Genomic DNA, 57671 nt, shown 5'->3' with positions numbered 1-57671 from the left:
TGGTTGCCCGTGTGCTTTAGTTATCTCCACGCCCGCGGCGATTACCTCCGGGCTGGCGGCAGCAGCGCGTCGTGGGGCGTTGATTAAAGGCGGCGCGGCGCTGGAGCAGCTGGGTCGTGTTACCCAGGTGGCGTTTGATAAAACCGGTACGCTGACCGTCGGTAAACCGCGCGTTACCGCGATTCATCCGGCAACGGGTATTAGTGAATCTGAACTGCTGACACTGGCGGCGGCGGTCGAGCAAGGCGCGACGCATCCACTGGCGCAAGCCATTGTGCGCGAAGCACAGGTTGCTGAACTCGCCATTCCCGCCGCCCAATCACAGCGGGCGCTGGTTGGGTCTGGCATTGAAGCGCAGGTTAACGGTGAGCGCGTGTTGATATGCGCTGCAGGGAAACATCCGGCTGTTGCATTTGCTGGTTTGATTAATGAACTGGAAAGCGCCGGGCAAACGGTAGTGCTGGTAGTACGTAATGATGACGTGCTTGGTGTCATTGCGTTGCAGGATACCCTGCGCGCCGATGCTGCAACTGCTATCAGTGAACTGAACGCGCTGGGGGTTAAAGGAGTGATCCTCACCGGCGATAATCCACGCGCAGCGGCGGCAATCGCCGGGGAACTGGGGCTGGAATTTAAAGCGGGCCTGTTGCCGGAAGATAAAGTCAAAGCGGTGACCGAGCTGAATCAACATGCGCCGCTGGCGATGGTCGGTGATGGTATTAACGACGCGCCAGCGATGAAAGCTGCCGCCATCGGGATTGCAATGGGTAGCGGCACAGACGTGGCGCTGGAAACCGCCGATGCAGCATTAACCCATAACCACCTGCGCGGCCTGGTGCAAATGATTGAACTGGCACGCGCCACTCACGCCAATATCCGCCAGAACATCACTATTGCGCTGGGGCTGAAGGGTGTTTTCCTCGTCACGACGCTGTTAGGGATGACCGGACTGTGGCTGGCAGTGCTGGCAGATACCGGTGCGACGGTGCTGGTGACGGCGAATGCGTTAAGGCTGTTGCGCAGGAAATAAGGCAAACCGATCGCAACATTGAGCGCGATCGGTCCCCTCGCTCCTCTGGGGAGAGGGTTAGGGTGAGGGGAAAAGGCGGCATCGAAGCCAATCTGCCCCCATCAACCGCCTTTACGAATCAAATAACGATAAGGCAGTCCATCCGTCTCTTTCGCAACCAATTCGTGTTCCATAAAGGTACAAAACCCAGGAATATCGCGGGTCGTCGCCGGATCGTCAGCAATAATCAGCAACGTTTCACCTGGCTGCATATTGCGCACTGTTTTGCGCACCATCATTACTGGTTCCGGGCAGCGCAGGCCAAGTGCGTCGAGTGTGTGGTCAGGGCTGGAAAAGAGATCGGTCATTTTCTTCTCATCACATAAAAAAACGGCGCTAGTTTACGCCCTGTGAGTCCGTAAGCAAACCAGGTTAACGATTGCGTGAAAATTAACCATTGCATTGTCAACGTAAAGCAGTATCATGCGGCGGCTCGAAAAAAGGGTCAGCACGTTATTATGTTAAGGTAACAGACGTGTCGTACGTATTGGGTTCCCTCACCCCAATGGTTAATCAAAAAGGTACAATATGAACGTTTTCTCGCAAACTCAACGCTATAAGGCGTTGTTCTGGTTATCGTTATTTCATCTTCTGGTGATCACCTCCAGTAACTATCTGGTTCAGCTTCCCGTCTCCATTTTTGGTTTCCATACCACCTGGGGCGCGTTTAGCTTTCCGTTTATTTTCCTTGCTACCGACCTGACCGTGCGTATTTTTGGCGCACCGCTGGCCCGTCGTATCATCTTTGCGGTGATGATCCCGGCGTTGCTGATCTCCTACGTCATCTCGTCGCTGTTCTATATGGGCTCCTGGCAGGGATTCGGCGCACTCGCTCACTTCAACCTGTTTGTCGCCCGTATCGCCACCGCCAGTTTCATGGCCTACGCGCTGGGCCAGATCCTCGACGTGCACGTTTTTAACCGCCTGCGTCAGAGTCGCCGCTGGTGGCTGGCACCGACAGCGTCCACACTGTTCGGTAACGTCAGCGACACACTGGCCTTCTTCTTCATTGCCTTCTGGCGTAGCCCCGATGCCTTTATGGCTGAACACTGGATGGAAATCGCGCTGGTCGATTACTGTTTCAAAGTGTTAATCAGTATCGTTTTCTTCCTGCCAATGTATGGCGTATTACTCAATATGCTGTTGAAAAGACTGGCAGATAAATCTGAAATCAACGCTTTGCAGGCGAGTTAAAGGTTCGTTATCAGAGTTGTGATAAGATGGATGAATGAGCCGTTATGGCCGTTTATCGAAAGGAAGAAGTCAATGCGCAATCTGGTTAAATATGTCGGAATTGGCCTGCTGGTTATGGGGCTTGCGGCCTGTGATGATAAAGACACTAACGCTACGGCGCAGGGTTCGGTCGCGGAAAGTAACGCTACCGGGAATCCCGTCAACCTGCTTGATGGCAAGTTAAGTTTCTCGCTGCCAGCGGATATGACCGACCAGAGCGGTAAGCTGGGAACGCAGGCCAATAACATGCATGTCTGGTCCGATGCCACCGGGCAGAAAGCAGTCATCGTCATCATGGGCGATGATCCGAAAGAAGATCTGGCGGTGTTGGCGAAGCGTCTGGAAGATCAGCAACGTAGCCGCGATCCGCAGCTGCAAGTGGTAACCAATAAAGCCATTGAGCTGAAAGGTCACAAAATGCAGCAGTTAGACAGCATTATCTCCGCGAAAGGCCAGACGGCGTACTCTTCCGTTATTCTGGGTAACGTGGGTAATCAACTGCTGACCATGCAAATTACGCTGCCCGCTGACGATCAGCAAAAAGCGCAGACCACCGCAGAAAACATCATTAATACGCTGGTTATTCAGTAAGTTTTAAGATGATGAGATGGCCTCAGGGACGTGTTCCGGAGGCCGTTTTTTTAATCGCCACGTCAGTAATAACGCGATTGCGACCAGTCCCGCCGCCGCCAGATAAATCATCGGTACGCCCGCCCAGCTCATCACCAGCCCAGCCAGTGGTCCGGTCACGCCAAGCGATAAATCCATAAATACGGTGTAGGTTGCCAGCGCCGCCCCCTGATTTTGCTGTGGAACCGCTTTTACCGCCACTACGCCCAATGCCGGGAACACCAGCGAAAACCCTGCCCCCGCCAGTAAGACGCCGATTTTCGCCATCCACGGCATAGTCGCCACGCCAACCAATAGCAGGCCGATTATCTCAACGCTAAAGCAAATCATCGCTACGTTTAAGCCGCCGATACGGTTAATGCCGTTAGGGAATAACAAACGCGTACCGACAAACGCACAGCTAAACAGCGTCAGCGCGAAAGCCGCACCATCCCAACCTTTAGCGTCATAAAACAGCGTGATAAAGGTGGCGATGACGCCAAATCCGGCGGAAGCCAGTGCCAGCGCCATACCGTACAGCCAGACGCGCCCAAGCACCGCGCGAAACGGCAGCGGTTTGCCTTTACTGGCTTTTACCGTCGGACGCGGGATCGCCAACAAAATGGCCACCAGCGCCACGCCCATAATGATTAACGCTAACGCCTGCAAGCCGCCCCAGTGATAAAACACGACACCTAACGGCGCACCCATCGCCATCGCCCCGTAAGTGACAATGCCGTTCCACGAAATCACCCGCCCGATATGCAGCGAACCAACCACGCCAACGCCCCATAGGGTCGATCCCGTTCCGGCAAAACTTTGCCCAATCCCAAGGATGACGCGCCCCAGGCAAAGTAATAACAGGCTGATGACGGGCAGACTGGCGGTTAATCCTGCCGTCAGATATCCCAGACCGCTCAAAAAGCAGCCGCATAAACCGAAGACGACAATCTTTTTGGGTCCCAGCAAATCGGCGTAACGTCCGGCATGAGGACGGCTCAGCAAGGTGGCGAAATATTGCAGGCTGATAACCAATCCTGCCCAGAAAGCGCTAAAGCCCATCACATCATGGACATAGCCCGGTAATACAGCGAGCGGCAACCCGATGGTGAGGTAGCTGGCGAAGTTAAACATGACAATGGAGACAATGCGCAAATTCAGGCGCAATCCGTTTAGCGCGGGTTCGGCTACGGGTTCGGGCATGAGGATCACCACATTTTTACAACAGTGTTTCATTTTTACCACGTGCTGACGTGAAAATCAGCAGTAAGAATCAGAATATTGCTGGCGTGACTCCCGCTACACTTAATACAAAAAGTCACAAGGAAGCCCCAATGGAAACCCCTCAACCCGATAAAACGGGCATGCACATTCTGCTCAAGCTGGCCTCGCTGGTAGTGATCCTCGCGGGCATTCACGCAGCGGCAGATATCATTGTGCAGCTGTTACTGGCGCTGTTTTTTGCCATCGTCCTCAACCCGCTCGTCACCTGGTTTATTCGTCGGGGAGTACAACGCCCCGTTGCCATTACGATTGTGGTGGTGGTGATGCTGATCGCACTAACTGCGCTGGTCGGCGTACTGGCGGCATCGTTTAACGAATTTATCTCTATGCTGCCGAAGTTTAATAAGGAGCTGACGCGCAAACTTTTTAAATTGCAGGAGATGTTGCCTTTTCTTAATTTGCATATGTCGCCGGAGCGAATACTGCAGCGGATGGACTCGGAAAAAGTGGTTACCTTCACCACGGCGCTAATGACCGGGCTTTCCGGGGCAATGGCGAGCGTGCTTTTGCTGGTGATGACCGTAGTTTTCATGCTGTTTGAAGTGCGCCACGTCCCTTACAAAATGCGTTTTGCGCTAAATAACCCACAGATTCACATCGCGGGATTACACCGCGCACTTAAAGGCGTTTCGCATTATCTGGCGTTAAAGACGCTACTCAGTTTATGGACGGGTGTCATCGTCTGGCTGGGGCTGGCGCTAATGGGCGTACAGTTTGCGCTGATGTGGGCAGTACTGGCGTTTTTGCTCAACTACGTGCCCAATATCGGCGCGGTAATTTCCGCCGTACCGCCAATGATTCAGGTGCTGCTGTTTAATGGTATTTACGAATGTATTCTGGTCGGCGCATTGTTTTTAGTTGTCCATATGGTCATCGGCAATATTTTAGAGCCACGGATGATGGGCCATCGCCTGGGGATGTCCACCATGGTGGTATTTCTTTCATTGTTAATTTGGGGATGGCTGCTCGGCCCGGTAGGGATGCTACTTTCAGTACCATTAACCAGCGTGTGTAAAATCTGGATGGAAACCACCAAAGGCGGTAGCAAACTGGCGATTTTACTGGGGCCAGGCAGACCGAAAAGTCGGTTACCGGGTTAATAGCACCTCCTGAGCAGGCAATGGCCACCGTTTATCTAACAGTGGCCATTTGATTTGAGGAAATGAAGAAACATTATTCAGACAATTAATTTATAAAAACCATTCCTTAAGTCAAATATATATAAACGCCGAATAGCGATTAAATCCCTCTCAAAGAATGCACTGATAACAATCTGTTATTTTTATTGCCTCATTTTTCTCACTCACTTATAGTTGGTCCCCGCTGGCAGTAATTTAGTCATTTCAGAAATTTTTACTCTGATGTGCACTTACTGACTTATCTCACAAGTAATTTTTTCGCTAAATAAAGAATAGTGATGCCAGCAATTACAGTTAAATCTTGCTTTACTCGTAAAAACAATACTTTAATGGGGTTCTAATGAGACATTACATGAAATGGTTTGCGGCTATTGCTGTTGTGGGTGCTTTAGCGGGTTGCGCGCGTACTGCGCCAATTGATCAGGTTCACTCAACCGTCAGCGCTGGTCATACCCAGGAACAAGTGAAAAAAGCGATTCTGAAAGCTGGCGTTGAACGCAAATGGATTATGTCCGAAGCCGGACAAGGCGTAATTAAAGCACGTCAACAGTCACGCGATCATTCAGCCGAAATTCGCATTAACTACACGGCATCCAGCTACGATATCAATTATGAAAATAGCCAGAACCTACAAGCGTCAGGCGGACAAATTCATAAAAACTACAATCGCTGGGTCCGCAATCTCGACAAAGATATTCAACTGAATTTGTCAGCGGGCGCAGATTTATAATTCTTCCTAAAGTCGGGCCGTTGCGGTCCGATAATAATTTAATTCCCTCTTAACAGGTTGTGCCCAACATGTACGAACAGGATTCTCTTAGCGCACTGGATGCGATTACCGAAGCTCAACGCATTGCCTTTGCCCCTATGCTTTTTCAAACAGCACTCTGCCTACGTAATGCGGGTGTACTTTCATATCTGGATCGGCAAGGCAAACATGGCGCAACGCTGGCTGATATCACCGAACATAGCCATATCAACGAATATGCGGCCAGCGTTCTGTTAGATATGGGCTTAAGCGGGCGAATTATTACCTGTAAAGAGGGAATGTATTACCTGGCGAAAATCGGTCATTACCTCCTGCATGACACTATGACTCGCGTGAATATGGATTTCACCCAGGATGTCTGTTACCAGGGGCTCTTCTTCCTCGCCGATTCACTCAATGAAGGAAAACCGTCCGGGTTAAAAGTATTTGGCGACTGGTCGACGATATATCCGGCACTTTCACAATTACCAGACGCCGCTCGTGAAAGCTGGTTTGCGTTTGATCATTACTATTCAGATGGCGCATTTAACGCCGCACTGCCTTATGTATTCGCCAACAACCCCACAACATTGTACGATGTAGGCGGCAATACGGGTAAGTGGGCTTTGCGTTGCTGCAAATACAATGAAAACATCGCCGTGACGTTATTAGATCTGCCACAACAAATCGTACTAGCGAAAGAAAATATCGCGAATGCAGGTTTTTCTGATCGCATAGATTTCCATGCGGTGGATATGCTAAGCGATGCCCCATTACCGGGCGAGGCTGATATCTGGTGGATGAGCCAATTTTTAGACTGTTTTTCACCCGAACAAATAATTAGCATACTCAGCAAAATCGCCAGCGTAATGAAGCCTGGCGCAAAAGTTTGCATCATGGAGTTGTTCTGGGATGCGCAGCGGTTTGAAGCAGCATCATTTAGCCTGAACGCGTCCTCACTTTATTTTACCTGCATGGCAAACGGTAACAGCCGTTTCTATAGTGCAGAGAAATTTTACGACTATCTGAATAAAGCAGGATTCCAGGTAGCAGAGCGCCACGATAATTTAGGCGTTGGGCATACACTTTTGATATGCCAAAAGAAATAATCGTCACTTAATAATTTTGGTTTACCGCGGGCGCGCGTTGATGAAATTTACATTAAATATTACCGACTGGCAGGCACTGGCGCCTGGACTTAGCGAAGCGCAGCAATGGCAAGCATGGTCGCGCCAGCCGTGGGCGATTGACCCTGCCGCGCCGTTGGCAAAATTAAGTGAACTGCCAATGATGACCGCCCGCCGCCTCAGTTCAGGCAGCAAACTGGCTGTTGAATGCGGTCTGGCAATGCTACGCCGCCATCAGCCAGACGCCGTTTTGTATACCAGTCGTCATGGCGAACTGGAGCGCAATTACCGCATTGTTCATGCACTGGCAACCGAACAGGCGCTTTCTCCGACGGACTTCGCGCTCTCCGTACACAACTCTTCCGTGGGTAACCTGACCATTGCGGCCAAACAGCCGATCGTTTCGTCATCGCTTTCTGCTGGTCGCGACACTTTCCAGCAAGGTTTGTGTGAAGTGCTTAGCCTGTTACAAGCGGGATACCAGCGCGTGCTGATGGTCGATTTTGATGGCTTTCTGCCTGAGTTCTATCACCCACAACTGCCATCAGAAATGCCGACCTGGCCGTACGCCGTCGCGCTGGTGATTGAAGCTGGCGATGACTGGCAATGTGAAACGCAGTCAGCCATTGCGGGCAATGAAACATCACTGCCGCAAAGCATGTTGTTTTTACAGCACTATTTACAAAATGCAGACGCATTTTCACTGCCTGGCGAGCGCGTGCAATGGCGCTGGAGCCGCAGATGAGTAAGCTGATGTCACGTCTGGAGTGGACCTGGCGACTGGTCATGACCGGGTTATGTTTTGCCCTGTTTGGTCTCGGCGGCCTGCTGCTTTCTGTCGTGTGGTTTAACATATTGTTAGTTTTGGTGTGGGATACTTCCCGCCGCCGTCGTTTGGCGCGTCGCAGCATTGCCGCCAGTTTTCGCCTGTTTTTAACTGTCGCGAAAGGGCTTGGCGTGCTGGATTATCGTATTGATGGCGCTGAAATTTTACGTCAGGAACGCGGTTGCCTCGTCGTAGCCAATCATCCCACGCTGATCGATTACGTGCTGCTGGCGTCAGTCATGCCAGAAACTGACTGCCTGGTGAAAAGCGCGCTGTTAAAAAATCCTTTTCTTGGCGGCGTCGTGCGGGCGGCAGATTATTTAATCAACAGCGAAGCTGAAACCCTGTTACCCCGCTGCCAACAGCGACTGGCACAGGGTGACACTATCCTGATTTTCCCCGAAGGCACGCGAACGAAGCCCGGTGAAAAAATGACGCTGCAGCGCGGGGCGGCGAATATTGCCGTGCGCTGTGCCAGCGATTTACGCATCGTGACGATCGGCTGTAGCGAGCATCTGCTGGATAAACAAAGTAAATGGTATGACGTTCCACCTGACCGGCCGTTTTTTACGGTTGAAGTCCATGGTCGGGTTGAAATCAATAAATTTTACGATGCAACTTCACAAGAACCGGCGCTGGCAGCAAGGCAGTTAAACCGGCATCTTTTGCTTCAATTACAACAAGGTTGTTTACCTCTCTCAGGAATAAATAATGCAAGCGCTTTATCTGGAAATTAAAAACCTCATCATCAGCACCCTCAATCTGGACGAGTTGACTCCTGATGATATCGAGACCGATGCGCCGCTGTTCGGCGACGGTTTAGGACTGGATTCCATCGATGCCCTGGAACTGGGGCTGGCAGTGAAAAATCAATATGGCGTTGTACTTTCTGCGGAAAGTGAAGAGATGCGTCAGCACTTTTTCTCCGTCGCCACTCTGGCCTCTTTCATTGCTGCGCAACGTGCCTGAGGAAAGCCATCATGACAGAACAACAAACCGTCTATCAGGAAGTCTCAGCCCTGCTGGTTAAGCTGTTTGAAATCGATCCGCAGGACATCAAACCTGAAGCGCGCCTGTACGAAGATCTGGAACTGGACAGCATCGACGCCGTTGACATGATTGTGCACCTGCAAAAGAAAACCGGTAAGAAAATCAAGCCGGAAGAGTTTAAAGCAGTGCGCACAGTTCAGGATGTCGTAGAGGCTGTAGAACGCCTGCTACAAGAAGCCTGATCTGATGTCGGGCATTCGCTCGCTACCGATGATTAAGCTGCTGACTGGATTATTGCTGCTCGCCTGGCCGTTTGTGATTTGGTTTGGCCTGGCGCATAACGGCCTGCACTGGTTGTTGCCGCTAATAGCGTTGCTGCTTTTGTTGCGCCTGCGCCAGACCCGTCGCCGGGCGGGGCCGCTACAAGCCGTCACACAAATCGTCGCTGTCGTGGGCATCGCATTGTGTGTCGCCAGCTTTCTGTTGAAAACGCACCAGCTACTGCTGTTTTACCCGGTAGTGGTTAACGCGATCATGCTGGCGGTTTTTGGCGGTTCGCTGTGGTCGACAATGCCGATAGTTGAGCGGCTGGCACGTTTGCAGGAGCCAGACCTCCCGGAAAAGGGCGTGCGCTATACCCGCCGTGTCACGCAAATCTGGTGCGGCTTTTTCATCATTAACGGCGGAATTGCCCTCTTTACCGCGCTTTATGGCGATATGTCGTTATGGACCGCCTGGAACGGCATGATTGCTTATTTGTTGATGGGAACGTTAATGGCAGGTGAATGGCTGGTGCGCCGTCAGGTGATAAAAAGAGATCGCTCATGAAGCAGACCTTACCGCTTGCACGCTGGCTGACTGCGCCACGCCCTGATGACACGCCCATTGCGTGGCTGGACGAAAGCTCGTGGACACTGGGCGATTTGCGTCACGATGTCGCGCAACTTATCTGCCGCTTGCAGCAACAGCCGGGTGAACGCTGGGCGCTGTGCTTTGAGAACAGCTATCTATTTATCGTTGCCCTGCTCGCCACGCTACACGCCGGAAAAACGCCGGTGCTTCCGGGGCATAACCGTGTCATCCAGCTTAATGAGCAACGTGAACTGTTCGATGGTGTACTTAGCGACAGCGAACTTAACTGGCAAGGTTCATTGCTGTTGGTAGCAAGTTCCCCACAAGTCGCGACACAATCATTCACCTTTGCCGCTATAGCGCCAGACGCTTATATCGAGCTGTTTACCTCCGGTTCTACGGGGCAGCCAAAGCGGGTAATTAAGCCTGTTCATTTGCTGGACCGTGAAGCAGAACTGCTGGCTGAACGATTAGGCGCACGTCTTGCCGGATGTCGTGTCGTCGGTTCCGTTTTGCCGCAGCATTTGTACGGCCTGACTTTTCGCGTTTTCCTGCCAATGGCGCTGGGATTACCGCTGCACGCCGCCATGCTCTGGTATGTCGAACAGTTTGCCGCATTGAGTCACCAGCATCGCTATATCTTCATCAGCAGCCCGGCATTTTTGAAGCGTCTGGATGCTCAGCTATCCCCGCCGCCTGTTCAGGTGCTTCTCTCTGCTGGCGGTGAGCTGCCGTGGCAGGACGTACAATATACCGAGAGCTGGCTGCGCGTCTGGCCTGATGAAATCTTCGGCAGCACGGAAACCGGCGTCATTGCCTGGCGTTACCGCGAACAAGAGCAACGCCGCTGGCGGCCCTTTCCAGGTATGCACTTCCAGGTCGAAGGTGAAGCATTTCGCCTCTTTTCACCGCTGATAGCGGAAGATAACGGCCTGTTGCTCGACGATCTCTTGCAGTTTAGCCAGGACGGTCAGTTCCATCTGATGGGGCGTCGTGGGCGCATCGTTAAGATTGAAGAAAAACGTATTTCACTCCAGGAAGTAGAACAACGTCTGCTGGCGCTGGACGGCATTCGCGAGGCGGCGGCAGTTCCCGTTACGCGCGGCGGGCGTCAGAGCATCGGCGTTTTGCTGGTGCTGGATGACGAAGCTCATCTGCAATGGCAGAACGGCGGCGGGCATAGCCAGGAAATGACCTGGCGGCGATTACTGCGTCCGACCCTGGAGCCAGTTGCTATTCCGCGTTACTGGCGCGTTATTGATGAAATGCCAGTAAACAGTATGAACAAGCGTGTCTATGCGCAATTACAGGAGTTATTTCATGAAGCCCCATGAAATCGAGCGCCATCAGGCACAAGCGAATCACCTTGAAATTGTTCTGCATCTCAGGGCGGATCTGTTCTGGTTTCGCGGTCATTTTGCCGTGCAGCCGTTACTTCCAGGAGTTGCACAAATCGACTGGGCGATGAGCTACGCGCTTGCCCTGCTCGCGCCTGGCTGGCGTTTTCACTCTATTCAGAACATCAAATTCCAGTCCCCGTTGCTGCCGGAAAACCGCGTCACGCTCACGCTTAACTGGCAGGAAGAACGCCAGATTCTGAGCTTTAGCTATCAGCGTCACGACGGTGACGCCCGCCACACCGCCAGTAGCGGGAAGATCCGCCTATGTCGGTAAACTTTTCTCCCTGTGTGTTGATCCCCTGCTACAACCACGGTGCGATGATGCCGGGCGTGCTGGCGCGTCTTAAGCCATTTAATCTGCCCTGTATTGTGGTGGATGACGGCAGCGATGCCGCCACGCAACAGCAACTGGATAATCTGGTTGCCGAACAGCCTGGCGTGACCTTAATTCGCCTGGCAGAAAACGCAGGCAAAGGCGCGGCGGTAATGCGCGGCTTACAGGCGGCGGCAGACGCGGGCTTCAGCCATGCGGTACAGGTGGATGCTGACGGTCAGCACGCGATTGAAGACATCCCTAAACTGCTGGCACTCGCTGAACAGCAGCCTGCGGCGCTGATCTCCGGCCAGCCGATTTACGATGACTCCATCCCCCGCTCACGGCTGTACGGGCGCTGGGTCACCCACGTCTGGGTATGGATCGAAACGCTCTCCCTGCAACTGAAAGACAGCATGTGCGGCTTTCGCGTTTATCCGGTTGCGCCAACGCTGCAACTGGCAAAATACGCCACCATCGGCAAGCGGATGGATTTCGACACTGAAGTGATGGTGCGCCTCTACTGGCAGGGAAACACCAGCTATTTCGTGCCGACCCGCGTCACCTATCCACTGGACGGGCTTTCGCATTTTGATGCCCTGAAAGATAACGTCCGTATCTCGCTCATGCACACACGTCTGTTTTTCGGCATGTTGCCGCGTATTCCTTCACTGCTGATGCGCAGCTCTTCCAGCCACTGGGCGCGGCAGAGCGAAGTGAAAGGATTATGGGGAATGCGCCTGATGCTGCTGGTCTGGCGTCTGCTGGGAAGAACGGCGTTTACCGCGCTGCTTTACCCGGTGGTGGGCGTCTACTGGCTCACCGCTGCTCGTGCGCGTAAAGCGTCGCAAGCCTGGCTCGCCCGTGTGCGCCAACAACAACCACAGGCAGCAAAAATCAACAGCTATCAGCACTTTCTACGTTTCGGCAACGCCATGCTCGACAAAATCGCCAGCTGGCGCGGCGAGCTGCAACTCGGGCGTGATGTGCTGTTTGCACCAGGCGCAGAAGCGGCACTTAACGTCAGCGATCCGCGCGGCAAATTGCTGCTGGCCTCGCATCTTGGCGATGTGGAAGTGTGCCGGGCGCTGGCAAAAATTCAGGGCTACAAAACCATTAACGCGCTGGTGTTTAGCGAAAACGCCCAACGCTTTAAACAGATAATGCAGGAGATGGCCCCGCAGGCAGGCATCAACCTGCTCCCGGTGACGGATATCGGCCCAGAAACCGCCATCCTGCTCAAAGAGAAGCTGGATAACGGCGAATGGGTGGCGATTGTCGGTGACCGCATCGCCGTCAACCCGCAACGCGGCGGCGACTGGCGAGTCTGCTGGAGTCCGTTTATGGGCCAGCCTGCGCCCTTCCCGCAGGGGCCGTTTATTCTTGCGTCTATTTTGCGCTGCCCGGTGAATCTGATTTTCGCGCTGCGCCAGCACGGCAAGCTGCATATTCACTGCGAAACCTTTGCCGACCCGCTGCTGTTGCCGCGTGGCGAACGCCAGCAGGCGCTGCAAAACGCTATCGATCATTACGCCGCGCGTCTGGAATATTACGCGCTCCAGTCCCCCCTCGACTGGTTTAATTTTTTCGATTTCTGGCAACTGCCGGAAGTCCAGGACAAGGAGTAAAGGGTGCTTAACGATCCCCGATTTACCGCTGAAGTCGAGCTGACCATTCCCTTTCACGACGTCGATATGATGGGCGTGGCCTGGCACGGTAACTATTTTCGCTACTTTGAAGTGGCCCGCGAGGCGCTGCTCAACCAGTTCAATTACGGCTATCGGCAGATGAAAGAGTCCGGTTATTTGTGGCCAGTGGTCGATGCGAGGGTGAAATATCGCCACGCCCTCACCTTTGAGCAACGCATCCGCGTGCGTGCGCATATCGAAGAGTTCGAAAACCGTCTGCGGATTGGCTATCAGATTTTCGATGCCGAAACGGGAAAACGCGCCACCACCGGATACACCATTCAGGTCGCGGTCGACGAGCAAAGCCGCGAACTGTGCTTTGTCAGCCCCGATATTCTGTTTGAACGCATGGGAGTCAAACCATGAAATTTTTACCGCTGCTGGCGCTGCTGATTAGCCCGTTTGTGAGCGCCCTGAACCTGGACGATCTTCAGCAACGCTTTACCGAACAGCCAGTGATCCGCGCCCATTTCGATCAAACCCGGACGATTAAAGATCTGCCGCAGCCGCTACGATCTCAGGGCCAGATGTTGATCGCCCGCGACCAGGGGCTGTTGTGGGATCAAACCTCACCATTTCCCATGCAACTATTGCTGGACGATAAACGCATGGTGCAGGTGATCAACGGTCAGCCGCCGCAAATCATCACGGCAGAAAATAACCCGCAGATGTTCCAGTTTAACCACCTGCTGCGCGCGCTGTTCCAGGCCGATCGCAAAGTGCTGGAACAAAACTTCCGCGTTGAATTTGCTGACAAAGGCGAAGGCCGCTGGACACTGCGCCTGACGCCGACCACCACGCCGCTGGATAAAATTTTCAACACCATCGATCTCGCCGGGCAAACCTATCTGGAGAGCATTCAGCTTAATGATAAACAGGGCGATCGCACCGATATCGCTCTTACCCAACATCAACTGACGCCAGCGCAACTGACCGATGACGAACGCCAACGTTTTGCCGCCCAGTAAACGCCCGGCGCTGTTATGGGGGATCGTCTGCCTGGTCATGGCGGCGGCGTTGCTGATCCTGTTGCCGCAATCACGACTGAACAGTAGCGTACTGGCTATGTTACCCAAACAGGCGATGGGCGATATTCCCCCAGCGCTGAATGACGGCTTTATGCAGCGTCTGGACCGCCAACTGGTGTGGCTGGTCAGCCCCGGTAAAGAGGCTAATCCCAGGGTCGCTCAGGAGTGGCTGACGCTGCTGCAAAAATCCGCTGCGCTCGGCGACGTTAAAGGGCCAATGGATGTCGCCAGCCAGCAGGCGTGGGGAGCGTTTTTCTGGCAGCATCGCAACGGTCTGATTGACCCCGACACCCGCGCGCGCCTGCAAAACGGCGGCGAAGCGCAGGCGCAGTGGATCCTCTCCCAGCTTTATTCTGCGTTCTCCGGGGTAAGCGGTAAGGAGCTGCAAAACGATCCGCTGATGTTAATGCGTGGCTCGCAGCTGGCGATGGCGAAAAACGGCCAGCGTTTGCGGCTGATGGACGGCTGGCTGGTGACGCAGGATCCCCAGGGCAACTACTGGTATCTGCTGCACGGCGAACTGGCGGGATCGTCGTTTGATATGCAGCAAACCCACCAGCTCATCACGACCCTGAATACGCTGGAAAAGGATCTGAAAACGCGTTACCCGCAGGCTCAGTTGCTCTCACGCGGCACGGTGTTTTACAGCGATTACGCCAGCCAACAGGCGAAGCAGGATATCTCCACCCTGGGCGTGGCAACGCTGCTGGGGGTGATATTGCTGATTGTGGCGGTGTTCCGCTCTTTGCGCCCGTTGCTGCTGTGTGTGATTTCCATCGGCATCGGCGCGCTGGCGGGAACGGTCGCCACCTTGTTGATTTTCGGCGAATTACACCTGATGACGCTGGTGATGAGCATGAGCGTTATCGGCATTTCCGCTGACTACACGCTCTATTACCTCACCGAGCGGATGGTGCACGGCAATGACGTTTCGCCGTGGCAAAGCCTGGCGAAAGTGCGCAATGCCCTGCTGCTGGCGCTGCTCACCACCGTGGCGGCGTATCTGATTATGATGCTCGCCCCCTTCCCCGGCATTCGCCAGATGGCGATTTTTGCCGCCGTCGGGTTGAGCGCCTCCTGTCTGACCGTCCTGTTCTGGCATCCGTGGCTGTGCCGTGGCCTGCCGGTGCGTCCGGTTCCAGCGATGGCGCTGATGCTGCGCTGGCTGGCAGCGTGGCGGCGTAATAAAAAACTGTCGCGGGGTCTGCCCGTCGCGCTGGCGCTGTTTTCGCTGGCGGGGATGTCAATGCTGTGCGTCGATGACGATATCTCGCAGTTACAGGCGCTACCGCAGCATATTCTGGCGCAGGAGAAAGCCATCACCGCCCTGACCGGACAAAGCGTCGATCAAAAATGGTTTGTGGTTTACGGCGATTCGTCACAGCAAACCTTGGGACGGCTGGAGACATTTACCACCTCGCTGGAGAAAGCGAAAAAAGACGGCCTTATCAGCAACTACCGCACCATTCCGCTGAACTCCCTGGCGCGGCAGGAGGAAGATTTAGACCTGCTGAAAACGGCTGCCCCGACGGTAACAAAAGCACTGCAAAATGCCGGGCTGACGGCGGTGAACCCGGATCTTAACGCCATGCCAGTGAAGGTTGATGAATGGCTGGCAAGCCCCGCCAGTGAAGGCTGGCGTCTGCTGTGGCTGACGCTGGAAAATGGCGCAAGCGGCGTGCTGGTGCCGGTTGAAGGGGTTAAAAATAGCGCGGCGCTACAGGAAATCTCCAGCTATTACCCTTGTGGCATTGCCTGGGTTGATCGCAAAAACACCTTTGATGAATTGTTCGCACTTTACCGTTATGTGTTAACCGGCTTGTTGCTGGTGGCGCTGGCAGTAATTGCCTGCGGCGCAGTGGCCCGCCTCGGCTGGCGCAAAGGGTTTATCAGCCTGGTGCCTTCGGTGCTTTCACTGGGCTGCGGTCTGGCGGTGCTGGCGATGAGCGGGCAGGCGGTGAATCTCTTTTCGCTGCTGGCGCTGGTACTGGTGCTTGGCATCGGCATCAACTACACGCTGTTTTTCAGTAATCCGCGCGGCACACCATTAACTTCGCTACTGGCGATCACGCTGGCAATGCTCACCACCTTGCTGACGCTGGGAATGCTGGTATTCAGCGCCACCCAGGCCATCAGCAGTTTTGGCATTGTGCTGGTGAGCGGTATTTTCACCGCCTTCCTGCTTTCGCCGCTGGCCATGCCCGATAAAAAGAGAACAAAAAAATGATCAAACCCACATTCTGGCGAGCGTTCGCCCTGACCGCTACGCTTATCCTCACCGGCTGTAGCCACTCGCAACCAGAACAGGAAGGCCGCCCGCAAGCGTGGTTGCAACCTGGCACGCGCATCACGCTGCCTGCGCCGGGGATTTCACCCGCCGTCAATTCCCAGCAACTGTTGACCGGCAGCTTCAACGGCAAAACCCAGTCGCTGCTAGTGATGCTTAACGCCGACGACCAGAAAATCACCCTTGCCGGACTGTCGTCGGTCGGCATTCGCCTGTTTCTGGTGACCTACGATGCGCAAGGGCTACGCGCCGAGCAATCGATCGTCGTCCCACAGTTACCGCCCGCAAGTCAGGTACTGGCTGACGTGATGCTCAGCCACTGGCCGATTAGCGCCTGGCAGCCGCAACTTCCCACTGGCTGGACACTTCGCGACAACGGTGACAAACGCGAGCTGCGTAACGCCAGCGGCAAGCTGGTCACGGAAATCACCTATTTGAATCGCAAGGGCAAACGCGTGCCAATCAGCATTGAGCAGCATGTCTTTAAATACCACATCACCATTCAATACTTAGGTGACTGATATGATTTATATTTCCGCCGTCGGCATGATCAACGCCCTGGGAAATAACCTTGATGAGATCGCAGCCAACCTGACTCGCGGTGTCGCTCCCGGCATGCGTCCGCGCGCAGGCTGGTTGCAGGGGCATCCGCAGGCGGTCCTGGCTGGCGTGGATGGCGAGCTTCCGCTTATCCCGGAAAAATTCGCTGCGCACCGCTCGCGCAACAATCAGATCCTGCTGGCGGCGCTGGCGCAGATCCAGCCGCAAGTTGATGACGCTATCGCGAAATATGGTCGCGAGCGCATCGCGATTGTACTTGGCACCAGCACCTCCGGCCTGCATGAAGGCGACACGCACGTTAACCTGCGCACCCACGGACAGCCGAGCACCACGTGGCACTATGCACAACAAGAGCTCGGCGATCCGTCGCGTTTTCTCAGCCACTGGCTGGCGCTCGACGGCCCGGCTTATACCCTTTCAACCGCCTGCTCCTCCAGTGCCAGAGCGATGATCAGCGGGCGCAGGCTTATCGAAGCGGGGCTGGTCGATGCCGCCATTGTGGGTGGCGCAGATACTCTGAGCCGGATGCCGATTAACGGTTTTCACAGCCTCGAATCGCTCTCGCCCACCTTATGTCAGCCGTTTGGTCGTGACCGCGCAGGTATCACCATTGGCGAAGGGGCGGGACTGATGTTATTAACCCGTGAACCGCAGCCCATCGCGTTACTGGGCGTTGGTGAATCGAGCGACGCTTACCATATTTCGGCCCCGCATCCGCAGGGCGAAGGGGCGATCCGCGCCATTAACCAGGCGCTGACCGATGCGCAGCTTACGCCAGATGACGTCGGCTATATCAACCTGCACGGTACCGCCACACAACTCAACGACCAGATTGAATCGATGGTGGTTAACGCCCTGTTTGGCGAACGCGTACCTTGCAGTTCCACCAAACATTTGACCGGACACACGCTGGGCGCGGCGGGCATTACCGAGGCGGCAATCAGCATGTTGATTTTACAGCGTGATTTACCGCTGCTCGCTCAGGACTTCAGCCTGTCGCCGCGCGATCCCACGCTGCCACCGTGCGGCATTATCGAACAACCACAGCCGCTGGCACGTCCGGTGATCCTGTCCAATTCCTTCGCCTTTGGCGGCAATAACGCCAGCATTCTGCTCGGGAGGGTTTCGTGAGCCACTATTTATCCCCCGGCGCTTATCTGCCCCACGACGCGCCCATGTTACTGCTGGAAGACGTGGTGAGCGTCAGCGATGACAGCGCGGTGTGCCGCGTGGCGGTTTCGCCCAGTGGCGTACTGGCACCGTTTCTCGACCCGGACGGCAATCTCCCTGGCTGGTTTGCCCTTGAACTAATGGCGCAAACCGTCGGCGTCTGGTCTGGCTGGCATCGTCACCAGCAGGGCAAAAACAGTATTGAGTTAGGGATGGTTCTGGGCGCGCGTGAATTGCTTTGCACCGCTGGCATTCTGCCCGCAGGCCAGACGCTGACTATTACCGTCAAACTGCTGATGCAAGACGATCGCTTCGGCAGTTTTGAGTGCAGCATCAACGACGGCGAGGCGACGGGCCGCATTAACACCTTCCAGCCGACCGCGGAAGAACTTACCACCCTGTTTCAACAAGGAGCGTCCTGATGAGTCGTTCAGTTCTGGTTACTGGTGCCAGCAAAGGCATTGGTCGCGCCATCGCCTGCCAACTGGCGGCAGACGGCTTTAACATTGGCGTTCACTATCACCGTGACGCCGCAGGCGCTCAGGAAACGCTGAATGCCATTGTCGCTAACGGTGGTAACGGGCGTTTGCTCAGTTTCGACGTCGCAAACCGCGAACAGTGTCGGGAAGTGCTGGAGCACGAGATCGCGCAACACGGTGCCTGGTACGGCGTGGTTAGTAACGCCGGGATCGCCCGCGATGCCGCTTTTCCGGCTTTAAGCGATGACGACTGGGATGCGGTGATCCACACCAACCTTGACAGTTTCTACAACGTCATTCAGCCGTGCATTATGCCGATGATCGGCGCACGCCAGGGTGGACGCATCATCACGCTGTCCTCGGTTTCCGGCGTGATGGGCAATCGCGGACAGGTGAACTACAGCGCTGCCAAAGCCGGAATTATCGGCGCAACAAAAGCACTGGCTATCGAACTCGCGAAGCGCAAAATCACCGTCAACTGCATCGCGCCGGGGCTTATTGATACCGGGATGATCGAAATGGAAGAGAGCGCTCTGAAAGAGGCAATGTCGATGATCCCCATGAAACGTATGGGCCAGGCGGAAGAAGTTGCCGGGCTTGCCAGTTATTTAATGTCTGATATTGCGGGATACGTCACCCGCCAGGTTATTTCCATCAACGGAGGGATGTTATGACACGTCGCGTAGTGATTACAGGAATGGGCGGCGTGACTGCCTTTGGTGAAAACTGGCAGGACGTTTCTGCACGCTTACTGGCGTATGAAAATGCGGTGCGCAAAATGCCGGAGTGGCAGGTCTACGATGGTCTGCACACCCTGCTTGGCGCGCCTGTTGATGATTTCACGCTACCGGAGCACTACACCCGCAAGCGTATCCGTGCGATGGGCCGCGTGTCGCAAATGTCGACCCGTGCCAGCGAGCTGGCGTTAGAGCAGGCAGGGTTGATTGGCGATCCGATATTAACCAGCGGCGAAACGGGCATTGCGTACGGTTCATCGACCGGCAGTACCGGTCCGGTGAGCGAATTTGCCACCATGCTGACGGAAAAGCACACCAATAACATCACTGGCACCACCTATGTGCAGATGATGCCGCACACTACCGCCGTTAATACTGGCCTCTTTTTCGGCCTGCGCGGGCGGGTGATCCCGACCTCCAGCGCCTGTACCTCCGGCAGCCAGGCGATCGGTTATGCGTGGGAAGCCATTCGCCACGGTTATCAAACGGTGATGGTTGCTGGTGGTGCCGAAGAGTTATGCCCTTCAGAAGCAGCGGTATTTGATACGCTTTTCGCCACCAGCCAGCACAATGATGCGCCGAAAACCACACCTTCACCGTTCGATGAAAACCGCGACGGGCTGGTGATTGGTGAAGGCGCAGGTACGCTGATTCTCGAAGAACTGGAGCACGCCAAAGCGCGCGGCGCGACCATTTACGGTGAAATTGTCGGCTTTGCGACTAACTGCGACGCGGCACATATTACCCAGCCTCAGCGTGAGACCATGCAATATTGTATGGAAAAATCGTTAAAAATCGCCGGGTTAAGCGCACAAGATATCGGCTATATTTCGGCGCATGGTACGGCGACCGATCGTGGTGATATGGCAGAAAGTCTGGCGACAGCAACCATTTACGGTGATAATGTGCCGCTCTCCTCGCTGAAAAGTTATTTTGGTCATACGCTTGGTGCCTGTGGCGCGCTCGAAGCCTGGATGAGTCTGCAAATGATGCGCGAAGGTTGGTTTGCGCCTACGCTAAACCTGAATAAACCAGACCCGAATTGTGGCGCGCTGGATTACATCATGCATGAAGCCCGCAAAGTTGATTGTGAGTTTTTGCAGAGTAACAACTTTGCCTTTGGCGGCATTAATACATCCATCATCATTAAACGTTGGCCCTGATATGTATCGGATAGTTCTGGGGAAAGTTTCGACCTTAAGCGCAGCTCCACTGCCACCGGCTTTACGCGATCAAGCACCGCAAGGTCCACGACGCGAACGCTGGCTGGCGGGGCGTGCATTGCTTTCGCACACGCTTTCCCCGCTACCGGAGATCATCTATGGCGAACAAGGCAAACCTGCATTCGCGCCGGAAACGCCGCTATGGTTCAACTTAAGCCATAGCGGTGACGATATCGCCCTGCTGTTGAGCGATGAAGGCGAAGTCGGCTGCGATATCGAAGTGATTCGCCCGCGCGCCAACTGGCGCTGGCTGGCGAACGCCGTGTTCAGCCTCGGGGAACACGCTGAGATGGACGCCGTGCATCCCGATCAGCAACTGGAAATGTTCTGGCGCATCTGGACACGCAAAGAAGCCATCGTTAAACAACGTGGCGGCAGCGCCTGGCAAATCGTCAGCGTAGACAGCACCTATCACTCATCACTGTCGGTTAGCCATTGCCAGCTTGATAATTTAAGCCTGGCGATCTGCACTCCCACCCCCTTTACGCTCTCCGCCAACAGTGTGCAATGGATCGATTCAGTTAACTGATCCGCCCACCCGACTGTCCATCTTTTGATCCAGAACAGGTTATCAGTATGACGAATACTTAAAATCGTCATACTTATTTCCGCCATCTATTTTAATCCATTGGAGTTACCATGCTCTCCACACTCCGCCGCACTCTATTTGCGCTGCTGGCTTGTGCGTCTTTTATCGTCCATGCCGCTGCACCAGATGAAATCACCACCGCCTGGCCGGTGAATGTCGGGCCACTAAACCCGCACCTTTACACGCCTAACCAGATGTTCGCCCAGAGCATGGTTTATGAACCATTGGTGAAATATCAGGCAGACGGTTCGGTGATCCCGTGGCTGGCAAAAAGCTGGACTCATTCAGAAGATGGTAAAACCTGGACCTTCACCCTGCGTGATGACGTGAAATTCTCCAACGGCGAACCGTTTGATGCAGAGGCGGCGGCAGAAAACTTCCGCGCAGTGCTCGATAACCGTCAACGTCACGCCTGGCTGGAGCTGGCAAACCAGATTGTTGATGTCAAAGCACTCAGTAAAACAGAGCTGCAAATCACCCTGAAAAGCGCCTACTATCCTTTCCTGCAAGAACTGGCCCTGCCCCGTCCTTTCCGTTTTATCGCACCCTCGCAGTTTAAAAACCACGAAACCATGAACGGAATTAAAGCGCCGATTGGCACCGGGCCGTGGGTTTTACAGGAATCGAAACTGAATCAGTACGATGTCTTCGTCCGTAACGAAAACTACTGGGGCGAAAAGCCGGCGATTAAAAAGATCACCTTTAACGTGATCCCGGACCCGACTACCCGCGCGGTGGCGTTTGAAACAGGCGATATCGACCTGCTGTACGGAAACGAAGGGTTATTACCGCTCGATACCTTCGCCCGTTTTAGCCAGAACCCGGCTTACCACACCCAACTGTCACAGCCGATCGAAACCGTGATGCTGGCGCTCAATACCGCCAAAGCCCCCACCAACGAGCTGGCCGTACGTGAAGCTCTTAATTACGCGGTAAACAAAAAATCGCTGATTGATAACGCGTTGTATGGCACCCAGCAGGTCGCCGACACCCTGTTTGCTCCTTCTGTGCCCTATGCCAACCTCGGCCTGAAACCGCGCCAGTACGATCCGCAGAAAGCGAAAGCGTTGCTGGAAAAAGCCGGTTGGACGTTGCCTACGGGCAAAGACATCCGCGAGAAAAATGGTCAGCCGCTGCGCATTGAACTGTCGTTCATCGGCACCGATGCGTTAAGCAAATCGATGGCGGAAATCATTCAGGCTGATATGCGCCAGATTGGCGCAGATGTCTCACTGATTGGCGAAGAAGAGAGCAGTATCTATGCTCGTCAGCGCGACGGTCGTTTTGGCATGATTTTCCATCGCACCTGGGGCGCGCCATACGACCCACACGCCTTCCTGAGTTCAATGCGCGTACCGTCACACGCTGATTTCCAGGCACAGCAAGGATTAGCCGACAAGCCGCTGATTGATAAAGAGATCGGCGAAGTGCTGGCGACCCATGACGAAACGCAACGTCAGGCGCTGTATCGCGACATTCTGACCCGTCTGCATGACGAGGCGGTTTATCTGCCTATCAGTTACATCTCAATGATGGTGGTATCAAAACCGGAGCTGGGTAACATCCCCTACGCGCCGATCGCCACCGAAATTCCGTTCGAACAGATTAAACCGGTGAAACCTTAATGTTGCGTTACGTATTACGCCGCTTTCTGCTGCTGATCCCGATGGTGCTCGCCGCCTCGGTGATCATTTTTCTGATGCTGCGCCTCGGCACCGGCGACCCGGCGCTTGATTATTTGCGTTTATCTAACCTGCCGCCGACGCCGGAGATGCTGGCCTCTACCCGCACCATGCTGGGGCTGGATCAGCCGCTGTACGTGCAATACGGCACCTGGCTATGGAAGGCGCTGCATCTTGATTTCGGTATCTCATTCGCCAGCCAACGTCCGGTATTGGACGATATGCTGAACTTCCTGCCCGCCACGCTGGAACTTGCAGGTGCGGCGCTGGTATTAATTCTGCTCACTTCCGTACCGCTCGGTATCTGGGCGGCGCGCCATCGCGATCGTCTGCCGGATTTCGCCGTACGTTTCATCGCGTTTCTCGGCGTGTCGATGCCTAACTTCTGGCTGGCGTTTTTGCTGGTGATGGCGTTTTCGGTATATCTGCAATGGCTACCCGCGATGGGCTACGGCGGCTGGCAGCACATCATTTTGCCTGCGGTTTCCATTGCCTTTATGTCGCTGGCGATTAATGCACGGCTACTGCGCGCCAGTATGCTGGACGTCGCCGGTCAGCGTCACGTCACCTGGGCGCGGCTACGCGGCCTGAATGACAAACAGACCGAGCGTCGTCATATTCTGCGCAATGCCTCGCTGCCGATGATCACCGCCGTGGGGATGCACATTGGCGAACTGATTGGCGGGACGATGATTATCGAAAACATCTTTGCCTGGCCGGGCGTCGGGCGCTATGCGGTGTCGGCGATTTTTAACCGTGACTATCCGGTGATCCAGTGCTTTACGCTGATGATGGTGGTGGTTTTTGTGGTCTGTAATTTGATTGTTGATTTGCTCAACGCCGCGCTGGACCCGCGCATTCGTCGTCATGAAGGAGCCCACGCGTGAACTTTTTCCTCTCTTCCCGCTGGTCGGTACGCCTGGCGCTGATCATTATCGCCCTGCTGGCGCTGATTGCGCTCACCAGCCAGTGGTGGCTGCCGTATGACCCACAGGCGATTGATCTGCCGTCGCGCCTGCTTTCACCGGATGCGCAGCACTGGCTGGGTACCGATCATTTAGGGCGCGATATTTTCTCGCGGCTGATGGCGGCGACCCGCGTGTCGCTCGGCTCGGTAATGGCCTGCCTGCTGTTGGTGCTGACATTAGGGCTGATTATTGGCGGCAGCGCCGGGCTGATTGGCGGGCGCGTTGATCAGGCTACCATGCGCGTCGCCGATATGTTTATGACCTTCCCGACCTCGATTCTGTCATTCTTTATGGTTGGCGTGCTCGGCACTGGGCTGACCAACGTAATTATTGCCATCGCCCTGTCGCACTGGGCGTGGTATGCACGCATGGTGCGCAGCCTGGTGATTTCGCTACGCCAGCGCGAGTTTGTGCTGGCGTCACGGCTTTCCGGCGCGGGCCATGTGCGGGTGTTTGTCGATCATCTGGCAGGCGCGGTGATCCCCTCGCTGCTGGTGCTGGCGACGCTGGATATTGGTCATATGATGCTGCACGTCGCGGGGATGTCCTTCCTCGGCCTCGGCGTGACCGCGCCTACCGCCGAATGGGGCGTGATGATTAACGACGCGCGCCAGTATATCTGGACCCAGCCGCTGCAAATGTTCTGGCCGGGGCTGGCGCTGTTTATCAGCGTGATGGCCTTTAACCTGGTGGGTGACGCACTGCGCGATCATCTGGATCCTCATCTGGTGACGGAGCACGCACACTAATGCCGCAACAGATTGAACTGCGCGATATCGCGCTACAGGCCGCGCAGCCGCTGGTGCACGGTGTATCGTTAACCCTGCAACGCGGGCGTGTGCTGGCGTTAGTCGGCGGTAGCGGCAGCGGGAAATCATTAACCTGCGCCGCGGCGCTGGGCATTCTCCCCGCAGGCGTTCGCCAGACGGCGGGGGAAATTTTAGCCGATGGCAAACCGGTTTCTCCCTGCGCCCTGCGCGGCATCAAAATTGCCACCATCATGCAGAACCCGCGCAGCGCCTTTAATCCGCTGCACACCATGCACACCCACGCGCGGGAAACCTGCCTGGCGTTAGGGAAACCCGCCGATGACGCCACACTTACCGCTGCCATAGAAGCGGTGGGGTTGGAAAACGCCGCGCGCGTGCTGAAGCTCTACCCGTTCGAGATGAGTGGCGGTATGTTGCAGCGCATGATGATTGCGATGGCGGTGCTGTGCGAATCACCGTTTATCATCGCCGATGAACCGACTACCGACCTTGATGTGGTAGCGCAGGCGCGCATCCTCGATCTGCTGGAGAGCATTATGCAAAAACAAGCGCCGGGAATGCTGCTGGTGACCCATGATATGGGCGTTGTGGCGCGTCTGGCGGATGATGTGGCGGTGATGTCGCACGGTAAAATTGTCGAACAGGGCGATGTAGAAACGCTGTTTAATGCCCCCAAACATGCGGTAACGCGCAGCCTGGTTTCCGCTCATCTCGCCCTCTACGGTATGGAGCTGGCATCATGACTTTACTTAACGTCTCCGACCTTTCCCATCACTATGCGCACGGTGGATTTAGCGGAAAACATCAACACCAGGCGGTGCTGAATAACGTTTCCCTGACCCTGAAAAGCGGCGAAACCGTCGCCCTGCTGGGGCGCAGCGGCTGCGGAAAAAGCACTCTCGCGCGGCTGCTGGTAGGCTTAGAGTCTCCCTCACAAGGGAATATTAGCTGGCGCGGCGAACCGTTGGCAAAGCTCAATCGCGCCCAGCGTAAAGCGTTCCGCCGCGATATTCAGATGGTATTTCAGGACTCCATCAGCGCCGTGAATCCGCGCAAAACCGTGCGCGAGATCCTGCGTGAACCGATGCGCCACCTGCTATCGCTGAAAAAAGCCGAACAACTGGCGCGCGCCAGCGAAATGCTGAAGGCGGTCGATCTCGATGACAGCGTTCTAGACAAACGCCCACCGCAGTTAAGCGGCGGTCAGCTCCAGCGCGTCTGCCTGGCTCGCGCGCTGGCGGTCGAACCGAAACTACTGATTCTGGATGAAGCCGTTTCTAACCTTGATCTCGTGTTACAGGCGGGCGTCATTCGCCTGCTGAAAAAGCTACAACAACAGTTTGGCACTGCCTGCCTGTTCATCACTCATGACTTACGCCTGGTGGAACGCTTTTGCCAGCGAGTGATGGTGATGGACAACGGGCAAATCGTCGAAACCCAGGTGGTGGGAGATAAATTAACCTTTTCCTCTGACGCCGGACGTGTGCTACAAAACGCGGTATTACCCGCATTCCCCGTGCGCCGTCGCACCACAGAAAAGGTTTAACGCAAATGCAACGAGTCACCATCACGCTTGATGACGATTTACTGGAGACGCTGGACAGCCTGAGCCAGCGTCGTGGTTATAACAACCGTTCCGAAGCTATCCGCGATATTCTGCGGAGTGCCCTGGCGCAGGAAGCTACCCAGCAGCACGGCACGCAAGGTTTCGCGGTGCTGTCGTATGTGTATGAACACGAAAAACGCGACTTAGCCAGCCGTATTGTTTCCACCCAGCATCATCACCACGATCTCTCGGTTGCTACTCTGCATGTGCACATTAATCACGACGACTGTCTGGAAATTGCCGTGCTGAAAGGTGACATGGGCGACGTGCAGCATTTTGCCGATGACGTTATCGCCCAGCGCGGCGTGCGGCACGGGCATTTGCAGTGCTTGCCGAAGGAAGATTGAGTTCTTTTAGAAACGAGAAAGAAAAGATATTAACTGAACTTAATTTATAAAATTAAGTTCAGTTGCATAGATAGATCCTGTAAAGGCAGATATTCTGCGTAATGTACGCCGCTAAAATTTATAAATGATTCAAACGCTCATTTAGCGTTTCAATAATATAAGTATTTACAGAGACTTGTTGCTGCGCAGCCGCATTAGTAAGGCGTTCACTCAGCGATTCTGGATAGCGTAATGTAAAGGTCTTAATCTTTTCTGTATGCGCATACGGCTCAATACCCGCAGCTTTACAATCCTCAAGATACTCTCGCAGGGAAAGCTCCCCTTCTTTTTGCAGCCCCTGAATACTGTCAGAGACAAAATCACAATAACCTGACAAGCCCAGGAATTTGCCACGAAATGCATTCAGTTCTGGCACGTAAGTGATAACTGCAGGTTGCCCGGCAATCTCCATAGAGTTTGGTGTCTTCAGTTTGATCATGGTTTTACCCCTATATTTAGTCACCAGTCACGCACGCTTTCTACAGCGCCTTTATCGGTATCTGGCGACGGATGAGGCCGATGGAAACACGCAACGCTCATATTTAGTATGAACTTACAACGCGAACCTCTTCCTTCCTTAATTTCTCCGCCTAATGCTTTAACCAGTGACTCTATATCAGACCACTTAATCCCTTGAGGAACAGGAGATTTAAATATTTGATCCAATGTATTTTTTTGTTTCTTCCGTAAAGCCTGTACCTGGGTTCTCATGGCATGTCCTTATGACTTCACTTTATGACATCAATAGTATGACATCACAATATGAAGTCAAGTTTCCCTTCCTTACGCCATTGTCCCAATTGTCTTCCTGAATCTCAGCAGTGCGATGGTGAAAAACGCGCCGCCAATTGCCATCAGTGTCAGGAACTGCGGCCAGACGATTTCGAATCCTGCACCACGGTAGAGAATGGCTTGCGCGAGGCTGACAAAGTGTGTCGTCGGCATGGTCAGCATAATGTCCTGCACCGTCTGCGGCATACTTTCGCGCGGCGTGGATCCACCGGAAAGCATTTGCAGCGGCAGCAGCACCAGAATCACCAGCAGCCCCAGTTGCGGCATTGAACGCGCTATCGTCCCCATAAAAATGCCGATTGACGTGGTGGCAAACAGACTGAGCGCCACGCCCAGCATAAACAGCGGGATCGAGCCTTCAATCGGTACGCCCAGCACGCCTTTCACCATCAGTACCAGCGATAATCCCGACACCACCAGCACCACCAGCCCCATCGACCAGACCTTCGCCATCATGATCTCAAACGGCGTTATCGGCATCACCAGTAAGTGTTCCACCGTGCCGTGTTCACGCTCGCGGATCAGTGCCGATCCGGTCAACACAATCGCCAGCATGGTAATGTTGTTGATGATCGCCATCACCCCGCCAAACCACGCGGGATCGAGGTTCGGGTTAAAGCGCATCCGGGTTTCCAGCGATACCAACGGTTCGCTATTATCACGGTAGCGCGCGACAAAGCTGTTCACTTCACCGTTGATAATATTCTGGATATAACCGTTGCCAGTGAATGCCTGGCTCATGCGCGTGGCATCGACGTTCACCTGAATGTCCGGCTGGCGTCCGGCGAGGACATCACGCTGAAAATTAGGCGGAATATTTATCGCGAAGGTATAGCGTCCGGCGTCCAGCCCGGCATCCATCTCATCGGCGGTGATCATCTCCGGTGGCAAAAACCACGGGCGATAGAAGCTGTTAACGATCCTGTTCGATAACTGCGATTGATCCATATCGGCAATGGCGATCGGCGCGAGGTTCAACGATCCTGGCGTAACGGTCGCTGACGAATACACCGACACCGTAAACGAGAAGACAATCAGCGTCAGCATCGCTTTATCACCGAGCAAACTGCGCAACTCTTTGATACCCAGATTAAAAATATTGCGTAAATGGCGCATCATCCCTCCTGTTTTTTCAGCAGCAGGATGCTTAAGCCCATCACCAGCGGGATGGCTATCAGCAGCGGGATAAAAAGTTGCCACAAATCAGTCAGATCCAGCGCTTTCGAGAACGTCCCGCGGGCGATAGTCAGAAAATGACTGGTCGGGTAAACCTCGCCGATCCAACGTCCTGGACCTTCCAGCGAAGCTACCGGATCGATCATCCCGGAAAACTGTGTCGCCGGGATCAACGTGATAATCGCCGTACCGAAAATGGCGGCAATCTGGCTTTTCATAAAGGTGGAGATCAGCAGCCCCATTCCGGTGGCAATGATGATATACAGCAGCGCCGCCAGGGTGAGCGTCAGGAAACTGCCTTTATGCGGTACGCCAAACACAAACACCGACAGGCCGCAGAGCAGGAAAAAGTTCAGCATCCCCAGCGCAATGTACGGCAGCTGTTTGCCAAGCAAAAATTCGCTACGGGTGGTGGGAGTCACGTAAAGGTTGATAATCGACCCTAGCTCTTTTTCCCGCACCACGCTAAGAGCGCTTAGCATTGACGGGATCATCATCAGCAGAAGCGGGATCACCGCCGGAACAATCGCTGGCAGGCTTTTTACATCCGGGTTATAGCGATAGCGCGTCTCAATATTCATCAGCCCGTTTTGGCTGGCGGGCGTGGATTGTCGGCTCGCTACATCCTGTAACCAGCTCTGGTGCATAGCCTGCACGTAGCCTTTTACCGTTTCGGCGCGGCTCGGCATTGCACCGTCGATCCAGACACCGAGTTCCACGGGTGTACCACGCGCGATATCGCGCCCGAAATTGGGTGGGATCTCAATTGCCACCGTGATATCGCCTGCACGCATCCGGCGATCCAGCTCGTCATAACTGGTGAGCGGTGGTTGTTCGATAAAGTAACGGGAACCGGAGAGATTGAGCGTCCACGCCTGACTACTGACGGTCTGGTCGCGGTCGAGTACCGCAAAGCGCAGGTTTTCCACATCCATACTGATGCCGTAACCCATTATCAGCATCAGGATCACCGTTCCCATCAGCGCCAGCGTCGAACGTACCGGATCGCGTCGCAGTTCCAGTGCTTCGCGACGGCTGTAGCTAAACAGACGGCGCAGACTAAATCCCTGACGCGGCGCGTGGGTGGCGTCGTGTACCACGGGCGGCGCTTCGGCTTCGCTGCTCTGCCCTGCAGCTTCCTGCAAATAGGCGATAAATGCCTCTTCCAGACTGGCGGCTCCGCGTTTTTCAACCAGCTCCTGCGGTGTACCGTTGGCAAGCACTTTTCCGGCGTGCATCAGGGAGATACGGTCACAACGTTCCGCTTCGTTCATAAAGTGGGTGGAGATGAAGATAGTCACTTTGTCCTGGCGCGAGAGATCGACCATCAACTGCCAGAACATATCCCTCGCCACCGGATCGACGCCAGAAGTAGGTTCATCGAGGATTAACATCTCCGGGCGATGAATCACCGCCACCGCCAGCGAAAGCCGCTGGCGAATGCCGAGCGGCAATGACTCCGGCAGAACATCTTCAACGTCGTTGAGCTTAAAACGCTCGCTCATTTCAGCCACTCGCGCGGGAATTTCCGCTTCCGGGATGTGAAACAAACGGGCATGTAACTCCAGGTTTTGCCGCACGGTGAGCTCGTTATAGAGCGAAAACGCCTGCGACATATAGCCCACCCGACGGCGAGTATCGATATCTTTTGGATCAACCGGCTGCCCGAACAGCCACGCCTCACCTTCGCTGGCGGGCAGCAGTCCGGTAAGCATTTTCATGGTGGTGGATTTACCGCAGCCATTCGAACCAAGAAAACCAAAAATCTCCCCGCGTGGAATGCGGAAATTGACGTGATCAACGGCAACGAAGGAACCAAAACGCATGGTCAGATCGCGCGCTTCGATGGCAATCTCTGCGTTTTCAGGTTGATATGGTGGGATCACTACCGCCTGATGCGCCTGGCGTTGTGCTTGCGGTAACAGATTAATAAATGCTTCTTCCAGCGTGGCGCTTTGCGTTTGCTGCCGCAACTCTTCGGCGCTGCCAGTTGCCAGCACTTCTCCGGCATTCATCGCTACCAGCCAGTCGAAGCGTTCGGCCTCTTCCATGTAGGCGGTGGCGACCAGCACGCTCATATTGCTCTGCCGCTGGCGAATACTGTCGATCAGATCCCAGAACTGGGCACGGGAGAGCGGGTCAACCCCCGTTGTTGGTTCATCAAGAATCAACAATTCCGGGTCGTGGATTAACGCACAGCACAGCCCCAGTTTTTGCTTCATCCCGCCGGAGAGTTTCCCTGCCGGACGATCGCGAAACGGTGCTAACCCGGTGCTGGTCAGCAGCTCATTAATTCGCACTTCCCGCTCCGCTTTGTCGTGACCGAACAGGCGGGCGAAAAAATCGACGTTTTCATACACCGACAAGGTGTGGTAGAGGTTTTTACCCAGCCCCTGCGGCATCCAGGCGATGCGCGGGCAGACGTCACGGCGATGCTTCGGATCGCGCATATCGCCGCCCAGCACCATCACATTGCCCTGCTCAATGACACGAGCACCGGAAATCAATGACAATAAACTCGACTTCCCGACGCCATCCGGACCAATCAGCCCAACCATGCAGCGGGCCGGAATATCGAGAGTGATATTGTTCAGCGCAACGGTTTTTCCATAATGCTGGCTCACGCCCGCCAGTTGCGCGACAGGCGGGACGGGAACCAGTTCCAGATGCGTCATTGCGGCAACCTCACCACCAGGTCTTCAGGCCACGGAAGTTCTTCATTCACCCGCACCCACGCTACGCCCGGCAAACCGGTTTTGACATATTCCAGATGCAGCTGGAGTAATTCCGGTGGGATACGCGCTTTGACACGGAACATCAGTTTCAGCCGTTCATCGCTGGTTTCGACGGTTTTTGGCGTGAACTGGGCGACGCTGGCGACAAAACTGATGGTTGCAGGAATACGCAGATCTGGCGCGGCATCGAGGATCAGCCGGGCTTCACCGCCCAGTTTCAGCGTGCCCGCCTGTTCGGTTGGCAGGAAGAAGGTCATATAGACGTCGCTGAGATCGACCATATTCAGTACCCGACCGCCTGCTGCCAGCACTTCGCCTGGCTCGGCAACCCGATACTGCACGCGTCCGTCACGCGGGGCTTTCAGTTCGCTGTCATCGATATCTGCGGCAATGCGCCGTTCAGTGGCTTGCGCGGCTTCGACGCGGGTTTGCGCCTGAATGATATTGGTGCGTGCCGCCTCTATAGCGGCTTTAGAAGCAGAAACCTGGGCTTTTGCTGATTCCAGCGCAGCTCGGGCGCTCTCAGCGGCGGCGCGGTCGTCATCCAACTGTTGCGCAGAAATAGCTCCACGTTGGGCAAGCGAGCGGGAACGCGTATGACGTTTAGCCACGGAGTCCAGTTCGGCCTGGCGTTGATTGACCAGCGACTGTGCGGCGCGAGTTTCGCTTTGCCGTTGCTCCAGCAAAGCCTGCGCGGCAGCAACGGCGCTTTGCGCTTCTTTGATTTGCGCGATGGCTTCCAGTCGCTGCTCCTGCAACACGCGAGTATCCATCTTCGCCAACACTTCGCCTTCGCGAACAAACTGGCCTTCTTTCACCAGAATGGTATCGATACGCCCGGCAATTTTGCTGGCGATATCCACTTCCGTCGCTTCAATGCGCCCATTACTGACGGCAAAGCCTTCCGGCACACCTGCCGGGCGCAACAGCCACCACGCCACGACGGCAGCCACCGCCAGTAACCCGACAACCCACCACGCCAGATGGCGCTTACTCTTATCCATAATCGACCCGCCATAATCCCTGTAAACAAACGACGCGTGTTACAACTGCCGCCGAACGACGTTCAGCGGATTCTTCCATCCGGGATAAGAAGGAAACGGCAAATACGACCAGCGCGCAGAGCATTGAGCGCCAATGGGGAAGGCTTAGTGAAAACGGGTAGTAATGTTGTCATCATCAGCATTCCTGGCCGTAAATGAAACACGCATACTCATAAGTGTGATCTATAAAACTGGCTGACAAAACGGTATCCATCCTGTTGGATAGCGTTTCACGCCTGTTCAGTTGCAGGAACAGAGCATTCCTTTTTACGTTTTATCAACAGTCTCAACCAGATAGTAACATTAATATTCATGTTGTCTATGGTTCAGAGCTGTAACATTGTGCGCCTTCTAATCAAAGGCATAAGTCCATTTCTGTTTTTTTCATGCTGGTAAGACTTCCAGGGAGTGGTTATCTCAGGCCCTGCACCAGGGTTAATTTGGCAATTATGCATGCTGAACATTCTTCCAGCATGTTTACTGTCACGGGCGTTAAGACCTAAAACTGTCCCCGTTTCACCTATGCGTTCTCTTCCACCATTACCGTTATGTGCAACAACTTGATTTATACCTAACATTTGTGAGCATGCTAATAGTTCTTCAAGTTTCGGTCTGTAATCTGTCGAAACAGAAAAATAACGATTAAAGGATCGACAAGAGATAGCCCGGCTAGTTTTAAACTTTTTACCATTAATGATGGCATGATGCTTCTTATTAATAATTGCCGCTAATTCGACCGGATCGAGAGCATTGGTCATTTCATCAATAGAGACTGTTATCGGTCCTATAATGTAACGTTTTCGCTGATCATCAAAAGTTATCCCATGATGATTTGCCATTATTTTGTATTTAGGGTCATAGAAACATACAGGATAATCTTTTATCCCAGCGTAGGTATCCTCATCAAGTGGTTTCATACGCGTGAAGTTCTGCATATAGTTACCATTGCAGTTTGTTTCATGATTTCCAGCTAATACATGAACGTTTTCATTGATACTCATTATACGTTTTAACAAATCGATGATAAATTGATCGCCACAGATATTACTAAATCGATCGCCGGTTTGGTCACCCAGAAACGTACATGGCGTCACAGCGTCTTTATTAATAACTAAATAAGGCTGAAGACTTTCTAAAACTATATCTCTTCTGTTCAGAATACTGATTATTGTATTAACATTAGTGTCAAGTTGCTCATTAAAGTTCTCCCTTAGCAATACGTTGAGAACTTCATCTTCTATATTAAGCAACTGGCTAAGGAAGTTTTCTCCTTCAGCCATGATTCCCAAATATCCCGTTGCCAAAAGCGCGTACAAAACTGCACCGACTGAGCCATCGGTATCGCCAAAATAGGTCGGCCTGGTACTTGTGGGATCAACAGGTGAACAATTGGAGAAATAGGTTCTGTCAGCGAACTGGGGTTTTATAATTGTTTCGAATTTAATATCAAATACATTGTATTGCGATATTTTCCAGTTCCAGATGGGTTTGTACGACTCAGTAACTGCAACATCATTAGCATTATCATTTACTGTCATATTATTAAGTAAATAAACAATGCTGCACCAATTAATATCGGTATCATCAAGAGGGCAACCGTAATTTTTACTATTAATTGTCACAATAAACTGATAACTATTATTCCTACGTAGAATATGGGCACGCATGCCCGATAGCATACTATATTTTTCTGAATGATTCGTTTGTATGGTAAATGAAATTTTGTCATCTTGAATAGATTGTTGGAAACGTTCTATTTGCCAATCATCAATTTTTTCCACAACTTCACCGAGCATTGTCCTGGCAATACTTGATATATCATCACCTATACCATTTGCAATATACCCAAACAGTTCTTTAGTGAAGTTGGTAACATGCTCTTGCACCATATCATTTGTTGCGATTGTCGTTGTACTGCCGTTAGTGCCTGCCACAGTTCCAATTTTCATCTTTTACCTCATATTATTCACCGCGAGGAATACATAGTTAACATTTTATCTTATGACATACACCTCATGTTCGATGGAAAAATAATTATATTTTGCACAAATCATTCAGCCTTAAAGCATAATATGAAATTTCTTATCTCATAGCAGAGAAAGTCCCTAAAGATTGTAGAGGCGTCATCAGAACATGCCTCTACAATCGATTAAGAAAACCTATGAAATACTGGCAGGATTAAAAAGACATACCACCGTATTCATGGAGTTTTAATGAGATTGAAAACAACTAAGCCCTGAGGAATAAATTATTTTATTATTTTTATCACGTGCTTCCTTCAGGGAATTTAGCCCCATAATACCATTGTCAAATTGTTGATTCTGATCTACCCCAGGCCCATGATGGCCATATTTTTGTCTAATGTATTTGCTGGGGTCTTCACCTTTGAGTGTCTCCCCACATATGAAGATACGTTCACGTGCTGGTCTGAAATCAGTAGTGTTATCAAAATAATTAGCATATACAGGTGTGGGTTTCAAAGTATTGCTTCGGATTAGATGGAATAGAGGATCATCCATGTGTTCTTTATGTTTTTTATTAAAAATATTGGCTAATTCTTCAGGATCAGTAGGATTTTTCATCTGATTAAATGGAACCTGCAAAGCACCGAGACAATAACATTTTTTTTCTTCATCTCTTATTATTCCGTGATGACTGGTTAAAACTTGCCTTTCTGAGTCATAATTACAAACATCGAGCGTTTTAATTAAGTTATACGTATCACCGGCAGAGAGTTTATGATTTGCTAATCGTGCAGTATAGTTACCATTAAAATTGATTTCATGATTTCCAGCCAGAACGACGACATTTTTATTAATACGGCTATCTTTATTACCCTCCATATTTCGCATAGAATTTAGCAAAGTAAGGATATATTTATCACCAAAAATAGTACTAAATCTATCGCCTGTATGATCCCCAAGGAAGATACAAGGGGTTATCGCATCGTCCTTTAAAAAAACATGTTGATGCAACTCATTCAAGATCATGTCTCTCGTATTTAATAAATCGTAGAGCACTTTATTATTTTTATGTTTGTATGCAAATGAAGCCATGTCTTCGTGTTTTAATAATTCACATAATAAACTCCAACCCTTTTCCCTGATGCCTATATGCCCTGAAACGAGCAATGCATAAAGTACAGCGCCTACTCTTCCATCTGTATCGCCAAAATAAGCCGTGTTGGCATTTTGTGGGTTAATCACACCACACTGTTTATAAAAGTCTATTTTTGAAAACACAGATTTAACATAGTTAGCAAACTTATCCTTAGGAAACGTCTCTTTAGAGACATCCCAACGCCAGTCAGCTTTAAAATTACCACTAAGAAGAGTAAAGAAATTTTCAGGTATGATAGAAAGCCCACCAACTTTATAAATTATGTCAGATTTATCCCCAGAGGAATTAATAAAATAATAACCGCCCTTACACTCAACAGTAACGGTAATGGGAGACGATAATTTTAACACATGGTTATTGTCTGGTATAATTGTAAAGATAAACGTGTCAGTAGTATTGTCGGCGAATCTATTATATTCTTGAATATCTATAGAAGGTTCACTATTGTAAAACCATACTTTCTCCATCTGGTGACTACGATCATTTACCTTCCAGTGACCATGTTGCAGGAAATAGATGATATGCAGGCCAAAATCGTTATCTATTTGCGAATGTTTATTCAGCTTATCAATTTCAACTATCTTTGCACGATGTTTTTTATCAACCTTGCCATGGTGTTGATGACTGTTAACTTTATCTGAATGCTTATCTTGATGGCTTGAAGAGATGTTTATAATCTGATTGTGAATTGCTTTCATAAATAACCTGTGATATTTTTGAATTGTTTGTAACAAAATAAATAATACATGTCAGAAAGACATATTTACGACGATATAAAACAATAATACTTATATGTTCGCTGATTTTAAGCACCGATGCTATCCGGTCTTTTACCAAATAATGAAAAAGAATCCCTCCCTGGAAGATAATTGTAAAAAACAACAGAATAAGAATTAATCTTAGGATAAATATTTATTTACCATGGCCTTTTGAACGCTGAAAAGTAGCGCTCTGCAAAGTAAATCCCGCTATAGTTATGCTATGCATTTGTCTTTAATGATATCTCGTCATTGTATTAACAGGCTGAAATTATCATTAATGCACGTTTCAATATTAGCAGGGATACCTGAGGAGTTTAAAGTGAACATATATATCGGGTGGCTTTTCAAATTAATCCCTTTAATTATGGGCTTGATTTGTATCGCGTTAGGTGGCTTTGTGCTGGAAAGTTCAGGGCAAAGCGAATATTTCGTCGCGGGTCATGTGCTCATTTCTCTGGCAGCCATATGCCTGGCATTATTCACTACCGCATTTATTATCATTTCGCAGCTCACGCGCGGCGTTAATACGTTTTACAATACATTGTTCCCCATTATTGGCTATGCGGGGTCAATTATCACCATGATATGGGGTTGGGCACTGTTAGCAGGCAATGATGTGATGGCAGACGAGTTTGTTGCCGGCCATGTTATTTTTGGCGTTGGTATGATTGCCGCCTGTGTATCGACAGTGGCAGCGTCATCCGGTCACTTTCTGCTCATTCCCAAAAACGCAGCAGGGAGCAAGAGCGATGGAACACCGGTACAGGCTTATTCGTCATTAATCGGTAATTGCCTCATTGCCGTTCCCGTTTTACTCACCCTGCTCGGTTTCATTTGGTCTATTACGCTGTTACGTAGTGCCGACATAACTCCGCATTATGTCGCCGGTCACGTATTGCTTGGGTTAACCGCAATCTGTGCCTGTCTAATTGGCCTTGTTGCCACAATCGTCCATCAAACACGTAATACGTTCTCATCCAAAGAGCACTGGCTGTGGTGTTATTGGGTTATTATTCTCGGCTCAATCACGGTGCTGCAGGGCATATACGTGTTAGTCAGCTCCGATGCAAGCGCCCGACTGGCTCCCGGCATTATCCTCATTTGCCTCGGAATGATCTGTTACAGCATATTCTCAAAAGTCTGGCTACTGGCACTGGTCTGGAGACGTACCTGTTCGTTAGCCAACAGAATACCGATGATTCCCGTCTTCACCTGCCTGTTTTGCCTTTTCCTGGCATCGTTTCTTGCGGAAATGGCGCAGACCGACATAGGGTATTTTATTCCTTCGCGGGTTCTGGTCGGTTTGGGAGCGGTATGCTTTACGTTGTTCTCAATCGTTTCAATATTAGAAGCGGGTTCTGCTAAAAAATAATTGCAACGTACCGGTTAAAACCAGCGTTGATTATTTGCGTAACGCTGGTTTTTCTTAGGTATCATGAAATAACGCAGCATTAATGCATAGTGGTTAAGTATAAAAAAACAGCAAAGTTGCTGATTTTTTCAGCCTGTTCATATTTTATAAAGATCTGGCCACTGGGTGAGTTTTCAATCACCTTTCCTTCCACCTTATGTTAAGCCTGGAGGGTTTCAGTTCACAGGCTCATTAGAAAATAATCACAAGATAACCACTATCAAAATTAGCTCATTTTTAATGCGACTCTAATAATTTTCATCTTTAGGAAATAGCTCAGGACGACTTCGCTGCAATCAAATCCTGCGCACAAGCCCATGCACTCGACCACGCCCACTGGAAGTTATAGCCCCCCAGCCAGCCGGTGACGTCCATCACTTCGCCGATGAAGTACAGCCCAGGCACTTTGCGCGCTTCCATCGTCCGTGAAGAGAGTTCGTTGGTGTCCACGCCGCCGAGCGTCACTTCGGCAGTGCGATAGCCTTCAGTGCCGTTGGGTTGTACGCGCCAGTCGGTCAATGTACTAATCAGTGCCTGTTGGTCACGCACGTTGAGCTGTTTTAGCGAGACATCCGGGATTTGCCCGAGTTGTTGTAAACGTTCAACCAACCGCTTCGGTAGATGAACCGCCAGAGTGTTTTTCAGGCTCTGATTCGGATGTGCATTACGCTGCTCATTCAGGAAGGTTTCGAGGTCCACATCCGGTAGCAGATTGATACTGACAAATTCACCCGGTTGCCAGTAGCTGGAAATTTGCAACACCGCCGGTCCAGATAAGCCGCGGTGGGTGAAGAGTAAGTTCTCACGGAAAACGGTGCCGTTTTCAGCGGTAATCACGGAAGGTACCGCCACGCCCGCCAGCACCTGTAACTCTTCGAGCAACGGTTTATGCAGAGTGAATGGCACCAGGCCCGCGCGGGTCGGCAGCACGTTGAGGCCAAATTGTTCGGCAATCTTATAACCAAACGGCGACGCGCCCAGCCCCGGCATTGACAGTCCACCGGTCGCGATGACCAGCTTTTCGCAACCGACAGTCATGCCGTTCAGTTCAAGCGTGAAGCCTGTTTCATCCTTCGCCACACTCAGCACTTCGCTACGCAATCTGAAGGCCACATTGCCCTTCTCGCACTCATCCACCAGCATGTCGACAATCTGCTGCGCGGAGTCATCGCAGAAGAGTTGCCCTAACGTTTTCTCGTGCCAGGTGATGCCGTGTTTATTGACCAGATCAATGAAATCCCACTGGGTAAAACGCGCGAGTGCAGATTTACAAAAATGCGGATTCTGGCTCAGATAAGCGCCCGGTTCGACATAAAGATTGGTAAAGTTGCAGCGCCCACCGCCAGACATGAGGATTTTGCGCCCTGGTTTTTTACCATTATCGATCAGCAGAACCCGGCGCCCTGCCTGACCTGCCAGCGCAGAACAGAACATACCCGCCGCACCAGCGCCTATAATAATGGCATCAAGCCTTTCCACGTTGCGCTCCTCTAAGAAAAAACGGGCGTGAATTGTAAAGATTCCTCAGTGGTCGCACCAGCATCAATATTACTAAAAGGAAGTATTTACCTGAATTATATAAGATAATTATTTTTTGAGTGAAATCCATACAGGAGGCAAATCAAAAAAAGTCTATATTTCACTTTGCCCGCGCCGCGAAAGTCACTGATAATGCGCCGCGTTCATGTCCTCAAAATGGCGTAACGTCCTATGCTACATTTGTTTGCTGGCCTGGATTTGCATACCGGGCTGTTATTATTGCTTGCACTGGCTTTTGTGCTGTTCTACGAAGCCATCAATGGTTTCCATGACACAGCCAACGCCGTGGCAACCGTTATCTATACCCGCGCGATGCGTTCTCAGCTCGCCGTGGTTATGGCGGCGGTGTTCAACTTTTTGGGTGTTTTGCTGGGTGGTCTGAGTGTTGCCTATGCCATTGTGCATATGCTGCCGACGGATCTGCTGCTTAATATGGGATCGTCTCATGGCCTTGCCATGGTGTTCTCTATGTTGCTGGCGGCGATTATCTGGAACCTGGGTACCTGGTACTTTGGTTTACCTGCATCCAGCTCTCATACGCTGATTGGCGCGATCATCGGGATTGGTTTAACCAATGCGTTGATGACCGGGACGTCAGTGGTGGATGCACTCAATATCCCGAAAGTATTAAGTATTTTCGGTTCTCTGATCGTTTCCCCTATTGTCGGCCTGGTGTTTGCTGGCGGTCTGATTTTCTTGCTGCGTCGCTACTGGAGCGGCACCAAGAAACGCGCCCGTATCCACCTGACCCCAGCGGAGCGTGAAAAGAAAGACGGCAAGAAAAAGCCGCCGTTCTGGACGCGTATTGCGCTGATCCTTTCCGCTATCGGCGTGGCGTTTTCGCACGGCGCGAACGATGGTCAGAAAGGCATTGGTCTGGTTATGTTGGTATTGATTGGCGTCGCACCAGCAGGCTTCGTGGTGAACATGAATGCCACTGGCTACGAAATCACCCGTACCCGTGATGCCATCAACAACGTGGAAGCTTACTTTGAGCAGCACCCTGCGCTGCTGAAACAGGCTACCGGTGCTGATCAGTTAGTACCGGCTCCGGAAGCTGGCGCAACGCAACCTGCGGAGTTCCATTGCCATCCGTCGAATACCATTAACGCGCTCAACCGCCTGAAAGGCATGTTGACTACTGATGTGGAAAGCTACGACAAGCTGTCGCTTGATCAACGTAGCCAGATGCGCCGCATTATGCTGTGCGTTTCTGACACTATCGACAAAGTGGTGAAGATGCCTGGCGTGAGTGCAGACGATCAGCGCCTGTTGAAGAAACTGAAGTCCGACATGCTTAGCACCATCGAGTATGCGCCGGTGTGGATCATCATGGCGGTCGCGCTGGCGTTAGGTATCGGTACGATGATTGGCTGGCGTCGTGTGGCAACGACTATCGGTGAGAAAATCGGTAAGAAAGGCATGACCTACGCTCAGGGGATGTCTGCCCAGATGACGGCGGCAGTGTCTATCGGCCTGGCAAGTTATACCGGGATGCCGGTTTCCACTACTCACGTACTCTCCTCTTCTGTCGCGGGGACGATGGTGGTAGATGGCGGCGGCTTACAGCGTAAAACCGTAACCAGTATTCTGATGGCCTGGGTGTTTACCCTTCCGGCTGCGGTACTGCTTTCCGGCGGGCTATACTGGCTCTCCTTGCAGTTCCTGTAATCGCACGCACCAAAACGAGCGGGTCAGTTTACTGGCCCGCTTTTTTTATGCGTCATTATTGCTGAAGTGCTTAATGCCAAATCATCAATGCAATCAGGCTGACCACCACCAGACCACACAATGCGCTGGTCAGAATAAACTGCCGACGCACCCGCTCACAGCGGCGAATAAACTCATCATCGTGATGATCGCGATAACGTTGGGCATAGATATACCAAACGAGACGCACCTGTTTGTTGGGTTGGCCATGTGAGGTAAAAAAGCCCCCTCCATCAACATATTGATAGAGCAATGGATCGCAGTTACGCAGTACCACTAACAACGCGCGTAGTGATGAGAAATAGCGCGCCATGTTAACAATGCAAACGACACATAAAGCCCAAAATAATGCGACGGTGCTTATCATACCTCCTCCCCGGCGACCTGCCCGCGGAGTTCCACCCCGGGGCTACCGCTCCCGATACGCTGCCAATCAGTTAACACCAGGTCCTGGAGAAACCGCTTTTGTGGTGACCAACATCCGAGCGGCTCTATAGATAGTGTAGGAGATCAGGTTGTTTTTTTTCCAGAAGGTTAACCACTATCAATATATTCATGCCGAAAATTTGTTTATCTAACGGGTAAGCAAGGCGGATTGACGGATCATCCGGGTCGCTATAAGGTAAGGATGGTCTTAACACTGAATCTTTACGGCTGGGTTAGCCCCGCGCACGTAGTTCGCAGGACGCGGGTGACGTAACGGCACAAGAAACGCTAGCTGGCCAGTCATCGACAACTTTATGGAAGGAGTAACACTATGGCTTATAAACACATTCTCATCGCGGTCGATCTCTCCCCGGAAAGCAAAGTTCTGGTAGAGAAAGCAGTCTCTATGGCTCGCCCCTATAATGCGAAAGTTTCTCTGATCCACGTAGATGTAAACTACTCTGACCTATACACCGGGCTTATTGATGTGAATCTGGGTGATATGCAGAAACGCATCTCTGAAGAGACACATCATGCGCTGACCGAGCTTTCCACTAATGCAGGCTACCCAATCACTGAAACCCTGAGCGGCAGCGGCGACCTGGGCCAGGTTCTGGTCGATGCAATCAAGAAATACGATATGGATTTGGTGGTTTGTGGTCACCACCAGGACTTCTGGAGCAAACTGATGTCTTCCGCACGTCAGCTGATCAACACCGTTCACGTTGATATGCTGATTGTTCCGCTGCGCGACGAAGAAGAATAATCTTCCCTCTACGACGTGTTCCTGAACGCCCGCATATGCGGGCGTTTTGCTTTTTGGCGCGCCTTGTTACCTGATCCAGCGTAAACACCTTATCTGGCCTACGGTCTGCGTTCGCAATCAAAATCCCCAGCCAATACAATATTTAACACCATCATATTTTCCATCATTAGTGTGATCAGCTGGTTATTTTCTGTTGTAATAGTGTATTAATCTATTCACCGCATCAATATTAAGAATCTCTGACAGATGTAAACTTTTTCGCGCGTTATCCCTTACGCGTTCATACTTTTCAGGATGGTATTGGAAGGTTAATAAATATGAATACAACAACACCCATGGGGATGCTGCAGCAACCTCGCCCATTTTTCATGATCTTTTTTGTCGAGTTATGGGAGCGATTCGGCTACTACGGCGTGCAGGGCGTACTGGCTGTTTTCTTCGTTAAGCAGCTTGGATTCTCGCAAGAACAGGCTTTTGTCACTTTTGGTGCTTTTGCTGCGCTGGTCTATGGCCTCATTTCCATTGGCGGCTATGTCGGCGACCACCTGCTGGGGACCAAACGCACCATTGTTCTCGGAGCACTTGTGCTGGCGATTGGCTACTTCATGACCGGCCTGTCGCTACTTAAGCCTGACCTGATTTTCATCGCCCTGGGGACTATCGCTGTCGGTAACGGCCTGTTTAAAGCTAACCCAGCCAGCTTGCTTTCGAAGTGCTATCCGCCGAAAGATCCGCGGCTTGATGGCGCATTTACCCTGTTCTATATGTCGATCAACATCGGCTCGTTGATAGCGTTATCGCTGGCCCCTGTGATCGCTGATAGATTCGGCTATTCAGTCACCTACAACCTGTGCGGTGCAGGATTAATTATCGCGCTATTGGTTTACATCGCCTGTCGCGGAATGGTGAAAGACATTGGTTCTGAACCCGACTTCCGGCCGATGAGCTTCAGCAAACTGTTGTACGTGTTACTTGGCAGCGTGGTGATGATCTTCGTCTGTGCATGGCTGATGCACAACGTAGAAGTCGCCAATCTGGTGCTGATTGTTCTCTCCATCGTCGTCACCATCATTTTCTTTCGTCAGGCATTCAAGCTGGATAAAACCGGGCGCAATAAAATGTTTGTCGCCTTTGTCCTGATGCTCGAAGCGGTGGTGTTTTACATTCTCTACGCCCAGATGCCAACGTCGCTGAACTTCTTTGCCATCAACAACGTGCATCATGAAATTCTCGGCTTTTCCATCAACCCGGTCAGCTTCCAGGCGCTTAACCCGTTCTGGGTGGTACTCGCCAGCCCAATACTGGCAGGCATTTACACGCATCTGGGTAACAAAGGCAAAGATCTCTCTATGCCGATGAAATTTACTCTCGGCATGTTTATGTGCTCACTGGGCTTTTTGACGGCTGCAGCTGCGGGAATGTGGTTTGCGGATGCCCAGGGGCTGACATCGCCGTGGTTTATTGTGCTGGTTTACTTATTCCAGAGCCTGGGTGAACTGTTTATTAGCGCCCTTGGCCTGGCGATGATTGCTGCCCTGGTGCCGCAGCATTTGATGGGCTTTATTCTCGGGATGTGGTTCCTGACGCAGGCTGCCGCGTTCTTGCTGGGCGGCTATGTGGCAACATTTACCGCAGTACCAGACAACATTACCGATCCGCTTGAGACGTTGCCCGTCTATACCAACGTGTTTGGTAAGATTGGCCTGGTTACGCTGGGCGTTGCGGTGGTGATGCTGCTGATGGTGCCGTGGCTGAAACGAATGATTGTGACGCCCGAAAGCCATTAATTATTCTTGCAGAAAGCAGGGTAGCGATAACGCTACCCTGCTTTACTTTTACACCGGCGTTCCGGCATAAATATCAAAGCGATGCCCTTTGGTCACTACCGCGTTTGGCGTGGCGACATTCGCCAGCGGCGGCGCGTAGTCCGGGCGCTTTACCACCACGCGTTTGGTCGCCAGCAAGCGTGCAGGCTCCAGCAATCCATCGGCATCAAGATCCGGCCCCACCAGCGACTGAAAGACTCGCATCTCTTTTTTCACCAACGCGCTTTTCTGCTTATGCGGGAACATCGGGTCGAGATAGACCACCTGCGGGCGCGGAGTTATATCGGTCAGCGCCGTCAGGCTGGAAGCGTGAATTAACTGCAACCGCTCCTGCAACCAGCCGCCGATTTCCGCATCCGCATAACCACGCGCCAGGCCGTCGTCGAGCAATGCAGCAACCACCGGATTACGCTCCAGCATCCGCACGCGGCAGCCGACCGAAGCCAGCACAAAGGCATCGCGCCCCAGCCCTGCGGTAGCGTCCACCACGTCTGGCAAATAATCGCCTTTAATACCCACCGCTTTCGCCACTGCCTCCCCACGTCCGCCGCCGAATTTGCGACGGTGCGCCATCGCCCCGCCAACAAAATCAACAAAGATGCCGCCAAGTTTTGGCTCATCACGCTTGCGCAGTTCCAGATGCTCCGGCGTTAATACCAGCGCCATCAGGTTGTCTTCATCATGTTCCAGCCCCCAGCGGGCCGCCAGAACAGATAAGGCACCGTCTCCGGTGCCTGTTTCATCAATTAAGCAGATTTTCACTGAATGATCAGCCCTTAATGCCGTAATGCTCCAGCATCGCATCCAGCTGCGGTTCACGACCACGGAAGCGTTTGAACAGATCCATCGGCTCTTCTGAACCGCCACGGCTCAGAATGTTGTCGAGGAACGACTGTCCGGTTTCACGGTTGAAAATGCCCTCTTCCTCAAAGCGCGAGAAGGCATCTGCCGCCAGCACGTCGGCCCACAGGTAGCTGTAGTAACCTGCGGCATAACCACCGGCGAAAATATGGCTGAAAGCGTGCGGGAAACGGCCCCAGGATGGAGACGGTACTACGGCAACCAGTTTCTTGATTTCTGCCAGAGTTTCGAGGATTTTCGCTCCCTGATCCGGGCGGAACTCGGCATGGAGGCGGAAATCAAACAGGCCGAACTCCAGCTGGCGCAGAATAAACAGCGCCGCCTGGTAGTTCTTAGCCGCCAGCATTTTATCCAGCAGCTCCTTCGGCAGCGGTTCGCCGGTTTCATAGTGACCGGAGATAAACGCCAGCGCCTCAGGCTCCCAGCACCAGTTTTCCATAAACTGGCTCGGCAGTTCGACCGCATCCCACGGCACCCCGCTGATACCAGATACACCAGCAGTTTCAATGCGGGTCAGCATATGGTGCAGGCCGTGACCGAACTCGTGGAACAGGGTGATCACTTCGTCATGGGTAAACAGCGCCGGTTTACCATTTACCGGGCGGTTGAAGTTACAGGTCAGATACGCGACCGGTTTTTGCAGCGAACCGTCGGCTTTACGCATCTGGCCTACACAGTCATCCATCCACGCCCCGCCGCGCTTGTTTTCACGGGCATACAGGTCGAGGTAGAAGCTGCCGCGCAGTTCGTTGTTCTCGTCATACAGTTCGAAGAAACGTACATCCGGATGCCAGACATCAACATCTTTACGCTCTTTAGCGGTGATGCCGTAAATACGTTTCACCACTTCAAACAAGCCGTTAACCGCTTTGTTTTCCGGGAAGTACGGACGCAGTTGTTCGTCACTGATGCTGTAGAGGTGCTGTTTTTGTTTTTCGCTGTAGTACGCGATATCCCACGGCTGCAACTCATCCACGCCAAATTCGGCTTTAGCGAAGGCACGCAGTTGCGCCAGCTCTTTTTCACCTTGCGGACGCGCGCGTTTTGCCAGATCGGTTAAGAAATCAAGCACCTGCTGCGGATTTTCTGCCATTTTAGTGGCAAGGGATTTAAAGGCGTAGTTTTCAAAACCCAGCAGTTGCGCCAGTTCGTGACGCAGCGCGAGGATCTCTTCCATCACCTTGCTGTTGTCCCACTTTCCGGCGTTCGGGCCTTGATCGGAAGCGCGGGTGCTGTAAGCACGATACATCTCTTCGCGCAGAGCCTGGTTGTCGCAGTAGGTCATTACCGGCAAGTAGCTTGGGATATCCAGCGTCAGCAAATAACCTTCCAGCTCTTTCGCTTCGGCCTGGGCTTTTGCCGCAGCCAGCGCGCTTTCTGGCATCCCCGCCAGCTCCGCTTCGTCGGTAACGAGTTTGGTCCAGCCCATCGTCGCATCGAGGACGTTGTTGCTGTACTGATTGCCCAGTTCAGAAAGACGGGTAGCAATTTCGCCGTAACGCTGCTGTTTCTCTTTCGGCAGACCGATGCCAGAGAGTTCGAAGTCGCGCAGTGCGTTATCAACCGCTTTTTTCTGAGCCGTGTTCAGCGTGGCGTAATGATCGCCATCGCGCAGGTCGCGATATGCTTTATACAGCCCTTCATGTTGCCCTACCCAGGTGCTGTATTCTGACAGCAGCGGCAGGGTTTGTTCGTACGCTTCACGCAGTTCCGGGCTATTTTTCACCGAGTTCAGATGGCTGACCGGGGAGAAGATACGCCCCAGCACATCGTCCACTTCCGCCAACGGCTGGCAGAGATTTTCCCAGGTGTACGGTGCCCCTTGCGCTACTACGCGCTCCACATTTTCGCGGCAGTCGTTCAGCGCCTTAGTCACGGCTGGAACGACATGTTCCGGGAGAATTTTAGAAAACGGAGGCAATTCAAAGGGAGTCAGTAACGGATTCGTCATTAGCGCAGTCCTGGTTAAAGAGGTTAAGGAAGCGCTCAACAGGCGCTTTACATAATGTTTGTAGCATGGGGTTAAGTGTAGTGAATTTCAATGAGAAACGTTACGCTTTCGCGGCGGCGGCCTCTTTTCGGTATACTGTCCTGATAGGCTTTTGTGCGCCCCGAATACGGGCCGATTTTTACTTACCGGAACACCTTTACCCATGCTCAGTTATCGCCACAGCTTTCACGCTGGCAACCACGCCGACGTCCTTAAACATACCGTTCAGAGCCTGATCATCGAGTCGCTGAAAGAGAAAGATAAACCGTTTCTCTATCTCGATACCCACGCAGGGGCCGGGCGTTATCAGTTAGGCAGCGAACATGCCGAGCGTACCGGCGAATATCTCGAAGGTATCGCCCGTATCTGGCAGCAGGACGATTTGCCTGCGGAGCTGGAGGCGTACATCAATGTGGTAAAACACTTCAACCGTAGCGGTCAGTTGCGTTACTACCCCGGTTCGCCGTTGATTGCTCGTCAGTTACTGCGTGAACAGGACAGCCTGCAACTGACCGAACTGCACCCGAGCGATTACCCGTTGCTGCGTTCTGAATTTCAGAAAGACAGCCGTGCGCGCGTCGAAAAAGCCGATGGCTTCCAGCAGCTTAAGGCCAAACTGCCGCCGGTTTCCCGCCGTGGTTTAATCCTTATCGATCCGCCGTATGAAATGAAAACCGACTATCAGGCGGTGGTCAGCGGGATAGCAGAAGGTTACAAACGTTTCGCCACTGGCACTTACGCACTGTGGTATCCGGTGGTGCTGCGCCAGCAAATTAAGCGCATGATCCACGACCTGGAAGCGACCGGCATTCGCAAAATTCTGCAAATTGAACTGGCGGTACTGCCAGACAGCGATCGCCGTGGCATGACCGCTTCCGGCATGATTGTGATTAATCCGCCGTGGAAGCTGGAACAGCAGATGAATAACGTGCTGCCGTGGCTGCACAGCAAACTGGTTCCGGCAGGCACCGGGCACGCCACCGTAAGCTGGATCGTGCCGGAGTAATTGCAGCCATTGCTGGCACCTATTACGTCTCGCGCTACAATCGCGGTAATCAACGATAAGGACACTCTGTCATGACTAAACACTATGATTACATCGCCATCGGCGGCGGCAGCGGCGGTATCGCCTCCATCAACCGCGCGGCTATGTACGGCCAGAAATGTGCGCTGATTGAAGCCAAAGAACTGGGCGGCACCTGCGTGAACGTCGGTTGCGTACCGAAGAAAGTGATGTGGCACGCGGCGCAAATCCGTGAAGCGATCCACATGTACGGTCCGGATTATGGTTTCGATACCACTATCAATAAATTCAACTGGGAAACGTTGATCGCCAGCCGTACCGCCTATATCGACCGTATTCATACTTCCTATGAAAACGTGCTCGGTAAAAATAACGTTGATGTAATCAAAGGCTTTGCCCGCTTCGTTGATGCCAAAACGCTGGAAGTTAACGGTGAAACCATCACGGCCGATCATATTCTGATTGCCACCGGCGGTCGTCCGAGCCACCCGGATATTCCAGGCGTGGAATACGGTATTGATTCTGATGGCTTCTTCGCCCTTCCTGCTTTGCCAGAGCGCGTGGCGGTTGTTGGCGCGGGTTACATCGCCGTGGAACTGGCGGGCGTGATTAACGGCCTCGGCGCGAAAACGCATCTGTTTGTGCGTAAACATGCGCCGCTGCGCAGCTTCGACCCGATGATCTCTGAAACGCTGGTCGAAGTGATGAATGCCGAAGGTCCGCAGTTGCACACCAACGCCATCCCGAAAACGGTAGTGAAAAATGCCGATGGCAGCCTGACGCTGGAGCTGGAAGATGGTCGCAGTGAAACGGTGGATTGCCTGATTTGGGCGATTGGTCGCGAGCCTGCCAATGACAACATCAACCTGGAAGCCGCTGGTGTAAAAACCAACGAAAAAGGCTATATCGTCGTCGATAAATATCAAAACACCAACGTTGAAGGTATTTACGCGGTGGGCGATAACACGGGTGCAGTGGAACTGACACCGGTGGCAGTTGCAGCGGGTCGCCGTCTCTCTGAACGCCTGTTTAATAACAAGCCGGATGAGCATCTGGATTACAGCAACATTCCAACCGTGGTCTTCAGCCATCCGCCGATTGGTACTGTTGGTTTAACGGAACCGCAGGCGCGCGAGCAGTACGGCGACGATCAGGTGAAAGTCTATAAATCCTCTTTCACCGCGATGTATACCGCCGTCACCACTCACCGCCAGCCGTGCCGCATGAAGCTGGTATGCGTTGGACCGGAAGAGAAGATTGTCGGTATTCACGGCATTGGTTTTGGTATGGACGAAATGTTGCAGGGCTTCGCGGTGGCGCTGAAGATGGGCGCAACCAAAAAAGACTTCGACAACACAGTTGCCATTCACCCAACGGCGGCAGAAGAGTTCGTGACCATGCGTTAAATGTTAAAGGGCTAAGAGTAGTGTGCTCTTAGCCCTTAATTACGTTTCCGCTATCAGTTCAGAAGCTGAAGCAGAAAGCGGATCAGTTCCAGCAGCGCAATTAACGCCCCAAGAACGATGATTGCTTTATCAATCACCCGTTTTCTCCATGCGATGGAGTGAGAATGCATCCGCTTACTCATCCATTGCCTGTCACGGCGCATGTCCCATTGTTAGATAATGGCATTCTCACTCCGGCCAGAGCATCAGTTAACGGCACCACCCGTACTTCTGACCAGGACTTTGAAAGCGTTTATGCGCATTGCCAGAGTGAAAATGCCTCAGAGCCAACTGGATAATCATACAGTATATTCAGGTTATAAAACCAGCATGTCCTTGCAATAGTTTCAGTATGGTATTAGCATTGATGCGTTAGATGATGGCATTCTCACTCCAGCCAGAGCCACCAACTCAGGGCTGAAGAGTAAAAAAACCGACGCAAAGTCGGTTTTTTTACGTCCTGATTCAGACCTCCTTTCAAATGAATACCCAACGCTTAATTCACATCTATACCTTTCTCTACACTTACATATTCGTTAAGTCATATATGTTTTTGACTTATCCGCTTCGAAGAGAGACACTACCGGCAACAATCAGGAGCGCAATATGTCATTTCTCTTACCCATCCAACTGTTCAAAATTCTTGCTGATGAGACCCGTCTGGGCATCGTTTTACTGCTCAGCGAGCTGGGAGAGTTATGTGTCTGCGATCTCTGTACTGCTCTCGACCAGTCGCAGCCCAAGATCTCCCGCCACCTGGCATTGCTGCGTGAAAGCGGGCTATTACTGGATCGCAAGCAGGGTAAGTGGGTTCATTACCGCTTATCGCCGCATATTCCAGCATGGGCAGCGAAAATTATTGAGCAGGCCTGGCGATGTGAACAGGAAAAGGTTCAGGCGATTGTCCGTAACCTGGCTCGACAAAATTGTTCCGTAGACAGTAAGAACATTTGCAGTTAAAAAATTTAGCTAAACGCATATGGATTTTCACATGCGTTTTATCCGGGAGGCATTATGTTACTGGCAGGCGCTATTTTTGTCCTGACCATCGTATTGGTTATCTGGCAGCCGAAAGGTTTAGGCATCGGCTGGAGTGCAACGCTCGGCGCGGTACTGGCGTTGGTTACGGGCGTGGTTCATCCGGGTGATATTCCGGTGGTGTGGAATATCGTCTGGAACGCGACGGCGGCGTTTATTGCCGTCATTATCATCAGCCTGCTGCTGGATGAGTCCGGCTTTTTTGAATGGGCGGCGCTGCACGTCTCACGCTGGGGCAATGGACGCGGTCGCTTGCTGTTCACCTGGATTGTCCTGCTCGGTGCTGCCGTTGCAGCTCTGTTTGCCAATGATGGCGCGGCGCTGATTTTAACGCCAATTGTCATCGCCATGCTGCTGGCTTTAGGGTTCAGTAAAGGCACTACGCTGGCGTTCGTGATGGCGGCCGGATTCATTGCCGATACCGCCAGCCTGCCGCTTATTGTCTCCAACCTGGTGAATATCGTTTCCGCAGATTTCTTTGGCCTCGGCTTTCGCGAATACGCATCGGTGATGGTGCCGGTGGATATCGCCGCAATTGTTGCCACGCTGGTGATGTTGCATCTCTATTTCCGCAAAGATATTCCGCAGAACTACGATATGGCGCTGCTGAAATCTCCCGCAGAAGCGATTAAAGATCCTGCCACCTTCAAAACTGGCTGGGTTGTTTTACTGTTTCTGCTGGTGGGATTTTTCGTCCTGGAACCGCTCGGCATTCCGGTAAGCGCCATTGCGGCAGTGGGCGCGCTGATATTATTTGCCGTCGCTAAACGCGGTCATGCAATTAATACGGGTAAAGTCCTGCGCGGTGCGCCCTGGCAGATTGTCATCTTCTCGCTCGGCATGTATCTGGTGGTTTATGGCCTGCGCAATGCCGGACTAACGGAATATCTTTCTGGCGTACTCAACGTGCTGGCGGAAAACGGCCTGTGGGCCGCGACGCTCGGCACCGGATTCCTCACCGCCTTCCTCTCTTCTATTATGAACAATATGCCGACGGTACTGGTTGGCGCGTTGTCCATTGATGGCAGCACGGCATCTGGCGTTATCAAAGAAGCGATGGTTTATGCCAACGTGATTGGCTGCGATTTGGGGCCGAAAATTACCCCAATTGGTAGCCTGGCGACGCTGCTCTGGCTGCACGTACTTTCGCAGAAGAATATGACTATCAGCTGGGGATATTACTTCCGTACAGGGATTATCATGACCCTGCCGGTGCTTTTTGTGACGCTGGCTGCGCTGGCGCTACGTCTCTCTTTCACTTTGTAATGAGATATTGATATGAGCAACATTACCATTTATCACAACCCAGCCTGCGGCACGTCGCGAAATACGCTGGAGATGATCCGCAACAGCGGTACAGAACCGACCATCGTCTATTATCTGGAAACCCCACCGACGCGTGATGAACTGGTCAAACTCATTGCCGATATGGGGATTTCCGTACGCGCGCTGCTGCGTAAAAACGTCGAGCCGTATGAGGAACTGGGCCTTGCAGAAGATAAATTTACTGACGATCGGTTAATCGACTTTATGCTTCAGCACCCGATTCTGATTAATCGCCCGATTGTGGTGACGCCGTTGGGAACTCGCCTGTGCCGCCCTTCAGAAGTCGTGCTGGAAATTCTGCCAGATGCGCAACAAGGCGCGTTCACCAAGGAAGATGGCGAGAAAGTGGTTGATGAAGCGGGTAAACGCCTGAAATAACTAAAGGGGGATATGCCCCCTTATTTGTTCTCCGCGGCTCCTTAGCCATCTGTTTTGCTATTTACGCAGCACTCCTCGCGTAAGAATTCAATTATCGCTTCCAGCATTGCGTATTGCGAAACACACATCAGCGTCCGACTCTCACGGTTTTGTTTGACCAGCCCTACCGATACCAGTGCTGAAATATGGTGACTGAGTGTAGAGCCGGGTATCCCAAGCTGCTTTTGCAACTCACCGACCGGCAAACCTTGTTCCCCCGCTTTGACCAGGTGTTTGAATATGAACAAACGGGTCGGGTGACCTAGCTCTTTCAGCGCTTTAGCAACTTCTTCCAACTGCATATGACACCCCCTTTGTCTGGTTGATATTTCGATAATACCAGAAATATCTTGATCTGAATTTTATTTCGATTATTCTGGAAATATAGATTTATTCAATGAGGTTACGTATGAGTAGTTGGCTTGCGATGCTGCAAGATGCCGCAGAGATGTTTGTGTTTCTCGCCGTCGAGCTTTCTTTGCTGTTTATAGTGATTAGTGCCGGTGTCAGCCTGATAAGACAAAAGGTGCCAGACCATAAAATCCAGCAGATGATGGGGGCCAGAAAAGGGAGAGGCTATCTCCTGGCGGCTCTGTTGGGAGCCGTTACCCCGTTCTGTAGTTGCTCGACAATCCCAATGTTACGTGGATTGTTGTCAGCGAAAGCCGGGTTCGGTCCGACCCTCACTTTTTTATTTGTTTCCCCATTACTTAATCCCATTATCGTCGGGTTAATGTGGGTGACCTTTGGCTGGAAAGTTACCTTGTTGTACGCGATTATCGCCGCCGGCGTCTCCGTACTTGCCAGTATTATCCTGGATTCCCTGGGATTTGAACGTCATATCATTGCCAGTAAAAGCTCATCAGCAAATTGTTGTGCTCAAGCCAAAACTTCGCCGGGGACGACATATACGCCAATAAAAGTGAGTTGCTGTAGTCCAGCGGCTAAAGCCATTGAGAAACCCGTAGTTACCTGTTGCAGTACCAAAGCTGTGGTAAGTATTAATCCCATAAAACTAGCCACCAAAGATGCGTTGCAACAGTTTAAAGATGTACTGCCATATCTTTTGTTGGGGGTATTAATAGGCTCTTTTATTTATGGCTTTATTCCCTCAGAGTGGATTGTCGCTCATGCAGGGGCAGATAATCCCTTCGCCATCCCATTGAGCGCCGTTGTCGGAATTCCGCTGTATATCCGGGCAGAGGCGGTTATCCCTCTGGCATCTGTTCTGATGACAAAAGGAATGGGGCTGGGAGCATTAATGGCATTAATCATCGGCAGTGCCGGAGCAAGCCTGACGGAAGTGATATTACTTAAATCAATGTTCAGAATGCCGATGATAGCTGCATTCCTGACGGTTATCTTAGGTATGGCTATCTTGATGGGCTATTTGACTCAAATGCTATTTTAAATAGATGCCAGCAGTAAACTATAAGGAACATTGTGAGTGCCTTATCCTTCTGAGTAGAAAATCATAGATAGGATAACCCTTAAAAAGCACAAATAACTTAACTAATGCTTTGAGAATGATGACGGATCCGTCAGTAAGTCATCAATCGACAATCACCACGCAATCATGCTTCTCTGACATTTTATCGGAGAAGCAATGTCTCTTTGTCTCAGTGCTATCCCCCCTTTTAAAGGGCAGATTTCAGTCGCCAATACAACACATTTTTAAATACACTTTAACCTGGTTCATTATTACACATCTAAAACATCACAAAAATATCACTTCACACACTATCGGAGAACATCATAACTTTTTAAAATGAGCGCTTTTTGATAGTTGTTAACGTTTTCCTTTACGATACTATCACTGCCCTTTTTTTATACACAAATATTACCGGGTGGAAATGAAAGGGAAGTTAAAGGTAATTACATCAGGAAGATATGGCGCATTGTGTTTATTTCCGCGTAGAAGAAAATCCATTCCTGCTCTAATTCTCTGATTTACAAAAATTTAGCGAAATAGATGAACAATAAGGAATGTTATGTCAATTGACTTTACCCCAGGTATGATAAATACATATCACGGCGATATTTATAACCGCACAACAGATACCGACAATGTTAAAACACCAGACACACCGATGTGGCCTTGTGATAATCAGGAAGAACAACAACCCATTAATTCCCCATTCTCTGGAGAAGGATACAACCCTGAACAATATGATTTAGCGCGGAAACACCTCCCACAAATTTATGCGTGCCGCACGAACACCACATATACAAATGCAGACTACTCCAAAGTTGTGGCTCAACTTGTAAGTCTTATTACTAACATTGAATCGATAAGTTCGACACCACTTACGCGGCAGGCACAGGGACTACTTAATCAAATTAATAACATTAGATACGAAAAGAACAAAAGTGCTGAATGTCGAATCATTGTTGTCGCTAATCCTAAACCCGACAAGGCAATCATAACTAAAATTAGCGTAGAAGAGGGAATACCCATAACATTCAGTGTCCAAACCATGTTTTCAGATACTAATTTTATTGCTGAACAACGAGCTGACTTACCGACTAATATAAAAGATATTCAAAACCTGTATCAAAAAATGACGAAGTTATATATTGAGCACAGTGAAAATAAAAACAGGATGAAAGTCTTTGCCGGAACCAACTTTATTGATTTCAATATGACAGGACAGAACCTGTCCGGGTTCGTTCTAACCTTGTCAAGGTTTTATTTCGAAGATCTACTTAATATAAATTTCACTGACGCAAATTTAGGTGACACTATTTTTTCACATAAAGAACACCCTACCCCAAAATTATATAAAGACGAACAATATCTTGACAAACAAATCGAAGGTTTATTTTCAACATTATTAACCATTAATGACAACTTTTTACGAGCAAAAGCGGAAATTGCTTCGACAATAATTAAATTCTTAGAGGCCAGGATAACCAATATTTCATACAATGACATATTAAAATATCAGCAAGAATTCAAAAAACAATGTTATAAGAAAGTTAAAGCCTTTACGACACTCTCCCGATACAATAAAATTCAAACATGGGCAGAAATGTCTGAATATCAATTCGAAGTATTTCAATACGAGACGCTTAACCCAAAAAAAATGTCACGCACGCCTTATTTAAAGAGGCCACTTCCTAATGAAAAAGATATAAATTATGGGGTGGAAATAGAAATACCATCCGGCAAAAGAATTCGCTTATCAAATCATTATCAGAATATAATACCATAATATTGATTATTAGCACTTTATAATCATTGAATAAAAATAGATTTTATGTAATTTTAAAACAAAGGGTTATATTATGGGGCGATGGATACTCATATCACGCCCCAAAATTAACAGAATTAAACTAAACTGAAGGGATATAAACATCAGACAGGTTTACGTTACTATCAGGCATATCGCCTCAGAATCAGATGAAAACTATAAAGAAATATCTATTATGGTTTTAATATTTGTTGATAAGGATAGTAACATGAACATGACAAAAGGTGCACTCATCCTCAGCCTTTCATTTTTGCTTGCCGCATGTAGTTCAATTCCGCAAAATATCAAAGGCAATAACCAACCTGATATTCAAAAAAGTTTTGTTGCTGTTCATAACCAGCCGGGGTTATATGTTGGTCAACAAGCGCGCTTTGGTGGGAAGGTTATCAACGTTATCAATGGCAAAACGGATACGTTGTTAGAAATCGCTGTATTACCGTTGGATAGCTATGCGAAGCCTGATATTGAAGCCAACTATCAGGGCCGACTGCTCGCCAGACAAAGCGGCTTCCTTGATCCAGTGAACTATCGTAATCACTTTGTTACCATCCTCGGTACCATTCAGGGTGAACAACCTGGCTTTATCAATAAAGTCCCGTATAACTTCCTCGAAGTGAATATGCAGGGCATCCAGGTGTGGCATTTGAGAGAAGTGGTTAATACCACCTATAACCTGTGGGATTACGGCTATGGTGCATTCTGGCCGGAACCGGGCTGGGGCGCGCCTTACTACACCAATGCGGTGAGTCAGGTAACACCTGAGCTGGTCAAATAACACCACCGAGAGATGCAGATGCTTTCTCAGCATCTGCATCATGCATTACATCAAATTAATACACAGCCAGCTAACTATTATTATTATAAGCCCTGTCCTGTTAATTACCTTTGGCAAACTGATTATAAAGTTAATGTCCGCACCAGGAGTCGGTTATGTTTCTTATAATTACCAGGGATACGATGTTCTTCACTGCGATGAAAAACATTCTGAGTAAAGGTAATGTCGTTCATATACAGAACGAAGAAGAGATCGACGTAATGTTGCATCAGCATGCCTTCGTCATTATTGATACATTAATGAATAATGTATTTCATTCTAATTTGCTCACTCAAATTGAACGATTAAAACCTGTCCATGTGATTATTTTCTCCCCCTTTAATATTAAACGCTGCCTGGGGAAAGTACCGGTGACCTTTGTTCCGCGAACTATCACCATCATCGACTTTGTCGCACTCATCAATGGCAGTTACTGCTCTGTGCCTGAAGCGGATGTGTCCCTTTCGCGCAAGCAGCATCAGGTTCTGAGCTGCATTGCGAATCAAATGACAACGGAAGATATTCTGGAGAAACTGAAAATATCGCTAAAAACGTTCTACTGCCATAAACACAATATCATGATGATCCTCAATCTTAAGCGGATCAATGAGTTGGTACGCCATCAGCATATTGATTATCTGGTGTGATCGATTGATTAATATAAAGAGGCCCAGCAATAAATAGCCAGACCTCCCGTTAATTATACGTTATGCAGTAACGACTTCCGGTATCAGCGAAGCAATTTGCTTACGCCATTGCGCTTGCTCCTGTTCGCCTTCTGTACGTTGACCATAAAGTTGCGCTATCTGCGTACCATCATGGGCAAACAATTCCAGACTGGTCACATAACCGTCACTAGCAGGCTTACGGGTTACCCAGGTTTCAGCAATGCTCTCTTCTAATAGATGAAGAGTAAACGTCGGGTTAAAAATATTCAGCCAACCTTTCATTGGCACCACTTTTTCTACCACGCCAGTGAAAATCTGTACGCAGCCACGGTTGCCAACAAACACCATGATTTCATTACCATCCTGCTGTGCAGATTCAAGAATTTGCGCCAACGCACTGTTGGATACTTTGCAGGCCAAATCGTCTGCCACCAGATTGAACGCCTGTTGGCGCGTCAGGTTGTGGCGCTTGAGCAACGTAAAAAACTGATGAACGTCGGTCATCGCCCGCCACTCTTGCTCGACCACACTGGCATCGGCTCGCATTTGAACGACTGGCGCATCAACGGCTTTTAACTCAAGCGGCGTATTCTCATCGGTGATAAACCGTGCCAGAAGCTCACTCCATGCCGCCATATCGGTATTGTCGGTGGCATAAACTTTTAGTAATGCATCGCCCTGATGATCAAAGAACTGAATACTCTGGCGTTCGCCACGAGTCGTATTTTCTTTAATGTGAAAAACACTGGCCCATTGATTGAGAAA

The 57671-nt window shown here is 51.4% G+C and carries 58 protein-coding genes and 2 pseudogenes (2 of these 60 running past the window's edge); 42 read left to right on the top strand and 18 right to left on the bottom strand.

Features of this window, described 5'->3' with window-relative positions; translation table 11 throughout:
- On the top strand, nt 1-1030 hold the final stretch of the coding sequence (gene zntA / locus ACJHX3_RS12260; protein ID WP_024216281.1) for a Zn(II)/Cd(II)/Pb(II) translocating P-type ATPase ZntA. The gene continues 1169 nt to the left of window position 1, outside the view; only the last 1030 of its 2199 coding nucleotides appear in the window; its start codon lies beyond the left edge, outside the window; the stop codon is at nt 1028-1030.
- Between the two features lie 101 nt (nt 1031-1131).
- On the opposite strand, the gene tusA is transcribed toward zntA, so the two are convergent.
- Nucleotides 1132-1377: a sulfurtransferase TusA gene (gene tusA, locus ACJHX3_RS12255; RefSeq protein WP_000130621.1), complete on the bottom strand. Its 246-nt coding sequence runs from the start codon at nt 1375-1377 to the stop codon at nt 1132-1134.
- Nucleotides 1378-1597: 220 nt separating this feature from the next.
- Here tusA and ACJHX3_RS12250 point away from each other — a divergent pair, with 220 nt between their 5' ends.
- Entirely contained in the window at nt 1598-2263 is a 666-nt protein-coding gene (locus tag ACJHX3_RS12250) for a 7-cyano-7-deazaguanine/7-aminomethyl-7-deazaguanine transporter (RefSeq protein ID WP_001100467.1), read from the top strand.
- 72 nt (nt 2264-2335) lie between these two features.
- Nucleotides 2336-2893 carry a phage sensitivity protein DcrB gene (gene dcrB / locus ACJHX3_RS12245; RefSeq protein ID WP_001245295.1) on the top strand — a complete coding sequence of 186 codons (558 nt, stop codon included), beginning with the start codon at nt 2336-2338 and terminating at the stop codon, nt 2891-2893.
- 3 nt (nt 2894-2896) lie between these two features.
- Here the strand turns inward: dcrB and ACJHX3_RS12240 are convergent, their stop codons facing one another.
- On the bottom strand, nt 2897-4147 hold the full coding sequence (locus ACJHX3_RS12240) for an MFS transporter (protein ID WP_122998732.1): 1251 nt from the start codon (nt 4145-4147) through the stop codon (nt 2897-2899).
- Nucleotides 4148-4245: 98 nt separating this feature from the next.
- Here ACJHX3_RS12240 and ACJHX3_RS12235 point away from each other — a divergent pair, with 98 nt between their 5' ends.
- From ACJHX3_RS12235 to nikR, 26 genes are all read left to right on the top strand, one after another.
- Entirely contained in the window at nt 4246-5295 is a 1050-nt protein-coding gene (locus ACJHX3_RS12235) for an AI-2E family transporter (RefSeq protein WP_001366686.1), read from the top strand.
- A gap of 391 nt (nt 5296-5686) precedes the next feature.
- Nucleotides 5687-6064 (top strand): hypothetical protein, encoded by a 378-nt coding sequence (locus ACJHX3_RS12230; RefSeq protein ID WP_001306335.1) that lies wholly within the window; start codon nt 5687-5689, stop codon nt 6062-6064.
- A 68-nt stretch (nt 6065-6132) separates the two neighbouring features.
- Nucleotides 6133-7191 (top strand): methyltransferase, encoded by a 1059-nt coding sequence (locus ACJHX3_RS12225; protein WP_000273198.1) that lies wholly within the window; start codon nt 6133-6135, stop codon nt 7189-7191.
- Between the two features lie 40 nt (nt 7192-7231).
- Nucleotides 7232-7954 carry a beta-ketoacyl synthase chain length factor gene (locus tag ACJHX3_RS12220; protein ID WP_001366678.1) on the top strand — a complete coding sequence of 241 codons (723 nt, stop codon included), beginning with the start codon at nt 7232-7234 and terminating at the stop codon, nt 7952-7954.
- Nucleotides 7951-8772, top strand: a complete 822-nt coding sequence (locus ACJHX3_RS12215) for a lysophospholipid acyltransferase family protein (RefSeq protein WP_001366688.1) — start codon at nt 7951-7953, stop codon at nt 8770-8772. The genes ACJHX3_RS12220 and ACJHX3_RS12215 overlap by 4 nt, the downstream gene beginning before the upstream one ends.
- Nucleotides 8747-9004: a phosphopantetheine-binding protein gene (locus ACJHX3_RS12210; RefSeq protein ID WP_001148687.1), complete on the top strand. Its 258-nt coding sequence runs from the start codon at nt 8747-8749 to the stop codon at nt 9002-9004. The genes ACJHX3_RS12215 and ACJHX3_RS12210 overlap by 26 nt, the downstream gene beginning before the upstream one ends.
- 11 nt (nt 9005-9015) lie before the next feature.
- Nucleotides 9016-9267: an acyl carrier protein gene (locus tag ACJHX3_RS12205; protein WP_000139646.1), complete on the top strand. Its 252-nt coding sequence runs from the start codon at nt 9016-9018 to the stop codon at nt 9265-9267.
- Between the two features lie 4 nt (nt 9268-9271).
- Nucleotides 9272-9853 carry a hypothetical protein gene (locus ACJHX3_RS12200; protein WP_000014367.1) on the top strand — a complete coding sequence of 194 codons (582 nt, stop codon included), beginning with the start codon at nt 9272-9274 and terminating at the stop codon, nt 9851-9853.
- On the top strand, nt 9850-11211 hold the full coding sequence (locus ACJHX3_RS12195) for an AMP-binding protein (RefSeq protein WP_000815049.1): 1362 nt from the start codon (nt 9850-9852) through the stop codon (nt 11209-11211). The genes ACJHX3_RS12200 and ACJHX3_RS12195 overlap by 4 nt, the downstream gene beginning before the upstream one ends.
- Entirely contained in the window at nt 11198-11551 is a 354-nt protein-coding gene (locus ACJHX3_RS12190; RefSeq protein ID WP_001366713.1) for a 3-hydroxyacyl-ACP dehydratase FabZ family protein, read from the top strand. Before ACJHX3_RS12195 ends, ACJHX3_RS12190 begins: the two co-directional genes overlap by 14 nt.
- The gene (locus tag ACJHX3_RS12185) at nt 11542-13218 is read left to right on the top strand and encodes a glycosyltransferase family 2 protein (protein WP_094308221.1); all 1677 of its coding nucleotides are present in this window, start codon (nt 11542-11544) and stop codon (nt 13216-13218) included. Before ACJHX3_RS12190 ends, ACJHX3_RS12185 begins: the two co-directional genes overlap by 10 nt.
- Before the next feature lie 3 nt (nt 13219-13221).
- Complete coding sequence (locus ACJHX3_RS12180; RefSeq protein WP_000930891.1) at nt 13222-13644, top strand: acyl-CoA thioesterase; 423 nt, start codon at nt 13222-13224, stop codon at nt 13642-13644.
- Complete coding sequence (locus tag ACJHX3_RS12175; RefSeq protein WP_000670558.1) at nt 13641-14246, top strand: LolA family protein; 606 nt, start codon at nt 13641-13643, stop codon at nt 14244-14246. The genes ACJHX3_RS12180 and ACJHX3_RS12175 overlap by 4 nt, the downstream gene beginning before the upstream one ends.
- The gene (locus tag ACJHX3_RS12170) at nt 14215-16533 is read left to right on the top strand and encodes an MMPL family transporter (protein WP_094322047.1); all 2319 of its coding nucleotides are present in this window, start codon (nt 14215-14217) and stop codon (nt 16531-16533) included. The genes ACJHX3_RS12175 and ACJHX3_RS12170 overlap by 32 nt, the downstream gene beginning before the upstream one ends.
- Nucleotides 16530-17114 (top strand): DUF3261 domain-containing protein, encoded by a 585-nt coding sequence (locus ACJHX3_RS12165; RefSeq protein WP_000595149.1) that lies wholly within the window; start codon nt 16530-16532, stop codon nt 17112-17114. Before ACJHX3_RS12170 ends, ACJHX3_RS12165 begins: the two co-directional genes overlap by 4 nt.
- A gap of 1 nt (nt 17115) precedes the next feature.
- Nucleotides 17116-18285 (top strand): beta-ketoacyl-[acyl-carrier-protein] synthase family protein, encoded by a 1170-nt coding sequence (locus ACJHX3_RS12160; RefSeq protein ID WP_094308219.1) that lies wholly within the window; start codon nt 17116-17118, stop codon nt 18283-18285.
- Entirely contained in the window at nt 18282-18746 is a 465-nt protein-coding gene (locus ACJHX3_RS12155; RefSeq protein WP_094322046.1) for a 3-hydroxy-fatty acyl-ACP dehydratase, read from the top strand. The genes ACJHX3_RS12160 and ACJHX3_RS12155 overlap by 4 nt, the downstream gene beginning before the upstream one ends.
- The gene (locus ACJHX3_RS12150; RefSeq protein WP_000091660.1) at nt 18746-19477 is read left to right on the top strand and encodes a 3-ketoacyl-ACP reductase FabG2; all 732 of its coding nucleotides are present in this window, start codon (nt 18746-18748) and stop codon (nt 19475-19477) included. The genes ACJHX3_RS12155 and ACJHX3_RS12150 overlap by 1 nt, the downstream gene beginning before the upstream one ends.
- Nucleotides 19474-20703, top strand: coding sequence for a beta-ketoacyl-ACP synthase (locus ACJHX3_RS12145; protein WP_024044112.1), 1230 nt, complete (start codon nt 19474-19476; stop codon nt 20701-20703). The genes ACJHX3_RS12150 and ACJHX3_RS12145 overlap by 4 nt, the downstream gene beginning before the upstream one ends.
- 1 nt (nt 20704) lies before the next feature.
- Nucleotides 20705-21292 carry a 4'-phosphopantetheinyl transferase AcpT gene (gene acpT / locus ACJHX3_RS12140; protein ID WP_024044111.1) on the top strand — a complete coding sequence of 196 codons (588 nt, stop codon included), beginning with the start codon at nt 20705-20707 and terminating at the stop codon, nt 21290-21292.
- A gap of 110 nt (nt 21293-21402) precedes the next feature.
- Nucleotides 21403-22977 (top strand): nickel ABC transporter substrate-binding protein, encoded by a 1575-nt coding sequence (nikA, locus tag ACJHX3_RS12135; RefSeq protein WP_094308217.1) that lies wholly within the window; start codon nt 21403-21405, stop codon nt 22975-22977.
- The gene (gene nikB, locus ACJHX3_RS12130) at nt 22977-23921 is read left to right on the top strand and encodes a nickel ABC transporter permease subunit NikB (RefSeq protein ID WP_000947068.1); all 945 of its coding nucleotides are present in this window, start codon (nt 22977-22979) and stop codon (nt 23919-23921) included. Before nikA ends, nikB begins: the two co-directional genes overlap by 1 nt.
- Complete coding sequence (nikC, locus tag ACJHX3_RS12125) at nt 23918-24751, top strand: nickel ABC transporter permease subunit NikC (RefSeq protein WP_001008957.1); 834 nt, start codon at nt 23918-23920, stop codon at nt 24749-24751. Before nikB ends, nikC begins: the two co-directional genes overlap by 4 nt.
- Complete coding sequence (gene nikD / locus ACJHX3_RS12120; protein WP_001136200.1) at nt 24751-25515, top strand: nickel import ATP-binding protein NikD; 765 nt, start codon at nt 24751-24753, stop codon at nt 25513-25515. The genes nikC and nikD overlap by 1 nt, the downstream gene beginning before the upstream one ends.
- The gene (gene nikE / locus ACJHX3_RS12115; protein ID WP_000173688.1) at nt 25512-26318 is read left to right on the top strand and encodes a nickel import ATP-binding protein NikE; all 807 of its coding nucleotides are present in this window, start codon (nt 25512-25514) and stop codon (nt 26316-26318) included. Before nikD ends, nikE begins: the two co-directional genes overlap by 4 nt.
- 5 nt (nt 26319-26323) lie before the next feature.
- Entirely contained in the window at nt 26324-26725 is a 402-nt protein-coding gene (gene nikR, locus ACJHX3_RS12110) for a nickel-responsive transcriptional regulator NikR (RefSeq protein ID WP_001190062.1), read from the top strand.
- Nucleotides 26726-26843: 118 nt separating this feature from the next.
- Here nikR and ACJHX3_RS12105 read toward each other — a convergent pair whose 3' ends face one another.
- The 8 genes from ACJHX3_RS12105 to ACJHX3_RS12070 all read right to left on the bottom strand — a co-directional run bounded on the left by ACJHX3_RS12105 (nt 26844) and on the right by ACJHX3_RS12070 (nt 36328).
- A complete protein-coding gene (locus ACJHX3_RS12105) occupies nt 26844-27203 on the bottom strand; it encodes a type II toxin-antitoxin system HicB family antitoxin (RefSeq protein WP_024044889.1) in 360 nt (119 codons plus the stop codon).
- A 20-nt stretch (nt 27204-27223) separates the two neighbouring features.
- Complete coding sequence (locus ACJHX3_RS12100; RefSeq protein WP_033560611.1) at nt 27224-27475, bottom strand: type II toxin-antitoxin system HicA family toxin; 252 nt, start codon at nt 27473-27475, stop codon at nt 27224-27226.
- A 72-nt stretch (nt 27476-27547) separates the two neighbouring features.
- Nucleotides 27548-28672, bottom strand: a complete 1125-nt coding sequence (locus ACJHX3_RS12095; protein ID WP_001318088.1) for an ABC transporter permease — start codon at nt 28670-28672, stop codon at nt 27548-27550.
- Entirely contained in the window at nt 28672-31407 is a 2736-nt protein-coding gene (gene rbbA, locus ACJHX3_RS12090) for a ribosome-associated ATPase/putative transporter RbbA (protein ID WP_024216288.1), read from the bottom strand. Before rbbA ends, ACJHX3_RS12095 begins: the two co-directional genes overlap by 1 nt.
- Complete coding sequence (locus ACJHX3_RS12085; RefSeq protein WP_024043585.1) at nt 31404-32471, bottom strand: HlyD family secretion protein; 1068 nt, start codon at nt 32469-32471, stop codon at nt 31404-31406. Before ACJHX3_RS12085 ends, rbbA begins: the two co-directional genes overlap by 4 nt.
- A 62-nt stretch (nt 32472-32533) precedes the next feature.
- The gene (yhiY, locus tag ACJHX3_RS12080; RefSeq protein WP_001296785.1) at nt 32534-32647 is read right to left on the bottom strand and encodes a protein YhiY; all 114 of its coding nucleotides are present in this window, start codon (nt 32645-32647) and stop codon (nt 32534-32536) included.
- Between the two features lie 189 nt (nt 32648-32836).
- Complete coding sequence (locus ACJHX3_RS12075) at nt 32837-34459, bottom strand: DUF4049 domain-containing protein (protein WP_024216289.1); 1623 nt, start codon at nt 34457-34459, stop codon at nt 32837-32839.
- Between the two features lie 261 nt (nt 34460-34720).
- Nucleotides 34721-36328, bottom strand: a complete 1608-nt coding sequence (locus ACJHX3_RS12070; RefSeq protein ID WP_024044761.1) for a YhiJ/YhiL family protein — start codon at nt 36326-36328, stop codon at nt 34721-34723.
- A gap of 382 nt (nt 36329-36710) precedes the next feature.
- Here ACJHX3_RS12070 and ACJHX3_RS12065 point away from each other — a divergent pair, with 382 nt between their 5' ends.
- A complete protein-coding gene (locus ACJHX3_RS12065) occupies nt 36711-37763 on the top strand; it encodes a DUF2776 domain-containing protein (RefSeq protein ID WP_001028899.1) in 1053 nt (350 codons plus the stop codon).
- Nucleotides 37764-38078: 315 nt separating this feature from the next.
- Here the strand turns inward: ACJHX3_RS12065 and ACJHX3_RS12060 are convergent, their stop codons facing one another.
- Nucleotides 38079-39281, bottom strand: coding sequence for an NAD(P)/FAD-dependent oxidoreductase (locus ACJHX3_RS12060; protein ID WP_094308216.1), 1203 nt, complete (start codon nt 39279-39281; stop codon nt 38079-38081).
- A 231-nt stretch (nt 39282-39512) separates the two neighbouring features.
- On the opposite strand from ACJHX3_RS12060, the gene pitA reads away from it, so the two are divergent.
- Nucleotides 39513-41012 (top strand): inorganic phosphate transporter PitA, encoded by a 1500-nt coding sequence (pitA, locus tag ACJHX3_RS12055; RefSeq protein WP_000902780.1) that lies wholly within the window; start codon nt 39513-39515, stop codon nt 41010-41012.
- A 70-nt stretch (nt 41013-41082) separates the two neighbouring features.
- On the opposite strand, the gene uspB is transcribed toward pitA, so the two are convergent.
- Nucleotides 41083-41418, bottom strand: a complete 336-nt coding sequence (uspB, locus tag ACJHX3_RS12050) for a universal stress protein UspB (RefSeq protein ID WP_000626187.1) — start codon at nt 41416-41418, stop codon at nt 41083-41085.
- A gap of 390 nt (nt 41419-41808) precedes the next feature.
- Between uspB and uspA the strand changes: the two genes are divergently transcribed.
- Complete coding sequence (uspA, locus tag ACJHX3_RS12045; RefSeq protein ID WP_000323571.1) at nt 41809-42243, top strand: universal stress protein UspA; 435 nt, start codon at nt 41809-41811, stop codon at nt 42241-42243.
- A 76-nt stretch (nt 42244-42319) separates the two neighbouring features.
- Here the strand turns inward: uspA and ACJHX3_RS12040 are convergent.
- Nucleotides 42320-42385: pseudogene (locus ACJHX3_RS12040) on the bottom strand (hypothetical protein); the annotation flags it as partial.
- Nucleotides 42386-42560: 175 nt separating this feature from the next.
- Here ACJHX3_RS12040 and dtpB point away from each other — a divergent pair.
- Entirely contained in the window at nt 42561-44030 is a 1470-nt protein-coding gene (gene dtpB, locus ACJHX3_RS12035) for a dipeptide/tripeptide permease DtpB (RefSeq protein ID WP_410236143.1), read from the top strand.
- A gap of 48 nt (nt 44031-44078) precedes the next feature.
- On the opposite strand, the gene rsmJ is transcribed toward dtpB, so the two are convergent.
- Nucleotides 44079-44831, bottom strand: a complete 753-nt coding sequence (gene rsmJ, locus ACJHX3_RS12030) for a 16S rRNA (guanine(1516)-N(2))-methyltransferase RsmJ (RefSeq protein WP_000686620.1) — start codon at nt 44829-44831, stop codon at nt 44079-44081.
- Between the two features lie 7 nt (nt 44832-44838).
- Nucleotides 44839-46881, bottom strand: coding sequence for an oligopeptidase A (gene prlC / locus ACJHX3_RS12025; RefSeq protein ID WP_001298719.1), 2043 nt, complete (start codon nt 46879-46881; stop codon nt 44839-44841).
- A 202-nt stretch (nt 46882-47083) separates the two neighbouring features.
- Between prlC and rlmJ the strand changes: the two genes are divergently transcribed.
- On the top strand, nt 47084-47926 hold the full coding sequence (rlmJ, locus tag ACJHX3_RS12020) for a 23S rRNA (adenine(2030)-N(6))-methyltransferase (RefSeq protein ID WP_000954225.1): 843 nt from the start codon (nt 47084-47086) through the stop codon (nt 47924-47926).
- A 71-nt stretch (nt 47927-47997) separates the two neighbouring features.
- Complete coding sequence (gorA, locus tag ACJHX3_RS12015; protein ID WP_024216290.1) at nt 47998-49350, top strand: glutathione-disulfide reductase; 1353 nt, start codon at nt 47998-48000, stop codon at nt 49348-49350.
- Between the two features lie 53 nt (nt 49351-49403).
- On the opposite strand, the gene dinQ is transcribed toward gorA, so the two are convergent.
- Nucleotides 49404-49487, bottom strand: coding sequence for a damage-inducible type I toxin DinQ (dinQ, locus tag ACJHX3_RS12010; protein WP_001295215.1), 84 nt, complete (start codon nt 49485-49487; stop codon nt 49404-49406).
- A 508-nt stretch (nt 49488-49995) separates the two neighbouring features.
- Between dinQ and arsR the strand changes: the two genes are divergently transcribed.
- Genes arsR through arsC form a run of 3 tightly spaced genes read left to right on the top strand, consistent with a single transcriptional unit; the run spans nt 49996 to nt 52131 of the window.
- The gene (gene arsR / locus ACJHX3_RS12005) at nt 49996-50349 is read left to right on the top strand and encodes an As(III)-sensing metalloregulatory transcriptional repressor ArsR (RefSeq protein WP_024046341.1); all 354 of its coding nucleotides are present in this window, start codon (nt 49996-49998) and stop codon (nt 50347-50349) included.
- Between the two features lie 54 nt (nt 50350-50403).
- A complete protein-coding gene (gene arsB, locus ACJHX3_RS12000; protein ID WP_000922637.1) occupies nt 50404-51693 on the top strand; it encodes an arsenite/antimonite:H(+) antiporter ArsB in 1290 nt (429 codons plus the stop codon).
- Between the two features lie 12 nt (nt 51694-51705).
- The gene (arsC, locus tag ACJHX3_RS11995; protein WP_000065800.1) at nt 51706-52131 is read left to right on the top strand and encodes a glutaredoxin-dependent arsenate reductase; all 426 of its coding nucleotides are present in this window, start codon (nt 51706-51708) and stop codon (nt 52129-52131) included.
- 41 nt (nt 52132-52172) lie between these two features.
- On the opposite strand, the gene ACJHX3_RS11990 is transcribed toward arsC, so the two are convergent.
- Nucleotides 52173-52472, bottom strand: coding sequence for an ArsR/SmtB family transcription factor (locus tag ACJHX3_RS11990; RefSeq protein WP_042004430.1), 300 nt, complete (start codon nt 52470-52472; stop codon nt 52173-52175).
- Nucleotides 52473-52579: 107 nt separating this feature from the next.
- On the opposite strand from ACJHX3_RS11990, the gene ACJHX3_RS11985 reads away from it, so the two are divergent.
- The 4 genes and pseudogenes from ACJHX3_RS11985 to ACJHX3_RS11970 all read left to right on the top strand — a co-directional run bounded on the left by ACJHX3_RS11985 (nt 52580) and on the right by ACJHX3_RS11970 (nt 56885).
- Nucleotides 52580-53581, top strand: coding sequence for a permease (locus ACJHX3_RS11985; RefSeq protein WP_123004465.1), 1002 nt, complete (start codon nt 52580-52582; stop codon nt 53579-53581).
- 580 nt (nt 53582-54161) lie between these two features.
- Nucleotides 54162-55278 (top strand): annotated as a pseudogene (locus ACJHX3_RS11980) (hypothetical protein).
- 354 nt (nt 55279-55632) lie between these two features.
- Nucleotides 55633-56199: an outer membrane lipoprotein Slp gene (gene slp / locus ACJHX3_RS11975; protein ID WP_001057453.1), complete on the top strand. Its 567-nt coding sequence runs from the start codon at nt 55633-55635 to the stop codon at nt 56197-56199.
- A 155-nt stretch (nt 56200-56354) separates the two neighbouring features.
- Entirely contained in the window at nt 56355-56885 is a 531-nt protein-coding gene (locus tag ACJHX3_RS11970) for a helix-turn-helix transcriptional regulator (protein ID WP_000478615.1), read from the top strand.
- A 60-nt stretch (nt 56886-56945) separates the two neighbouring features.
- Here ACJHX3_RS11970 and chuS read toward each other — a convergent pair whose 3' ends face one another.
- Nucleotides 56946-57671: the 3' portion of a hematinate-forming heme oxygenase ChuS gene (gene chuS / locus ACJHX3_RS11965; protein ID WP_001017181.1), read on the bottom strand. Its footprint extends 303 nt past the window's final position; only the last 726 of its 1029 coding nucleotides appear in the window; its start codon lies beyond the right edge, outside the window — the gene reads right to left on this strand; its stop codon occupies nt 56946-56948.

Origin of the sequence: Escherichia sp. WS1265, from assembly GCF_046487585.1 — a bacterium.
GTDB classification, from domain to species: domain Bacteria; phylum Pseudomonadota; class Gammaproteobacteria; order Enterobacterales; family Enterobacteriaceae; genus Escherichia; species Escherichia coli.
The sequence above is the reverse complement of the archived record's forward strand: the minus strand, read 5'-3'. Positions and strand labels throughout refer to the sequence as shown.

Bases quoted from the DNA above. Each gene is read 5' to 3' on its own strand.
- tusA (WP_000130621.1), bottom strand. From the start codon at position 1,377: ATGACCGATCTCTTTTCCAGCCCTGACCACACACTCGACGCACTTGGC.
- ACJHX3_RS12250 (WP_001100467.1), top strand. From the start codon at position 1,598: ATGAACGTTTTCTCGCAAACTCAACGCTATAAGGCGTTGTTCTGGTTA.
- dcrB (WP_001245295.1), top strand. From the start codon at position 2,336: ATGCGCAATCTGGTTAAATATGTCGGAATTGGCCTGCTGGTTATGGGG.
- ACJHX3_RS12240 (WP_122998732.1), bottom strand. From the start codon at position 4,147: ATGAAACACTGTTGTAAAAATGTGGTGATCCTCATGCCCGAACCCGTA.
- ACJHX3_RS12235 (WP_001366686.1), top strand. From the start codon at position 4,246: ATGGAAACCCCTCAACCCGATAAAACGGGCATGCACATTCTGCTCAAG.
- ACJHX3_RS12230 (WP_001306335.1), top strand. From the start codon at position 5,687: ATGAAATGGTTTGCGGCTATTGCTGTTGTGGGTGCTTTAGCGGGTTGC.
- ACJHX3_RS12225 (WP_000273198.1), top strand. From the start codon at position 6,133: ATGTACGAACAGGATTCTCTTAGCGCACTGGATGCGATTACCGAAGCT.
- ACJHX3_RS12220 (WP_001366678.1), top strand. From the start codon at position 7,232: ATGAAATTTACATTAAATATTACCGACTGGCAGGCACTGGCGCCTGGA.
- ACJHX3_RS12215 (WP_001366688.1), top strand. From the start codon at position 7,951: ATGAGTAAGCTGATGTCACGTCTGGAGTGGACCTGGCGACTGGTCATG.
- ACJHX3_RS12210 (WP_001148687.1), top strand. From the start codon at position 8,747: ATGCAAGCGCTTTATCTGGAAATTAAAAACCTCATCATCAGCACCCTC.
- ACJHX3_RS12205 (WP_000139646.1), top strand. From the start codon at position 9,016: ATGACAGAACAACAAACCGTCTATCAGGAAGTCTCAGCCCTGCTGGTT.
- ACJHX3_RS12200 (WP_000014367.1), top strand. From the start codon at position 9,272: ATGTCGGGCATTCGCTCGCTACCGATGATTAAGCTGCTGACTGGATTA.
- ACJHX3_RS12195 (WP_000815049.1), top strand. From the start codon at position 9,850: ATGAAGCAGACCTTACCGCTTGCACGCTGGCTGACTGCGCCACGCCCT.
- ACJHX3_RS12190 (WP_001366713.1), top strand. From the start codon at position 11,198: ATGAAGCCCCATGAAATCGAGCGCCATCAGGCACAAGCGAATCACCTT.
- ACJHX3_RS12185 (WP_094308221.1), top strand. From the start codon at position 11,542: ATGTCGGTAAACTTTTCTCCCTGTGTGTTGATCCCCTGCTACAACCAC.
- ACJHX3_RS12175 (WP_000670558.1), top strand. From the start codon at position 13,641: ATGAAATTTTTACCGCTGCTGGCGCTGCTGATTAGCCCGTTTGTGAGC.
- ACJHX3_RS12170 (WP_094322047.1), top strand. From the start codon at position 14,215: ATGACGAACGCCAACGTTTTGCCGCCCAGTAAACGCCCGGCGCTGTTA.
- ACJHX3_RS12165 (WP_000595149.1), top strand. From the start codon at position 16,530: ATGATCAAACCCACATTCTGGCGAGCGTTCGCCCTGACCGCTACGCTT.
- ACJHX3_RS12160 (WP_094308219.1), top strand. From the start codon at position 17,116: ATGATTTATATTTCCGCCGTCGGCATGATCAACGCCCTGGGAAATAAC.
- ACJHX3_RS12150 (WP_000091660.1), top strand. From the start codon at position 18,746: ATGAGTCGTTCAGTTCTGGTTACTGGTGCCAGCAAAGGCATTGGTCGC.
- ACJHX3_RS12145 (WP_024044112.1), top strand. From the start codon at position 19,474: ATGACACGTCGCGTAGTGATTACAGGAATGGGCGGCGTGACTGCCTTT.
- acpT (WP_024044111.1), top strand. From the start codon at position 20,705: ATGTATCGGATAGTTCTGGGGAAAGTTTCGACCTTAAGCGCAGCTCCA.
- nikA (WP_094308217.1), top strand. From the start codon at position 21,403: ATGCTCTCCACACTCCGCCGCACTCTATTTGCGCTGCTGGCTTGTGCG.
- nikB (WP_000947068.1), top strand. From the start codon at position 22,977: ATGTTGCGTTACGTATTACGCCGCTTTCTGCTGCTGATCCCGATGGTG.
- nikD (WP_001136200.1), top strand. From the start codon at position 24,751: ATGCCGCAACAGATTGAACTGCGCGATATCGCGCTACAGGCCGCGCAG.
- nikE (WP_000173688.1), top strand. From the start codon at position 25,512: ATGACTTTACTTAACGTCTCCGACCTTTCCCATCACTATGCGCACGGT.
- nikR (WP_001190062.1), top strand. From the start codon at position 26,324: ATGCAACGAGTCACCATCACGCTTGATGACGATTTACTGGAGACGCTG.
- ACJHX3_RS12105 (WP_024044889.1), bottom strand. From the start codon at position 27,203: ATGATCAAACTGAAGACACCAAACTCTATGGAGATTGCCGGGCAACCT.
- ACJHX3_RS12100 (WP_033560611.1), bottom strand. From the start codon at position 27,475: ATGAGAACCCAGGTACAGGCTTTACGGAAGAAACAAAAAAATACATTG.
- ACJHX3_RS12095 (WP_001318088.1), bottom strand. From the start codon at position 28,672: ATGCGCCATTTACGCAATATTTTTAATCTGGGTATCAAAGAGTTGCGC.
- rbbA (WP_024216288.1), bottom strand. From the start codon at position 31,407: ATGACGCATCTGGAACTGGTTCCCGTCCCGCCTGTCGCGCAACTGGCG.
- ACJHX3_RS12085 (WP_024043585.1), bottom strand. From the start codon at position 32,471: ATGGATAAGAGTAAGCGCCATCTGGCGTGGTGGGTTGTCGGGTTACTG.
- yhiY (WP_001296785.1), bottom strand. From the start codon at position 32,647: ATGATGACAACATTACTACCCGTTTTCACTAAGCCTTCCCCATTGGCG.
- ACJHX3_RS12075 (WP_024216289.1), bottom strand. From the start codon at position 34,459: ATGAAAATTGGAACTGTGGCAGGCACTAACGGCAGTACAACGACAATC.
- ACJHX3_RS12070 (WP_024044761.1), bottom strand. From the start codon at position 36,328: ATGAAAGCAATTCACAATCAGATTATAAACATCTCTTCAAGCCATCAA.
- pitA (WP_000902780.1), top strand. From the start codon at position 39,513: ATGCTACATTTGTTTGCTGGCCTGGATTTGCATACCGGGCTGTTATTA.
- uspB (WP_000626187.1), bottom strand. From the start codon at position 41,418: ATGATAAGCACCGTCGCATTATTTTGGGCTTTATGTGTCGTTTGCATT.
- uspA (WP_000323571.1), top strand. From the start codon at position 41,809: ATGGCTTATAAACACATTCTCATCGCGGTCGATCTCTCCCCGGAAAGC.
- dtpB (WP_410236143.1), top strand. From the start codon at position 42,561: ATGAATACAACAACACCCATGGGGATGCTGCAGCAACCTCGCCCATTT.
- prlC (WP_001298719.1), bottom strand. From the start codon at position 46,881: ATGACGAATCCGTTACTGACTCCCTTTGAATTGCCTCCGTTTTCTAAA.
- rlmJ (WP_000954225.1), top strand. From the start codon at position 47,084: ATGCTCAGTTATCGCCACAGCTTTCACGCTGGCAACCACGCCGACGTC.
- gorA (WP_024216290.1), top strand. From the start codon at position 47,998: ATGACTAAACACTATGATTACATCGCCATCGGCGGCGGCAGCGGCGGT.
- arsR (WP_024046341.1), top strand. From the start codon at position 49,996: ATGTCATTTCTCTTACCCATCCAACTGTTCAAAATTCTTGCTGATGAG.
- arsB (WP_000922637.1), top strand. From the start codon at position 50,404: ATGTTACTGGCAGGCGCTATTTTTGTCCTGACCATCGTATTGGTTATC.
- arsC (WP_000065800.1), top strand. From the start codon at position 51,706: ATGAGCAACATTACCATTTATCACAACCCAGCCTGCGGCACGTCGCGA.
- ACJHX3_RS11990 (WP_042004430.1), bottom strand. From the start codon at position 52,472: ATGCAGTTGGAAGAAGTTGCTAAAGCGCTGAAAGAGCTAGGTCACCCG.
- ACJHX3_RS11985 (WP_123004465.1), top strand. From the start codon at position 52,580: ATGAGTAGTTGGCTTGCGATGCTGCAAGATGCCGCAGAGATGTTTGTG.
- slp (WP_001057453.1), top strand. From the start codon at position 55,633: ATGAACATGACAAAAGGTGCACTCATCCTCAGCCTTTCATTTTTGCTT.
- ACJHX3_RS11970 (WP_000478615.1), top strand. From the start codon at position 56,355: ATGTTTCTTATAATTACCAGGGATACGATGTTCTTCACTGCGATGAAA.